Genomic DNA, 55,258 nt, shown 5'->3' with positions numbered 1-55,258 from the left:
GAGTCCGCGCTTTACGGAACCTCCGACCTGCGCGCCCAGGAGTTGGCGGAGCAGCATCCCGGCGCGTCGAGCCGCCGCGTCCTGCGCCACAAGACGGAGCGCGAGGCCACCGCCACCGCGCTGCGCCTGGGCACGCTGCTGAGCGGCTTCCTCGCCGCGGCCATCGGCGCCTTCGTCCCGCCGCGCATGCTGGATTTGACGCGCTACGGTGAGGCCGCCTGGTTGCCGGTGGCCACCGTCGCCGCGGGCGCGCTGTTCGTCGGCGTGCTGGCCAGCCTCATGGAAGTCACCATGCGCGGGCTCGCCAACGCCAACCCGGAGCGTTGGGCGATGCGGTTGTCCGGCGTCGTGTCGCTGCTGGTGACGGTGCTGTATCCGCCCATGCGCTTCGTGCTGGGGGTGCTCAACCTGGTGGCGCGCACGTTCGGCCGCACGCTGCGCTTCGAGCCCCCGCCTCCGCCGCTGGAGGAGTTGGAGAAGCTCCTGGCCGCGCAGGCGGCGAAGAACGAGGTCGACAAGAGCGCCCCGCAGCTCATCCGCTCCATCTTCGAGCTGTCCGACAAGCGCTGCCGTGACGTCATGGTGCCGCGCACGGAAGTCGTCACGGTGGACAGCACCATCTCCTCCGAGGACCTGCTGCGACTCCTGGCCGAGGAGAACCACTCGCGCATCCCCGTGTACCGGGACGACGTGGACCACATCATCGGTGTGTTGCACGCGCGCGACATCATCCCGCTGCTCCAGCACCCGGAGCTCATCGTCCTGCAGGACATCATCCGCCCGGCGCACTTCGTGCCGTGGATGAAGCCCATCGGCGACCTGCTGCGCGACATGCAGAAGCGCAAGATTCACATGGCCATCGTCGTCGACGAGTACGGCGGCTTCATGGGAATCGTCACGCTGGAGGACATCCTGCGCGAAATCGTCGGCGACATCGGCGACGAGTTCGAGGTGGAGGAGAAGCAGGTGGAGAAGATGGCCGACGGCAGCTTCATGGTGGACGCCGCCATGGAGGTGGACCGCTTCACCCAGGCCTTCGGCTTCCCGCTGCCCGAGGGCGACTTCGACACGCTGGGCGGCTACCTGTCATCGCTGGCGGGACACCTGCCCGACGTGGGCGAGCGCTTCACGTACAACGGCTGGCAGTTCGTCGTGTCCAACAAGGAAGGCGCCCGCATCGACCGCGTGCGCATGTCCCGGCTCAAGAGCGCCACGCCCGGCAAGGAGCCCCGCGCCAAGGAGACTCGCGCGGAGTCCTCGGCCGCCAAGTCCTGAGCGGCACGGCCCGCGCGCTTCAGTCGCCCGCGCTGTCGAGCGGCGGCACATGCGTCAGCTTCTGCGAGCCCTGCACCCGGAAGGGCGCGCGCCGCTCCGTGCGCCCGAAGCGCAGCACCACGCCACCGCGCACGCGCACCGGCACCGCCGCATCTCCGGTGACGGCGGTGACGCGCTCGGCGGCCAGCGGGAAGAGCACGCGCAGCGGAGCATTCCCATCGGGAGGCAGCGCCGCGTCTACATGCTGCTGCCCCGCGGCGACTCGCCGTCCGTCCACCCACAGCTCGAAGTCCACCGACGTGAGCGTGGCCGCGTCCGACGACGGGTTCTTCACCTGAAGCCCCACGTCGAGCACGCCCGAGCCGTCCGCATGGAAGTCCACGCTCAGCGACTCGACCCGCACCGCGTCGTCATACGCGCGCGGCTGGAAGGGCACCGCGCCCAGGCACCCGGAGCCCACCAGGGCGGCACCCATCAACACCGTCAACAGCTCGCGACGCGCGCGCATCAGCCGCCCAGCAGGGGCTGGAGTGCCTCCACCGTGAGGGGCCAACCCGCTCGACGGGACAGCGCCTCCAGCGCCTTGATGAACTCCGCCGCCGTCTGGAAGCGCCGCACCCGGTCCGCGAACAGCGCCTTGCGCACCACCTGCACCGCGTAGTCCGGCAGGTCCGACGTCACCGACGACAAGAGCGGCACCCGCCCGTCGCGCACCCGGTGCATCAGGTCCGACTCGTTGTCCCCGGTGTGCAGCCGCCGGCTGGCGAACAACTCCCACAGGATGACGCCCACCGCGTACAGGTCCGTGCGCGAATCCACCGCCTGCCCCAGCACCTGCTCGGGGCTCATGTACGGCAGCGTGCCGCGCAGCGCCCCCGCGTCACCGCGCATCATCCCTTCCACTTCCGCCACGCCGAAGTCCGTCACCTTCACGTCTCCGTTGATGCCCAGCAGCACGTTGGCCGGATTCACGTCGCGGTGGACGATGGTGGCGCCGTTCTCCCCCACCTTCGCCCGATGGATGTAGTCGAGCGCCTTGAGCATGCACCAGGCGATGTAGCAGGCGGACTCGGGCGGCATCGCCGCGCCGGCCTTGAGCAACAGCTCCTGCATGTAGCCGAGCGTCCGGCCACTCACGAGCTCCTGCACCATCAGGTAGTCCGGCCCCGCCTTGAACAGGCGGAACGTCCGGACGATGTGCGCATGTCTCAAGCGCACCGTCAGCTTCGCCTCGTCGACGAAGGCCTTCACATAGGCCGTGTCGCTGCGAAACGACGGATGCAGTCGTTTGATGACGACTTCGTCTGGCTCGCCGGGCGACCTCTGCGTCGTGGACCGGGCTCTCGCCTGGTACACCTCCGCCATGCCGCCGACAGCCAACCGGCCGACTACCTCATAACCACCCAGGTCCGGAGCTTCCGCCACGGCACAAGCCTACTGCGATTTTCTATCCGCACCCATTATTCAGCCACGAGACCTGAATACAGGCTCTCGTACCGGGTGGCGGACGCGTCCCAGGAAAAGTCCTTCTCCATGCCCCGTCGCCTGAAATCCGCGAGTCGGGGCGGGTCCGCGTAGAGGGAGAGGGCCCGGCGGAAGGCGGCCAGGAGGGCGGCCCGGTGGAAGGCCTCGAAGAGGATTCCGTTGCCGTCCAGCCCTCCCTCCACCGTATCCACCAGCCCGCCGGTGGCCCGGACGATGGGCACCGTCCCGTAACGCAGGGAGTACATCTGATTCAGGCCGCACGGCTCATACCGGCTGGGCATGAGGAAGAAGTCCGCCCCCGCCTCCACCAGATGTGACAGCGCCGGGTCGAACCCCAGGTGCACGGAGACCTGTTTCGGGTAACGGGCCTGCAACGCGCGCATCCCCTCCTCCAGCGGGCCCTCGCCGCTGCCCACGCCCACGAAGCGGATATCCGCCTGGAGCGCGGAGGGCAGCGCCTCCAGGAGCAGGTCCATGCCCTTCTGCCACGCCAGCCGGCTGACGATGGCGAACACCGGCGCGTCGCCCGCCGGCAGCCCGAAGCGCTGGAGCAACTCGCGCTTGCACACCGCCTTGCCCTCCAGCTCCCGGGGCGTGAAGCGCGCGGGGAGGAACGGGTCCGTGGCCGGGTTCCACTCGTCGGTGTCCACGCCGTTGAGGATGCCGTGCAGCCGGTGGGCGCGGCGGCGCAGGAGGCCGTCCAGGCCGTAGCCCTGCTCGGGCGTCTGGATTTCACGCGCGTACGTGGGCGACACCGTGGTGAGCGCGTCGGCGAAGACCAGGCCCCCCTTGAGCAGGTTGACCGTGTCGTAGAACTCCAGCCCTCCCTCGGAGGTGAACAGGTCCCACGGCAAGCCGAGGTCCGCCATCGCGTCCTTGGGGAACTGGCCCTGGTACGCGAGGTTGTGGATGGTGAACACGCTCTTGGCGCGGCCCAGCGCGGTGGCCTGGAAGCCTCGGCGCAGCGCCACCGGGACGAGCCCCGTCTGCCAGTCGTTCGCGTGGATGATGTCCGGCGCGAAACCCACCCGCTGGGCGGCCTGGAGCGCGCCCACGGACAGATAGGCGAAGCGCCGGGGGTTGTCGCCGAACTCGCCCAACGCATCGCCGTACAGGCCCTGGCGGTTGCCGAAGAAGTACTCGTTCTCCAGGAAGAGGACCTCCAGCCGCTCCGACACCCACGCGGAGAGGATGGGGCCGCCCTGCTCTCCAAAGGGGAAGCGAAGCTGGAGCGACTGCCCCGTGGGCGACAGCCGCCCTGCGTCCCGCAAGTCGCGGTAACGCGGGGTGACGACCTTGACGTCATGGCCCAGGGCGGCGAGCGCGACGGGCAGCGCCCCCGCCACGTCCCCCAGCCCTCCCGTCTTGGAGAACGGCGCCACCTCCGAGGAGATGAAGAGAATCTTCATGTGACAACGATGACGGTTGCACGGGATGAGTCAACCGCGAACGTGCGCGCCCTTTTCCTGTCCCTTATGTTGCGCCCGTGCTGATACCTCCCGACCCCATCCAGCGGTTCTCGGACCTCTTCGAGCGCGCCAAGAAGGCCATCCCGGTGGACCCCAACGCGGTGGTGGTGGCCACCGTGGGCCCCGACGGTCGCCCCAGCGCGCGCGTCGTGCTGCTCAAGGACTTCGATTCGCGCGGCTTCGTGTTCTTCACCAACCACGAGAGCCGCAAGGGCCGCGAGCTGCTCGCCCATCCCTTCGCCGCGCTGTGCTTCTACTGGCAGCCGCTGGAGGAGCAGGTTCGCGTGGAGGGCCGCGTGGAGGTCGTCTCCGACGAGGAGGCGGACGCGTACTTCAAGAGCCGAGCGCGCGGCAGCCAGGTGGGCGCGTGGGCCAGCCTCCAGAGCCAGCGCCTGGGCTCGCGCGACGAGTTGGAGACGCGCGTGGAGGAAGTCGAACAGCGCTACGCCGGGGGCGACGTGCCCCGGCCTCCGCACTGGTCCGGCTTCCGCGTGGTGCCGGACCGCATCGAGTTCTGGCACTCGCGCACCAGCCGCCTGCACGACCGACACCTGTATCTGCGCGGGCCGGATGGCTGGCAGGCGCAGATGCTGTATCCGTGACGCGTCCCGCGCGCCGCTACCAGGGCACCTCTTCGCCCTGGTAGTCGAAGAAGCGACCACTGTGCTCCGCGCGCAGCCCGTCGATGATGTTGAGCATGCCGCGCACCGAGTCGCCCGGTGGCAGCGGCGCGTCCGGCCCGCCCATGTCCGTCTGCACCCAACCCGGGTGGAGCAACACGGAGACGATGCCCTGGCCACGCAAGTCATTGGACAGGTTGCGCACGCCCATGTTCAGCGCGACCTTGGACATCCGATAGGCATACGCGCCGCCCTCGTTGTTCGCGGCCAGCGAGCCCATGCGCGAGGTGACGTGCGCCACCTTGCGAGCGACCCCGCGAAGCAGTGCGGGCAACAGCGCGCTCGTCACCCGCAGCGGGCCCAGCGCGTTGACGGCGAACGTGCGCACCGCGTCCGCGTAGTCCACATCCGTCAGGGCGCACCACAGCCCCGGGACTCCCGCGTTGTTGATGAGCACGTCCACCGGCTCTCCACTCACCGCCGAGGCGAAGGCCCTGACGCTCTTCTCCTCCGCCACGTCGAGCGCGTGGATGCGCAGTCGCCCCGCACTGCCATGCTTCAAAGGCTCCAGCCGCTGAAGTCCCTCCTCGGTGCGCACCCCGGCGTCGACGATGTCGCCGCGCTCGAGGAGCTGGTGGACGAACTCGAAACCAATGCCCCTGCTCGCTCCGGTGATGACGTAGCGCATACCCTGCATTAACGCGCCGAATGCTTGTCCTTGGCAAAACACGCAACGTCGACGGTTACTGAGTGCACGCTGGTCACCGGAAAATTTGATTCAGGAGGGACAACCGATGACTGTCGCCGTCGTAGGAGGTGGGATTTCAGGTCTGGTCGTCGCCTGGAGATTGTGCTCACGCGGTAGGGATGCCGTTGTCCTGGAGACATCTTCCCGGCTCGGCGGGGCGGTGAGTACCCGTGCGCAACAAGGCTTCCTCCTGGAGACAGGCCCCAACAGCTTCCTGGACCGTGAGCCCGCCACGCGAGAACTGGCATCCGCGCTGAACCTGGAAGACAGGATTCGAGTGGCGGACCCCGCGGCGAAGCGACGGTATGTCTATACGCGGGGCCGGCTGCGCTCCGTGCCCGCATCCCCGCCCGCGTTCCTCGGCTCGGACATCCTCCCGCCAGGCGCGAAGCTGCGTGTCATCGGAGAGCTGTTCAGCGGTCGCGCGGCGGCGGGCGTGGACGAGTCCCTGGCGGACTTCGGCCGCAGGCACCTGGGCCGCACGGCGACGCGGGTGCTGCTGGACGCGGTGCAGACGGGCATCTTCGCCGGAGACGTGGAGCGGCTGAGCGTGGGCGCCACCTTCCCCCAGCTCGTGAAGCTGGAGCGGGAGCACCGCAGCCTCATCCTCGGCGCCATTCAAGCGCGGCGCGCCCAGCGCAAGGCCCTGCCCCCGGGCTCGACGCCGAAGTTGAGCGGCGCGCTGAGCACGTTCGAGGGCGGCCTGGGGACGCTCATCGACACGCTGGGTGCCTCTCTAGGGGACGCGGTTCGCGTGGGCGCCACGGTGGAGGGGCTGACGCGCGTGGACGGCGGCTGGCGGCTGGCGGTGAGTGAGCAGGGACGGCGCGCGGAGCTGGACGCGAGCCAGGTGGTGCTCGCGGCGCCCGCATACGTGACGAAGGGGTTGTTGCAGCCGCTGGACGTGGAGCTGGCGGCGCGCGTTGGCGGCATCGAGTACGCGCCGATTGCCGTGGTGCACCTGGGCTTCGATGCGGCGACGACGCCCGCGCCGGACGGCTTCGGCTTCCTCGTTCCTCCGACCGAGGGGCGGCGGCTGCTCGGCGCCATCCACGCCTCCACCGTGTTCCCCTTCCGCGTGGAGGCGGGCCGCGTGCTGTACACCTGCATGGTGGGCGGCGCGAAGCGGCCGGACCTGGTGGGCCTGGACGAGCCCGCGCTGGTGGCCCTGGCGCGCGAGGAGCTGGAGGCGCTCGCGGGTGTCACCGCGAAGCCGTCGCTCACGCAGGTGTACCGCTGGCCCCGGGGCATCCCCCAGTACACGGTGGGACACCTGGAGCGGATGGCCGCCGTGGACCAGGGGCTCGCCCGCTGGCCCGGGCTGCACCTGACGGGCAACGCCTACAAGGGCGTGGGGCTCAACGACTGCATCCGCAACGGGCTCCAGCTCGCGGACGCACTCGTGGCGGCGGGGCCCTGAGGGCGACTGCTCGAGTCGGGGAAACGACCGTCCAGGGTGGAGGGGACAGCGCGAGCCCGAGGCCACGTCAGACTGGGCAGGCATGCTGCCCAGACTCCGGAGCCCGCAATGCTCACCCTGCCCACGCCCCTCCTCGTCCTCGCGGCCATCCTCCTCTTTCCCGTCGTCCTGGCGGGCAGCATCCTCGTCGATGCCTTCGAGTTGGAGGTGGAGGAGCAGCCCGCGCAGTGAGCGGTCCAAGGGTGTAGGCTCCCTCTGGAGCATGTCGGAGAAGCCTGAAGGGTCCATCGTCCGCGCCACGCTGCGGGCCCTCGCGGAGCCCCGCAGGCTCGTGCCCATCCTCCTGGTGTCCGCGCCCCTGGTCGCCGCGCAGACGAGTTTCAGCCACGAGCCGCTCGCGCCCCACCTGGGCGTGCTGATGTGCCTGCTCTTCGTGGGCGTGGCCCCCGTCTCCTACCGCATCCTCTTCCCGGGCGGCCTGGACTTGAGCCACGGCGGAGTGCGCGTGCTGATGTACGGCACCGTGGGCAGCGGCGTGGTGCTCACCTCCGGCTTCGTGCTGCCGAAGCTCCTGGGCATGGGGCCCACCTTCCTGACGCAGCCCACCAACCTCATCGTGTGCAACGCGCTGTTCCTGGTGGGCGGCTGGGGGCTGGGGCGGGACATCGGCTTCGAGGAGTCACTCGCGAAGGAGCGCGCCCGAGCGGCCCGCTTCGCGCTGGAGGCGGAGCAGGCGCAACTGCTCGCGCTGCGCAGCCACCTGGACCCGCACTTCCTCTTCAACACGCTCAACGCCATCGCCGAGTGGTGCCGCGAGGACGGCGCCGTGGCCGAGGCCGCCGTGCTGCGGCTGTCCACCATGCTGCGCTCGGTGCTCGCCGGCGTGCGCAAGGCCACGTGGCCCCTGTCGGAAGAGCTGGCGCTGATGCGCACCCTCTTCGACCTGCACCTCCTGAGAGACCCGGAGCTGTTCCAGCTCACGCTGGACGTGTCCACGGGCGCGGAGAACGTGCAGGTGCCGCCGCTCGTGCTGCTGCCGCTGGCGGAGAACGCGGTGAAGCACGGCCCGGCCGCGGGCCACCGGGGCCTGCTCTCGCTGGGCGTCCGCGTCCACGAGCAGGACGTGGAGGTGGCGATTGAGAACCCCGGAGCGTCCAAGGGCCCTCGCGAAGGCAGCGCGGGCCTGCCCACCGTGGAGCGCCGCCTGGCCCTCGCCTATGGCGACCGTGCGCACCTGGCGTTGAGCAGTGAAAAAGGCCGCACCCGCGTCACCGTCACCCTGCCCCGCTCGGGCCCCCTGCATGGAGTCGTCACATGAGCCCACCACTGCGAGTCCTCATCGCGGATGACGAGCTGCTCGCCCGCAAGCGGCTGTCGCGCCTCTTGGGCGCCCTGCCCGACGTGGAGGTGTGCGGCGAGGCGGCGGATGGAGAGGCCGTGCTCGCCGCGGTGCGCGCGGGCGGCGTGGACGTGGTGCTGCTGGACATCCACATGCCCGGCCTCAGCGGACTGGACGCGCTGGCCCTCCTGCCCGAGGGACGCCCGCGCGTGGTGCTGTGTACCGCGCACGCCGAGCACGCCGTGGAGGCCTTCGAGCACGGCGCCGTGGACTACGTGCTCAAGCCCGTGGAGCCCGCGCGACTGCAGAAGGCCCTGGAGCGCACCCGCGCGCGACTGGAGGCCGATGCCCGCCCGCGCGACACCACACCGTCTCCGGAGAAGGCCGCGCCGCCACCGCGCGCGCTGCCACGGCTGCCCATCCCCACGCGGCAGGGCATCGTCCTGGTGGACCCGGAGACGATTTCCCACGCATCGCTCGACGACGAGCTGGTGACGGTGTTCACCACGCAGGGCGAGTTCCTCACCGACTTCACCCTCAACGAGCTGGCGGAGAAGCTGCCCGAGGAGTTGTTCCACCGCGTGCACCGCAGGGCGCTGCTCAACCTGCGCCATGTCGCGCGGCTGGAGCCATTGGAGACGGGTGGGTACCTGGCGCGCACGGCTCGGGGACACGCGGTGGAGATCAGCCGCCAGTCCGCACGGGAGCTGCGCAAGATGCTGGGGTTGCGTCGAGGCGCCGAGGACGAGGGCTGAAGAAGCCCCCGAGTGAGGTTTGCCGCGGCGAGCGAGGGCCTCCGTTGCCCCTCCTCCCCGCGCGCGGCCATTCAACCTCATCGAAGCCGACTGCCTGACTCCCCAGCGGAGTCAGCCCTGCCCGCGACGCGCCCAGCTCGCGCCGCGCCTTGAAACTCTACTGCACGCTCACTTCGACCTGGACGTCGCGGCCGTTCACCTTGCGCGTGAAGATGACGGTGCCACGCTCGGTCCACCGGGGATGGGTGCCCTTGCCCAGGCTGTAGGCGGACGCGACACCGAGGTTCTGGTTGAAGCTCATCACGCGGACTTCGCTGTCGCTCGTCTGGGACGTGAAGTAGACGATGATGCGGCGCTCATTCGGCGCCCACTGCACGCCGGTGCTGCTCGCGGGCGTGGGTACGAAGGCCGGGTCATTGGCCTTGGTGCAGCCCGCGTTCGTGACCTGGTCCAGGTCCTTGCCGTTGCCCTTCACGCTCCAGAACGAAGTCAGCCCCGAGCGCTTCTTCGACTGGAACAGGATGCGCTTGCCGTCCGGCGTCCACGACGGGTCCTGGTCGTCATGGCCCGACGTCAGCTGGTCGTCCTTGCCGTTCTTCACGTTGTAGACGTGCAGCTCGGTGCGCGTCACCGCGTCACCCACGTCCCACGAGTCCGGCAGCTTCGCGTAGACGACCTCGCGGCCATCCGGAGACACCGACGGCGCGCCGCTGCGCTTGGCCACCAGCGTCGCCTTGCCATCCTGCACCGAGTACAGCGACTGGCTGCCGGTGAGGTAGACGATGATGCGGCGATCCGCGACGAGCTCTTCCGTCTCCAGGGCGCCGGACTGCTGCACGACGACAGCGTCCTGCGGGGAAGCGGCCTCCTCCAGCTCCGGGGCTCCGCACGCGGCCAGCGCCAGGGAAGAAGCCATCCACATCACGAGCGTCCTACGACGAGCGAGGCTTCGGCTTTCATTCGGATGCATACGGTCCTCTGTGTGAAATTTCCGCTGCTGAGTACGAATAGTGACAAACCAGTCTGACCCGCACTCACGGGTATTTCACGTCAGAAGGCGGGAACAATCCACCCGGTCTCAACTCAGTCGCGATTGACCCGCTGAGTACATGACGCGCCGCTCCTGCACCGCGTCACCGCGTCACGAACAAGGACGGCACACGCGCTGCGTCGTCCCCGAGGACTTCGGAAAGAACCTGGTATGCCGGAGTAGGGAGCGCGAGGCCGGCACGCGCACAGCGGGCGGCCTCATCCAATGTGCGTGCGGGCGTGGTGCAGTAGGACTCGCGCCAGTGGTCCTGGAGTGACTGGGCGAAGCGCGCGCTCATCTGTTCCACGCGTGCTTCGAGCCAGGACTCGGGCGAGGTGAAGTTCGCGCGGCTGGGGGACACGTCGCCGGGGCCGAAGGAGACGTCGTGCTCGTAGGCGGACTCGGAGAGGTGGTCCTGGAGTACCGCCGACATCGGCCCACGCCGGACATCCAGTACGCCCGTGGATGACAAGGTGAGCTGGTGTTCCACCGAGAGACGCAGCGCGTGAAACTCGAAGGTGCGAGCTACGTCCCTGTAGCGCGTCACTTCGACGGTGAAGTCGCGTGTGTACGTGCGCACCTTGGTCACCTTGCGCGTCTGCTTCTTGCCGTCCTTGTCCGTGTACTCCTCCTCCGTGTCGTAGGGCTCCTCAATCGTCTCCTTGCGCTCCTCGTGGTCGGTGTAGGGGACCTTCTCGTAGTAGGGGGCGGTCAGCTCGACGGAGCGGCTGTCGCGGAGCGTGGCGAAGCGGCCGGCGAGCGACAGCTCCGGGTGGGAGCGCGCGGCGGGAGAGAACCAGGGCGAGGCCTCGAAGGCGTGCGTGAGCCGGGTGCGCAGAAGGTCCATGCGCGCGGCGTCCAGGCCCTGCACATGGCCCGTCCACGTCGGTGACGCGGTGAGCTCGGGGGCCGGGGGCGGCTCGGGGGCGAACTCGCGCCAGTGACGGCAGTAGCGCGACACCAGTTCGCGCCAGTGGGGCGCGTCCTCCGAGGGCACGTCTCGCAGTCTCTGGCAGCCCTCCTTGCCGCTCTGGAGCACCACGGACTCCATCTCGCGATGGATGACGACCATCTCCTTGTGCGCGAGCAGCGGGCGCTTGCGCGCGAGCGTCTCCTCCGCGCTCAGCGCGAGCCCCTGTTTCGCGGGCGTGCTGATGGCGAGGCGCAGGTGCTTGTGCGTGCCCTCCATCTCCTCCAGCAGCGAGCTCTCCAGACCGCCGTTCAGCTTGGAGTTCCACTGCGCGCGACGGTCCAGGAAGCGCAGGAGGTCGTCCTCGGCCTTCTCGTCGATGCCCTCCAGCCGATAGCGCCGGGCGTTGCCCAGCAGCTGTCCCAGCGCCTTGCCGCGCAGGCCGTCGCGCTCGTTGACGAGGTCCTTCTCGAAGGGGCTTTTGGTGACCAGTTCGTCGTAGATGGCGGCGGCCTCGACGAACTGGCCGTTGCGAGCCAGCTCGTCGGCGCGACCGCGCAGGGTGGAGCAGGCACTACCGAAGACGACGAGCAGCAACAGCGACGGGAGGAGTCGGAGCATGAGCGCGGAGGCGGGGTGCTCGGCCGCTGACGCGCCGGGCGGGCTGATATTCAACCCGAGACCAGCCTCCTCGCAACGCACAACCCTCCGGACGCCTGCCCGGCGGGTCTCATGCGCCAACCCTCACTCCGCGGGCCACTCGTGCACGGGCAGCCCTGAAGCAGCGTGTTCCATGTATCGCTCCAGCATCGCCGCCAGCGCATCCTGGCGAGGCATCTGCGCCTCCAGGCGGGTCAACATCTGTCGCTGCCAGCGCGCGCCCGTGCACCGCAGCTCCACGCGCCGGGCGATGATGCCCAGCATCCGGTCCACCTCGTCGGCCTCCACTCCCGCCGACAGGAGCCCTCGCCGCGCCACCGGGATGAGCTGGCGCAGCAGATCCACCACGGGCACGACGCGCGGGCTCGGCGCGGACTCGCCCGGCCACAGCAGCTCCGCGTCCAGTCCCCGTCGCGATGCGCGGATGAAGTTCCCGGCCGCATGCGCGAAGGGCAGCGCCGGCAGGAGCGCGTCCATTCGCTCGGCCAGCCCGAGCGTCAGCCCCAACAGGAAGGCGCCGTTGGCCGCCATGTCCACGACGGTGGGGCCCGCGGGCAACGCGCGCAGCTCGATGCGCAGGTGGCCTTCGTCCTTCGGGTCATAGACGGCGCGATTCCAGGACCACACGGTGCCCTGATGCAGGCGCAGCTCCTCCAACCCAGGCACGCCACCCTCCGCCACGCGCTCCAGCGCGGACTCCGTGCCCACCACCGGCAACAGCGGCGGGTGCAGCGCCACCGCCTCCGCGAACAGCTCGTACGCACCCTCGCGGGCCCACCCGTGGCCGAACGTCACGCGCGCATGGGGTTGGAAGCCGCCCTCGCCCGGCTCGCCCCGGTCATCCATCGCCTGACGGAACAGCGCCACCCGCGTCTCGTCCCAGAGCTTGCGCCCCAGGAACAGCGGCGAGTTCCCGGAGACGGCCAGCACGGGCGCGGTGGCGAGCTGCGCGGCGTTGTAGAGGCGCGCGAAGTCCTTCGGCGCCACGCGCAGATGAAACTGGAGCGACGTGTTCGCCCCCTCCAGCGTCACGTCTTCCCACGCGAGCTTCAGCGCCTCCTCTTCCCCGTTGATGGCCACCTGGAAGGGGGCCGTGCGCCGTTGACGGATGGCCGCATTCAACGCGTGGTAGCGCGTCTGCGCGGTGAGCGCGTGGGGGCCCAGGTCCGCCACCCGCAGCGTGGGCAGGATGCCGATGGCCGCCACCCGCGCGCCCTGCGTCGCCGCCGCGCGCCGCACCTCTCGCAGCGAGTCCTCGAACTCCGCCTGGAGCGCGGTGAAGGGCCGCCCCGCCAGCGGACCCGGGCGCAGGTTCACCTCCAGGTTGAAGCGGTCCACCTCCAACGTCACGCGCGGGTCCTCCGTGTTCGCCAGCACCCGCTGGTTCACCGGCAACGGAAAGCCCATCGAGTCGACGAGGAACAGCTCCAGCTCCGCCCCAATCGTCGTCGGTCCTTCTCCGAAGCCCGGCCGAGCCAGGAGCGCGCGCAGCGCCTCCAGGTTCTCCGCGAGCCGCTGCGAGAACCGGGCGTAGTCCTCCGGAAGAAATTCCTCCTGCTCAATCGCGAGCCCCATGGCCGGAGAAGGTGTGCACGGTCGCCCGCACCGTCAGCTCCCACCGGGGGCTTGCCGGGCCGTACGCCATGCATACCGGGTGGGAGTCCCGCCGTGGCCCTCGCCCCCGGGTGACACCGGCCCGGGTGTGTTATCTGGAGCCCTGGCCATGCCGTCCGACACGCCCACCAACCTCTACGACTTGACGCGGCCCGCGCTGGGCGCGCTGTTGTCCGACTGGGGCTTCCGACCCCACCACCGCGACGTCTTGTGGACCGGGCTGTACCGCCAGCAGGTGCGCGCGCTCGACGAGGTGGAGGGCCTGCGCTCCGACTTGCGCGACACCCTGCGTGAGCGCACCCGGTTGAGCCACCTGGCCACGCACCACGAGGCCTTCAGCTCCGACGGCCACACCCACAAGCTCCTGCTGCGCCTGGAGGACGGCCAGACGATTGAAACCGTCCTCATGCGTTTCAAGGGACGTGCGACGGTGTGCATCAGCACCCAGGCGGGGTGCGCCATGGGCTGTGTCTTCTGCGCCACGGGACAGATGGGTCTTTCGCGCCACCTCACGCCCGGCGAAATCGTGGGGCAAATCCTCCACGTGCAACGCATCCTCCGCGAAACCGGCGAGTCGCTGCGCAACGTCGTCCTCATGGGCATGGGCGAGCCGCTGCACAACTACGACAACACCCTGGCCGCGGTGGATGTCCTGGTGGACCCGCTGGGCCTGGCGATGGGGCCGCGCTTCATCACGCTGAGCACGGTGGGCGTGGTGCCCGGCATCCGCCGGCTCGCGGACGAGGACCGGCCCGTGCAGCTCGCCGTCAGCCTCCATGGCGCCACCGACGCGGAGCGCGCCGCGCTGGTGCCCGCCGGACGTCGCTGGCCGCTGGCTGAGCTGATGGACGCGTGCCGCTACTACATCGCCCGACGCAAGCGCCGCATCTTCTTTGAGTGGACGCTCATCGCCGGACGCAACGACACGTCGGAGCATGCGCACACGCTGGGCGCGCTGTTGGGCGGCATGGACGCGCACGTCAACGTCATCCCCCTCAACCCGACGGTGGGCTACGACGGAGACCCGAGCCAGCCCGCATCGGTGCGCGCCTTCCAGGACGTGCTGATGTCGCACGGTGTCCCCAGCACCGTGCGTCAACGCCGGGGCATCGACATCGACGCGGGCTGCGGTCAGCTCAAGTCCGCCGTGGAGCGACGTTCCCGCCGTTCACTTCCCACCAGCCCGTGAGCGGCGGACGGGTTGGGCGCGCGCATGTCAGCCGCCCTCGTTAACGTGCGCCGTCGACGACCGCGGTCCCGACCCCACACCTGATTTCGCATGCTTGTGTCGCTGGATGACACCCGCGAGGTTTCCGCGGGGGGCCTCTTGCACGCTCCATGGCCGTGGGCACATTCTTTCCATCGGCTTCCCAGGGGAGGTGGGCGATGCTTTCCATCCAGGAGCACGCAACGACGGAAGAAGCGAGCAGCGACCTGCTCGACTTCATCCTCCAGCCGTCCAACTGGCTCGCGGCCGTACGTCGGGATTCTGAACCCGCCGTCTGGCCCGGGCAGAACACGCTCTATCAGCGGCGCGTGGGCGCGTTGCGCATCTGCGCATCCGTTGACGTCTCCGACGGGCTGGAAGTGTCACTCCACATCGCGTTCCGCGCGCCGGGCCTCACGCCGGTGAAGGCCGCAGACCACCTGGAGAGCTTCCTCAAGCAGCGGCTGCCGCTGACGCCCAACTCCGAGTGGCAGGTGGAGGTGGACGAGCGCCGGTGGATCCACTTCTCCCGGCGCTACGCGGCCTCGCACCTCACGGCGTGAGCGGGTCCATGCGGTAGTGGCGCAAGGGCTGCGCCACGTTCTTCACCGGCGTCTCCGTGAGCGCGCCGAAGCGCAGGCGCTGGACGAACGGCTCTCGCGAGTCCACCAACGCCTCCCGCGCGCTCGCCATCACCAGCGTCTCCCGGAAGCCCGCCAGCGACTGGAGTCGCGCGGCCTGGTTCATCCCACTGGAGAAGGCGGTGTACTGCCGGTTGGGGCCGAAGAGGCCACAGTTGGCATTCGCCAGGTTGACGCCCACGGCCACGCCCAGGCCGGGCAGCTTCACGCGCTCGCACAGCGCAACCACCTCTTCGCGAGCGCCCAGCGCGGCGGTGAGCGCCTGGATGTCACACGCGGCGCGCACGGTGGCCTGCGCGCGCTCCACGCGGCTGGACTTGAAGAAGGGCGGACCGAAGAGGCCGATGACGCAGTCGCCGACCATCTTGTCGAACACGCCGCCGTGCTCCCAGATGCTGTCCACGGCGCGCGCGCTCCACTCGTCCACGAAGCGGGCGATGCTGCGCGGGCTGTCGAAGCCGTGCTCGCAGATGCGGGTGAAGCCGTTGATGTCCGCGAAGAGGATGCCGACTTCCTGGTCCTGCGCACGCAGGTGCTGGGCGTAGTTGGGGTCCTGCAGCAGCGCGTCGATGATGGCGTTGGGGAAGAACTGCGACAGGTGGATGCGCTCACGGTTGTAGTCGAGCAGGCGCTGGCTGAGCGTGGAGGCCAGGACGCGGATGAGGTCCATGGCGTAGGCGGAGAAGCCCTCGTCGCAGGAGACCGCGATTTTGCCCAGGGGCTCGCTGGTGGCGGCGCCGGAGATGAGCACCGCCTCCGTGGTGCGGCCGGGGAGCAGTTGGTGCAGCGCGGAGCCTTCGGTGGCGAGGAGCCGGTGGCCGTACTGGCGCAGGGCCTTCTCCAACTCCGGGCTGGGCTGCTCTCCGCTCTCGAACTCCAGGTGGCCGTGGCGGTACATGCGGTAGTGCAGCACCTGGGTGCGCACGGCGTCGCGGTACAGCAGGAGGAAGGTCGGCAGGCGCACGCGCTGGGCCAGCGTCAGCACGGCCTGGTCCATGCCCACCTCGAACACGGGGTTGGCCAGGTGGGCATTGCACTGGATGATGAGCTGGTGCTTCTCCGACGCGGTGTGGACCATGCACAGCACCGTGTCGAGCTGCTCGGCGATGGTGTCCAGCACGCGCAGGGCCCGCGCGGAGGCGTCCGGTGACGTGTGGTCCCCCGCGAAGAGCAGCCCGAAGGAGCCCACGCGGTCTCCGGCGACGTCGAGCGGCTGGGTGACGAGCGTGCCGCCTCCCAGGCGTCGGGCCCCGGAGGCGCCTTCGAGCAGGGGGCCGGGGAAGTCCTCGCCCCAGTCGCCCTCGGTCCAGGTCTGCACGCGCAGGTCCTCGTCGCGCGTGGTCAGCGCCACGGCGCGGGCGCCGGTGAGGGCGAGGATGGACGGGAAGCAGCGGCGGAAGGACTGGGCGAGGTTCTCTCGCTCGCGGAGGCTCTCTTCCAGCAGGTCATCCACGGCGCGCTGAAGGGCGCGCAGGGCCTTGTACTCTTCCAGGCTCAAATCCGTGGACGGCGGTGCGTGAGCAGGATGCGTCATGAGCGCTTTCTACCGCCATGAGCGCTGGCTGTCACAGGGCTGGCGTCTGGGGCTGGCCGCCGACCACCTGGCCCCCGGCCACCTCGATGAGCCAGTAACCCTCGTTGCCGGCCTCGGTGGAGGACCCGGCGCCGAAGATGTGGGGGCGCTCGGCGGTGGCGGGGTGGTGGTAGCGGTGGTGGATGTGGCCGTGGAGCACCGCGTAGCGAGGACCCGGGAGCAGGCGCAGCAGGGCCTGGGCGTCACGCAGGCCGTGGTGCCAATGGTCCGCCTCTCCCTTGCGGGTCAGCGGGGCGTGGTGGACGACGACGAACACGGCGCGCCCGTCCAGCCGGGGGTCCTTCAGCAGGGCCTCGAGTCCCGCGAGCTGGGCATCGCCGATGGTGCCGTAGGACAGGCCCGGAGAGAGGGGGACGCGGGCGGACAGCAGGCCCACCACGGCGGCCTCGGTGCCCACGAGGCGCACGAAGGGGAAGGCGCCTTCGCGGCGGTACTCCGGCAGGTCGCTCTCCAGCAGGTGGCCGAAGTGGTGCGCGAAGCGGCCCTTCCGGTGGCTGCCCGGCGTGTAGACGTCGTGGTTGCCGGGGATGATGGTGCAGCGGCGCGGGTCGTCCGCGAGGGAGCCCAGGGCTTCACGGGCGCCGCGGAACTCGCTGTCGAGCGCGTAGGCCGTGAGGTCGCCGGAGAGGATGAAGTGGTCGGCGGTGTGGCGTTGCATCTCGCGGGCGATGGCGGAGAGGGCGTGGGGCGCGCGGGCATAGCGCTTCGCGCGGCCACCCACGGTGAGCTCCGCCAGGGCGACCCAGCGACGCCAGCCGAGCCGGCGCAGGGGCAGCGCGAAGTAGTCGTCGGTGATGTGGACGTCGGAGCAGTGGATGAAGCGCATCGAATCTCCCGCCCGGGCAACGGCCGGCCGGGTGCGGGCATTCTCCCTGGATGCGGATGGAGGGGAAGCGGCTTCTGCCCCTACTTCTTGCCGGGTCGTTTCAAGAGGTCGCCCAGGCTCTTGCGCGCCTGATTCACGGGGTTCTCGATGCCCTTCGACACCCCGGGCAACAGTCCCTTCGCGATATCCGCCGCGCCTCCCGTGCTCACCTTGGGCGCCTTCAGTGTCCCGGTGATGGTGACCGGAACGGACACCGGCGCCTTGATGGGAACCGCGCCTCCCGTGAGACCCGAGACGAACTCCTTGGACGCCTCAACCGTGCCCTTGAGTTCCAAACGCTGATCCAACCCCACCCGGCCATCCAACGTTCCGTTGCCCAGGTCCGACTGGAACGCCATGGGCTGCGTGAATGACACCCATCCATCCTTGACGCTGAACTTCGCGTTCAAGTCCTTGAACCGCGTGCCCTTCCCCGCCTGCTGCACCGTCCCCGCCGCCCCCTTGTGCCCCAGCGCCGTGAGCCCCTTCGTCAGGGCCGGCGTCACCGCCCCACCAAGGTCCGCCGTCGTGAGCACCCCGTTGCTCAGCCGCACGCTCCCGTTCCCCGTGACACCGTTGCGCACCCGCGCCCAGTCCAGACCACTGCCGTTGAGCTGCAACTCACCACTCGCGAGGCCTTGCAGCGACGACTGTCCTGACAACGCCTGGAAGGCCTGTGCGGTGTCCATGCCCTGCAGGTTCGCCTTCAACGTCCACGCGGGCTGCGACTTCGTGAGGTCCACCTTCGTCCCCGTGAGGTCCGCGCGCCCGCCGTACACCGTCGCCCCACCCTTCTCGATGAGCAGCACCCCTTCGTCCAACTTCGCCTGCGCATCCACGTTCGTCGCCTGGAGATTCCCGTGACGAAGCGTCCCGAGCTTGAGCGTCCCGTCCACATCCACCTTTCCAAGCCGCGCACGCATGGAGGCAGGCAGCGCGGTGGTCTTGGCAGCAGCCGCCTTGGAAGTGGACTCCTTCTTCGGCGCGCTGGGCGGCAGTGCACCGAGCAGATGTTGCAGGTCGAGCTCCTTCCCCTCCAGCGCGAAACGGATACGCGCAGGCGCCATCTGCACCGAGGCCGTTCCCCCCAGGTCAACACCCGGCCCCGCGAGTGAGAGGCGCGTGAAGTTCACCTTCGTGGCCTTCAGGTGCTCGGGGTCGATGAGCGAGTTGAAATCGAACGCGCCGCTCGCCGGGTCACCTCGGAGCTTCAGCCCCTTCGCCGCTCCATGGCCCACGACTGCGTACTGCCCCTGCAACTTCGTCGTCACCTCCGCGTCGACATCCACCAGGCCTCCGGTGAAGTAGGCGGTCGCCGAGGGCGGCAGGAAGTCACGCACCGCGCTCACCGAGAGGTCCTTGGCGCGCAGCTTCATCGTCACCTTGGGCCACGGCTCACCGGGCACGGGCATGCCGGCGGGCAGCGGGTCGACCTTGAGGTCCATCTCCACGTTCTGTTTCGAGTCGGCCACCGCTGCTTTCAGCGTGCCCTCGAGTGGCAGGCCTGGTCCCACGTGCTTCAAGTCCGCATCGAGGTCCTGGACCGCGACCGCGGCCGTGCCTCCCGCCGCCTGCTGGTCCGTCACCTGTACGACGCCGTTCTCAATCCGAAGGCGCTCCACGGAAGCCTCCGTCCCGGACTCCTTGCCATCGCCAGTGCTGGGGGTTGCCGGAGCACTTCCGACCGACTGGTAGTTCCAGGTCCCATCAGCGCGCCGGACCAGGTTCACCCGGGGCTCCTCCAGCTTCACCGAGCCCACGCGGACGTCCTTGCCGAAGCTGCGGATGAGCGGCCAGAGCTGAACGGTGGCCGTCGCGCGTGAAGCCTCCAGGAAGGGCGGCTCGTTGCCTTCGCCCTCGGCCCGGAAGTTCGTCATCGTGGCGCCGGGTTTGGGAAACCACTGGGCGTCGAGCTTCTCGAGAGTCACCTTGTGGCCAAGGGCCCGGGTGGCGGCTGTCTCCACCTGTCCGCGCAGCCGCTGCGCGAGCCAGGAAGGATTCGCCACCAACACGCCGATGACCAGCACCAGCGCCATGACCACGACGCCAAGCGCGACCTTCAAGGCGCGGTGACGAGAGGGGTCCTTCCTGTTCCGTGCATCCTGTTCCATCGCATCACCCTGGTTCATGGCACCCAATGAATGACGGTGCGCAGTCGCGGACTCAGCGGGGCCCCTCGGAAGGTCGTGCTGTCGGTGGAACGCTCCCGGCCTCGGTGAGCATGAGCGGGACACCTCGACCGCAGCGCCGCGAACCACGAGGGCGAGCAGGCCATCGTGTCGAGCGCTCCAGGGGCTCCGTAGATTGAAGACCGAAGGACACCGACGGCCCCGGTCTCGCCGAGAGGCACCGAGCACCTTCGGCTCAAACTCATGACGACAAGAGGAGACAGGCCATGGAACGACAGGACGGAGACCGCCTCAGGTCCACACTCGCGAAGGTGACGGCCGCGCTCGCCATCATCGGCGCCATCAACTGGGGCCTGATTGGCTTCTTCAACTGGAACCTCGTGAACGCCATCTTCGGTGGCGCCACGCAGGGGCAGGCGAGCGCTCTCGCGCGCCTCATCTACTGCATCGTGGGACTGGCGGGACTCGCGCTCGCACTCACCTTCCCATGGAGCCGCGGGGAGTCGACCACCACCACGGGGAGCCCGCTGACAGGCAGGAGGTCCATGAGCGGACGGTTCTGACAGCAGCACGACAAAGCGCGGGCCCCGGCCCACAACGGCCGGGCGGAGCGCCGCTCTCGGCTCCGTGCTAGGAATTCGGTCGGCTCCTCGCCGCTCCGACCATGACGCGACTCGCGCTCCTGCTCTGCCTCCTCCTGGGTGCCTCTTCCATCGCCGCGCCCCAGCGCGCGCCTCGGAAGAAGGTGGCCGTGCTGCCCTTCCAGGCCGTCTCCGGAGACGTGCCCGCGCGCGCCGGTCCCCGACTCGCCGCGCGACTCGCCTCGGAAATCCACGGCATGGCGGGACTGGCTCTCGCGGAGCCCCCCGTGGCCCCCGTCCCCGACGCGCAAGCGGACGCACTCACCGCCGCCCAGGCCGCCGTGCAGGAAGCCGTCACCGCGCGCGCGGCCCGTGACTTCACCCGCGCGGAGTCCGCCCTCGGCCGCGCCCTGGACGCCTACGCCGCGAACGCCACCCACCTCCAGGATGGCTCCGCGCTCGCCGACACGTACGCCCTGCGCGCCGCCGTGCGCTACGCCGTCGGTCGCGATGACGAAGCCGTGGACTCCCTCACCCACGCGTTGGCCGTGGCCCCGGGTCGCTCGCTGCCCCTCGCCGCCACCTCGCCCCTCTTCGCCCACACCGTCGAGCGCGTCCGCGCGGCCCACGCCATCCAACCTCGCGGCGTCCTGCGCTTCGAGTCCTTTCCCCAGGGCCTCGAGGTCCTCCTCGATGGCGCCTCCGCCGGCACCACGCCCGTGCGCGTCACGCAGGTGCCACCCGGCGCGCACCTGTGGCGCGCCACCCTTCCCTCCGGTGAGCCCGTGGGCGGCATCGTGGAGGCCGTCTCCGAGCGCGAGGTCACCACCACGATTCAGCCCCCCGGCACCGGCACCTCGGCCTCGCTGGCCCTCGCCCTCTCCGGCAATCAACTCGACGCCTCCGCGCTCCAGGCCGCCGCGACGCTGGGACGCGAGGCGAGCGCGGACCTCGTCGTATTCGGCACCCTGTCCCGCTCGGGCACCGGGCTCGCGCTCGATGCCTTCGTGTTCGCCCCGGGCGATTCGACGCCTCGCAGGCTGCCTCGCCTCGCGATGGACCTGGAGCTGCTCGATGCCGGGGAGCCCCTGCGTGCGCTCGCGGCGCAGCTCGCCTCTCGCGGCGTGGAAGCGGGGCTGGCGGAAGCCGTGCCCCTGTCGCCCACGCCGGGTGCCTCGCGTGTCACTCGCGCCGCGCAGACCGTGTACGCCGTCCCCACGTCGGAGCCGGTGAAGCCCGCCGCGCCCGCGCCCATCCGGAGGCCCGTGGACCCCATCCGCAAGCCGCTGGTCCGACCGTGAGCGGCTTTCGCGGGCGCTTCGCTCCCAGCCCCACCGGGCGCATGCACCTGGGCAACATCCGCAGCGCGCTGCTCGGCTGGCTCCAGGCCCGCGCCGCCGGTGGCCGCTTCCTCCTTCGCATCGAGGACCTGGACCGCGCGCGCTGCAAGCCCCAGTACGTGGACGACTTGATGGCGGACCTGCGCTGGCTCGGCCTCGACTGGGACGAGACACCCCTGGTCCAGAGTCAGCGCGACGACCTCTATCGCGAGGCGCTCGCCACGCTGGAGAAGGAAGGCCTCGTCTACCCGTGCTTCTGTACCCGGGGCGAGATTGCCCGCGCCGCCAGCGCGCCTCACGGACTCTCCGAGGAGGGCCCTCGCTACCCCGGCACCTGCGCCCACCTCACCGTGGCGCAACGCGCCGAGCGCGCGAAGACGCGAGCCCCCGCGTACCGCTTCCGCGCCCGTCCTGGAGAGGTGCGCTTCATCGACGCGCTGATGGGGCCCTCCGCGCAGGACGTGGACGCGGTGGTGGGCGACTTCGTGGTGCGCCGCAATGACGGAGTCGCCAGCTATCAGCTCGCCGTCGTCGTGGATGACGCGGCCACCGGCATCACCCACGTGCTGCGCGGGGATGACCTGCTGTCGTCCACACCCCGCCAGCTCCAGCTCTACACGGCACTGGGTGAGCGGGCGCCCGACTTCCTCCACGTCCCGCTCGTGCATGGAGAAGACGGCAAGCGCCTCGCCAAGCGCGAGGGTGCCTTCGCGCTCGCGGAGTTGAGGGCACGCGGACTTGCTCCCGAGCGGGTGCTCGGCCTGCTCGCCGCGTGGAGCGGACTGGGCGATGGGAGCCCCAGGACACTCGACACGCTGGTGCGAGCCTTCTCATTGGAAGCCCTTCCCCGCTCGCCCGTCGTCGCGCGCGAGGAGGTGCTCATCGCGGCACTCGGCCTGCGGTGAGCCCCTGCCGTCTCCCTCTCACCGAGGGAGCGTCCTTCGGGGGTGGAATCGTCCGGTGCCCGACGATGCCCATGTTTGCCGCGGACCCGAGCACGCCCGTCCCTGGGTGCTCACCGCGGCAGGAGGCCCGGCCCATGGCAACCACCATCGTGGAGAACGAGAAACCTGGCGTCATCGGCGCCAGCGCGGGAACGCCTTTCAAGCTGAGCTGGGGCGCCATTCTCGGCGGTACCGTCGTCGCGCTCGGCGTGCTCATCCTGTTGTACTCGCTGGGCCTCGCGCTCGGCCTGTCCTCCGTGGACCCGAGCAATCCCGGCAGCGCGCGCTCGGCGGGCATCGGCACTGGCATCTGGGGCCTCATCGCCCCGCTCATCGCCCTCTTCATCGGCGGCTTCCTGGCCGCGCGCACCGCGGGCGTGGTGGACAAGGGTGGCGGCGCGATGCACGGCGCGGTGATGTGGGGACTGACGACGATTGCCGGCGTCGTCCTCATCGGCATGCTGCTGTCCACCATCGTCGGCACGGCCTTCAAGGCCACCACGGGCGTGGTGGGAGCCACCGGCGCGGCCGTGGCGGGCGCGGCCTCCCAGGGTGGGAACGCGGCCCAGGCGTTCGGTCTGGATGCCAATGACGCGCTCGCTCCGGTGAATCAGCGGCTCAAGGCCGAGGGCAAGCCGAGCATCACCGCCAATCAGCTCGAGGCGGCCACCAAGGACGTCGTCACCACCGCCGTGCGCACGGGGAATCTGGACCGCGAGGTGCTCGTCACCTCCATCGCGGAGAACACGCGGCTGTCGCGGGCGGACTCGGAGGACGTCGCCAACCGCGTCCAGACGCAGATTGACAGCGCCAAGGCGAAGGTGGGCCAGGTGGGTGAGCAGGTGCAGCAGGGCGCGCTCCAGGCCGCGGACAAGACGGGGCACGCCTTCTGGGGCGTCTTCGGCGCGCTGCTCCTGGGGCTCATCGCCTCGGTGCTCGGCGCGGGGCTGGGCGTGAGCAAGCGCCAGCGCGTCCACGCGGAAGGCGTCATCACCCCGCCGCGCGGCGGCACCACCACGACGACACGTCGCGAGGTGTATCCGTAGGGCCCTCGCGACCCCACGGCTCGAAGTCCAGGCCCACCTCTCCCCAGGGGTGGGCCTTTCGTTTGTCATCTCTCCCTCGTGGGCCTCATGCGCTAACGTCACCGTCGCGATGTGACGAAGGGGTGCCTCGCCGTCCGCTTCCTGGGACCCCGCCATGCGCTCCTTGACGGGGGACCCTCGTGAACCGAAGTAGCACGTACCTGCTGTGCCTGACGGCGATGGCCACCCTGTCGAGCGGCTGCTTCCTGCGAACCGGCTACATCCTCGAGGAGCTCAACGCGCCCTCGGAGCCCAAGACTCCGCCGCCGCTGCCCACGTCCCTGCGCGAGCGCGTGGGGCGCCTGACGCGCTCGCACCTGGTGGACGCCTACGCCAACCCGTCAGAGGTCGCGAAGTGGATGTCCGCCCTCGGGGACTCCTCCGAGGTCATCGCGGAGCAGGTGGAGTGTCTGCGCACGAGCGCGGGTGGCAGCAACTCCGCCTGTTACGACACCTTCTTGAGGAAGACCGTGGCGGGGGGACTGTGGGGCCTGCCCGCGACGCCGGGCACCGTGGACCCGACGGCGCCCACCGCCGCCGAGGTCGATGCGCAGCGCTTCATCGGCAACGCGATGGGCATCGCCGCGTCGCTGGCCGCGCTGGGCGACTCGCTCCAGGACCCGATGAACCCCTTCCTGCTCAAGCAGGGCCTGCGTGAGGGCGCCGAGTCCGCCGCGCAATACGTGAGCGCCCGCCGCTGGAGTCGCAAGCTGGGGCGCCCGTCCAACGCGGTGGTGCTCAGCGGCGGCGGAGCGAATGGGGCCTTCAGCGCCGGCATCATGTGGCGGCTGCTCGGGCTGATGGAGCAGTGCCGGGGCAGGCCCGAGCCGGAGGGGTGCGGGGACGCGCGCATCGACCTGGCGGCGGGCACCAGCACCGGCGCGCTCATCAGCACGATGGTGGACCTGTTCCACACGCCCGGCCAGGAGCAGAAGGCGCGGGACATGCTCCTCGGCAACTACACGTGCTCGGTGGAGTCGGACCTCTACTGCGTCAATTCGACCTGGATTTGGAAGATTGCCTCGGACCTGAAGGGGCTGGTCCGCTTCGACGGGGTGGAGGGCAAGCTGCGCGCCGCCGTCATCCCCGCGCAGCTCACCAACGGCACGGAGCTGGTGTCCGTCTCGGTGGACTTCAACACGGGGGACGTCTTCGGAATCAGTGACCAGGACCCGGCGGACTTCCCGCCCACGTGGACGGACGCGCAGCGCGTGGACGGCCTCATCAACGCGGTGGTGGCGTCCATCGTCGAGCCGGTGCTCGCGGAGCCGGTGCCCTGGATTCCCTCGAGCTCGGGGCGCTACCAGGGCACGTTCCTGGATGGCGGAGTGCGCTCGGGGCTGCCGCTGCTGCAGGCCGTGCAGCGCGGCGCGGAGCGGGTGCTCGTCATCTCCACCGGCGGGCTGGACCCCACGCCCGTGCCCCCGCCGGAGCACGCGGTCGGCATGTTGTTGCGGACCATCGACCTGTTCGTCGCACAGCCGCGCGTGGGCGAGGTGCAGCAGGCGGAGCTGGCGGCCGTGGGCCGGCGCTTCGCGGAGTACAACGTCTGCGCGCTGCGGCTGGCGAACGTGGCGGACCCCACCGCGGTGCCGACCTACTGCCGTCGCACGGGCACGGGCTTCGTGCCGACGGAAGCGCGCTCGCTCCAGGCCGCCACGAGCATGTGGATGGGCCCCGCCCGCTTCGAGCAGGTGGCGTCGAGCTGGCGCTCCTCGTGGATGTTCCGCCCGGAGTCCGAGCTGGCGACGGCGAGCGGGTACGCCTTCTCTCCCCAGGTGATGCGTCCGCTCTTCAAGGACGGGGTGAAGACCTTCCAGCAACGGTGCGCGGAGGTGCTGCGCCTGTTCGAGATTCGCGGCACGCTCGCGGAAGCCGAGTGCGCCCGTCCCGTGGACGAGGTCGTCGCGGAGGCGGAGTCCCACTTCGCGCCCATGGGCCAGTGCACGGACGGCAAGCCCGGCCAGCGCTCCTGCGACTGAGTCAGCAATGGGATGGAAGGTGCCCATGGTTTCTCAATTGAGATGGATGCTGAGCGGCTTGCTGGTGGCGTCGTGCGCCGCGACGCCCCTTCCTCAGCAACGATGGGAGACCGCGGAGTCGGAAACCGGGGAGTGTGACGCTCCGGAGGAGGACCGCTGCACCCTGTTCATCTGCGGGGTGGAAGCCTGCGGCCTCTACGCCTGCGAGGATGTCGACCCGAGTCGCATCGCGCGCGCCCAGGCGGTGGTGCCCATCCGGCCACCCCCTCCGCCACCACCGCGCTCGGGAACAGCGCGTCCGTTCCCCACGCCTGTCCATCCTCAACGCTACTGGGGAAGCACCCAAGGACTCCCGGAGAACGCGGAACCCATCTTCATCATCCCCTGGAATGAGACGAGCGCGGAGTACGCGGCACGGCTCGCCAAGGAGTCGGAAGACGCCCCCAAGCGGACCTGGGTCAAACACCACGTGTTCCCTCAGGCCTTCAAGGAGTGGTTCCTCTCCAGGGGCGTGAACATCCACGAGTGGACGCTCATCGTCGACAAGCAGATTCGCCAGGAGATCCACCGAGGCACGGCCGGAGGCCCCTGGAATTGGGAGTGGGCGAGCTACATCGAGAACAACCGACGAGCGGGACGGCAGGCCATCCACCTCTTCGCCACGCAGATGATTTTTCGCTTCGACCTGTCGGGACCTGTCGTCCCGTACCACGGCAAGAGGTCCCTCCCGCTGTTTCCCGTCGTGGAAGAAGACATCTACTGACCATGCGGCTCTACCGACTGCGAAACGTGACGCCGTCACGTTACTCCTGGGACCTGCGGACAGAGCATCAATGGCTCTTGCCTGGCCTCCACTGCCCCACCTGCGATGAAACCTGGAGCGGCATCGGAGAGGCCTACCCCGCCGTCGACCTCTCGGAACTTCCGGAGCACGGGAAGTTCAAGGCGCGTGTCGAAGAGGACTTTGGTGAGTTCACCCGACTGCGGAACCTGGTGCGCCCGCTGGTGCCCGAAGGTGTCCCGCTCGAACCGGGAACGACGTTCGGCGCGCTCCGAGGACGGGGACGCGGGAACTTCCCACCGCTGGTGTTTCCAACCCCCTGGACGTTGCTCATCCGCGGAGAGGCACTGGATGCGCTTCAGGCCACGGGCCTGCGAGGACTGCGGGGCTGCAAGACGGACCTGCGCCTTCGGGACTCGAATCCACCCGAACTGCTGGAGCTCAAGTTAGAGCCACGCGGGCTGCTGCATCCGGATTGCCTCCCCCGGAACCTGCCCCCTCCTTGCGCGACGTGCGGAGAGCTGACGTTCAGCCTTCCAACGGAGCCCATCCTGGAAGCACGCTCCATCCCCACGGACCGGGACCTGTTCCGACTCGCCAGCTATCAGACGGTCATCGTCGGAACCGAGCGGCTCGTGGAAACAATCCAGCGGCTCGGCCTCGATGAAGTGGAAGTCCGCGAGCTCCCGACGCGCTGAGCGAACACCGACACCGAACCCGGGCATATCCTGCCCCTGGCCTCTCCCCGCACCCCACCGAGCCTATGTCTCGACAGAGCTCCACCACCCGTTGGGTCACCGTCCCGCTGGTCTGCCTGGGCCTCCTCCTGCTCATCGCCGCCCTGGCCTACTGGCTCACCCAGCCCGTCTACGTCCCGCCCCCGGACGAGCCACCGCCCGTCGTCGAGGCACCCGTCCGCCCGGAGCCCACGCCTCCCCCGCGCAGGCCCCCTCCCGTCGTCCCGCCCCCCGCCTTCCCCTCCCCGCAGACCGCCGTGCCCGTCCTCCCCGGCCCCGACCAGCCCGACCTGCGCCGCGTCATCACCACCGAGCCCATCATCGAGTCCGTCGAGGGGGACCTCGCGCCCGCGGACTTCCAGGCCGCCATCAAGGCCGTCACTCCGCTCGTGCAGCAATGTTTCCAGGACGCCGCACAGCGAAACCGGGGCCCACAGGGCGTGAAGATTCGCTTCCTCATCGAGGCCCGGGGTGGGGGCACCGGCGAAATGAGACGGGGGGAGCTGCTGGTGAGCACCATTCCGGACCCCATGGTGCAGGCGTGCGTCCTGGATTCGCTCCTGGACGCCCGGTTCCAGACGTCCTCCCGGGGCGGAAGCGCCACGGTGGTGTATCCCTTTGAATTCCGCGTACCCCAGGAGGCTGGCCCGTGAGCCCCGGTTCTGCGTAAGGTCCCGAGACCCCCACGCCCCTCAATGCCCGTCTCCGTCGAACAGCTAGGCCCTCAGGACGCGGATGCCCTGCGGGCGCTGCTTTCGAAGGACCCGGTCCACAACCTCTACCTGCTGGGGTTGCTGGAGGAGTTCGGCATCGCCGCGCGGGGCCGCATCCCCTTCGCCTTCTACGGCCGCTTCGACAACCAGGCGCTCACCGCCGCCGTCTTCGTGGGCGGTGAGGGAGGCCTCGTCGTCCCCAGCGCCAGCGACGCCAGCGCCACCAGCGTCATCGCGGACGCGCTCGCCTCCTCGCTGCGCCTGCGCGCCACCGTGGGCGACAAGTCCTCCGTGGACGCGCTCCTGCGCAGCCTGGCCCCCGGCAAGCCCCGCCTGTCGCGCACCCAGCGGCTGTTCTCCGTCTCCGCGGATGACCTGGGGCCCTTCACCAATCCCCTCCTCCGGCTGGCCCGCGAGGAGGACCTGCCCCGGCTGCTCCCCCTGGCCCAGGGCTACGTGCGCGAGGCCCTGGAGAGAGACCCGCTGTCGGAGGACCCGCGCGGCTACGAGGCGCGAGTCATCCAGCGCGTGCGCCAGCGCCGCACGTACGTGCTGGAGGAGAAGGACGCGCTGGTGCTCAAGGTCGACATCGGCAGCCGCTCCCAGTACGGCGCGGAGCTGGAGGGCCTGTACACCATCCCCGCCGAGCGCAAGAAGGGCCACGCGACGCTGTGCCTGGGGCAGATTTCCCGGCACCTGTTGTCCTCGCTGCCCCGGCTGACGATGCGCGTGGACGAGCGCGACGAGAGCACCGCGCGCATCGCCCGCAAGGTCGGCTACCTGGCCGGCCGCACGTGGCGCCTGGTGCTGGTGGAGTAGCTCGCGGCCCTGGGTGTGGATGCGGTACGGTCCGCGCCCTCCATGAGCCGTCCCACGCCTTCCCGCCGTCCCCTCTCTGGAGAGGGCCCCGTCATCCTCCATCGCGCCACGGACCCGCGCTGGCTCCCGCTGGCGCTGGAGCACTTCGACGCGGTGCTGGTGGACCACGCCCACTGCGAGAAGAAGGCCGCGGCCAACGCCCTCTCCATGCTCCAGGCGTACCCGGACCTGCCGGGCCTGCCGGCGCAGATGGCTCGGCTGGCGCGGGAGGAGAGCGCGCACCTGGCCCGCGTGCTCGAATTGATGGAGGCGCGCGGGCTGACGCTCACCAAGGACGCGGGGGACCCGTACGCCCAGGGACTCCAGAAGCTGGTGCGCACGCCGGCGTTGGAGCGCAGGTTGGACCGGCTGCTCGTCGCCGCCGTCATCGAGGCGCGCTCCTGCGAGCGGCTGTCACTGCTCGCCGAAGGCCTCACGGACCCGGCGCTCGCCCGCTTCTACGGAGAGCTGGCCCAGTCCGAGGACGGGCACCAGTCGCTCTTCTTCCGCCTGGCCGTCACCGCCAACGGAGGCGATGAGGCCCCCGTGCGCGAGCGACTGGAGTGGATGCTCGGCCACGAGGCGCGCGTGCTGGACGAGGTCGGCCTGCGCGCCGCCATCCACTGACACGGACGCCTGGGCCTTCGCCCCGTCGAACGGCCACACCCACGGCACCGCCACCGTCAGCACGCAGAGCAGGAGCGCGGTGAGCGGCGTGCCCAGCCGGAAGAAGTCGGTGAAGCGGTAGTGCCCCGGCCCGTAGACGAGCACGCAGCTGGGCTCCAGCGGGGTGATGAACGAGCAGCTCGCCGCCAGCGTCACGCCCATGGCGAACGGCCGCATGTCCACGCCCAGTTGCGTTGCCGCGTTGAGGGCCACCGGCAGCACCACCAGCGCGGCGGCCTGATTCGACATCGGCGCGGACAGGATGATGGTGAGCAGCATCAGCGCCACCAGCACCGTGCGCGGCCCGCCGTAGTCGCCCAGCTCCGCCACCCGCTGGCCCAGGAACCTCCCCGCGCCGCTCACCTCCATGGCCAGCCCCAGCGCCATCATCGACCCGATGAGCAGCACCACGCGCCAGTCCACCCGGAAGGCCTTGCGCGCGTCCACGCAGCCCGTCGCAATCATCGCCAGCATGCCGGTGAGCCCCGCCACCGACAGCGGCACGATATCCAGCGAGCCCGCCGCGAGCGCCCCCAGGAACAGCGTCACCGCCAGCAGCGCCTTGCCGTAGCGCGGCGGCTGGTAGTCGTGGCCGCTCAGCACCACCAGGGCGCCGCCGTCCGCCAGCTCCGCGACCTTCGCCCGAGGTCCGCGCAAGAGCAGCACGTCTCCCACCGCGAGCGGCAACAGCGACATGCGCCGCTCGCCGAAGATGCGGCCCAGCAACTGGAGCTTGGTGACGCGCTGGATGCTGGGGTGGCGGTGCAGCGCCAGCGACACCAGCCCGAAGCGCTCCACGAAGAGCGCCTCCTTCAGGCTCCGGCCCACCAGCGGGCTGCCCGACGGCACCGAGGCCTCCACCAGCGCGGTGTCCTTGTCGAGTTGCTCCTCGTCCGCCAGCCGCAGGTCCGGGCGAATCTCGATGCCCCGCAAATCCTTCACCCGGAGGATGTCCTCGCGCGTGCCCTCCACCAGGAGCCGCTCGTCCCCGCGCAACACCTCCGTGGGCACGGCCGACACCGCGCGCCCGTCGCGGACGATGCCGATGACGCGCAGGCCCAGGCCCTCGGTGATTTCCGCCAGCGGCTTGTCGATGTAGCGCGAGTCCTCCGTCAGCACCGCCTCCGTGAGGTAGTCGCGCAGCGTCCACTCCTCCTCACCGCCCTTGCCCTCGCGCGAGGGCAACAGGAGCGGCCCCAGCAGCACCACGACGAAGATGCCGAGGATGGCCACCGGCAGGCCCACGGGCGCCAGCTCCGCCACGCCGATGCCCCGCATCCCCATGCGTTCCAGCGCCGCGGACATCACGAGGTTGGTGGACGTGCCGAACAGGAACACCATGCCGCCCAGCATCGACGCATACGCCAGCGGCAGCAGCACCTTGCTCTTGGGCACCTTGGCCCGGTTCGCCGCGCCAATCGCCACCGGCAGGAACGCCGCCGTCGTCACCGTGTTGGAGATGACGGACGAGAACACCGCCACCACCACCATCATCGCCATGACGAAGGTCTGGTGGCCGAAGCGCGCGAAGAAGGCCAGCCGCTGCCCGACGAGCTGCACCACGCCCGTGGAGGCCAGCCCCTGCGTCATCGCCAGCAGGGTGAAGATGAAGATGACCGTGTCGTTGCTGAAGCCCTCGAACGCCTGCGCGGGCGTCAACACGCCGGTCAGCGCCAACAGGCACACCACCCCCAGCGAGCTGACCTCGATGGGAATGGTGTCCAGGGTGAACAACACCAGCGCGACGACGACGATGCCCAGCACGATGGCGATGGTCATAAAACCCGGAGGGGTCCCAACCTGTACCCTCCGGGTGCGAGAAGTGAGTCCCTGCCGCACCGCGCCGTCAACTACTAGATGCCCGGGCGCTGATAAGTGGAATTAGGAGAGCCCTGCCTGGAGGGGCGGTTGACTGCCGGACGCCAGTTGCTTTTGGGCGCCCCTTCCAGAAGTTTTGTCGTCTCTCCCGCTGGTAGGGTCCTCGCCCTTTTTCACCCGGATCGGGAGTCCCCTCTCTTGAGACAACACAAGGAAACTTCCATGGCTTCAACGCAAGTGGCGGCGGCGGCCTCAGTGGCCCCCACGAAGAACCCCACGCTGCTGGCCTGGGTGGCCGAGATGGCCAAGATGACCCAGCCGGACAACATCGTCTGGTGCGACGGCTCCGAGGAGGAGAAGAAGCGCTTCACGGACCAGGCGGTGGCGGAGGGCATCCTCATCCCGCTGAACCAGGAGAAGCGGCCGGGCTGCTATCTGCACCGCTCCAACCCGAACGACGTGGCGCGCGTGGAGCACCTCACGTTCATCTGTACGCCCAACAAGACGGACGCGGGCCCCACCAACAACTGGATGGAGCCGGAAGAGGCGTACACCAAGCTGGAGCAGCACTTCGCCGGCAGCATGAAGGGCCGCACCATGTACGTGGTGCCCTACGCCATGGGCCCCATCGGCAGCCCCTTCACGAAGATCGGCGTGGAGCTGACCGACAGCGTCTACGTGGTGCTCAACATGCGCATCATGGCGCGCATGGGGAAGCAGGCGCTGGACATGCTGGGCGACAGCGACGACTTCAACCGCGGCCTGCACAGCACCGGCGACGTGAATCCGGACCGCCGCTACATCTGCCACTTCCCCCAGGACAACACCATCTGGAGCTTCGGCTCGGGATATGGCGGCAACGTGCTGCTGGGCAAGAAATGCCTCGCGCTGCGCATCGGCAGCTACCTGGGCCGCGAGGAGGGCTGGCTCGCCGAGCACATGCTCATCCTCGGCGTGACGAGCCCCAAGGGCGAGACGACCTACGTCGCCGCCGCCTTCCCGTCCGCCTGCGGCAAGACGAACTTCGCGATGATGATTCCGCCCGCCGAGTACAAGGGCTGGAAGGTGGAGACCGTTGGCGACGACATCGCCTGGATGCGCCCGGGCCCGGATGGCCGCCTGTACGCCATCAACCCGGAGGCCGGCTACTTCGGCGTCGTCCCCGGCACCAACTACAAGACGAACCCCAACGCCATGGAGACCATCTCCAAGGACACCCTCTTCACGAACGTGGCCATGACGGCCGACGGCGACGTGTGGTGGGAGGGCAAGGACGGCGAGGTTCCGGAGGAGCTCACCGACTGGCAGGGCCGCCCCTGGAAGAAGGGCAGCCCCGAGAAGGCGGCGCACCCCAACAGCCGCTTCACCGCGCCCATGTCCAACAACCCGGCGCTGAGCCCCAAGGCCAATGACCCGACGGGCGTGCCCATCTCCGCCCTCATCTTCGGCGGCCGTCGCTCCACCACGGTTCCGCTCGTCATCCAGGCCTTCAACTGGACCCACGGCGTGTTCCTGGGCGCGACGATGGGCAGCGAGACGACGGCCGCGGCCACCGGCAAGGTCGGCGTGGTGCGCCGCGACCCGATGGCCATGCTGCCCTTCTGCGGCTACCACATGGGCGACTACCTCCAGCACTGGCTGGACATGCAGAAGACCATTCCCCAGCTCCCGAAGATCTTCCAGGTGAACTGGTTCCGGCAGGACAAGAACGGCAAGTTCCTGTGGCCGGGCTTCGGCGACAACATGCGCGTGCTGGAGTGGGTGGTGAACCGCGTGCACGGCCGCGTCCCCACGAAGGAGACGCTGCTGGGCTGGGTGCCGCGCGCCGACGAGGGCCTCAACCTCAAGGGCCTGGACGTGCCCGCGGACGTCATCGCGGAGGCCACCTCCATCAAGGAGGACGAGTGGAAGACCGAGCTGAAGAGCCAGGAGGTCTTCTTCGAGCAGCTGGGCACCAAGGCTCCCGAGGCCCTGACGCTCCAGCGCAAGCTGCTGATTTCGCGGCTGGAGAACTAGTCGCCTGCCTGTAGCGCCCTGAAGCACCTGTCGGGGCCGCTTCCTGACCCATTCGCTGGGTAGGAGCGGCCCCGGCTCGTTTCACGAAGAGTGAGGTCCCCCTCTTCGACCGAAGGCCGGCTCCGCGATAGGCTTGTGTCCATCATGAGACTGGTCTTCGTTTTGTCGGCGGCACTCGTGCTGTCGCCCCCGGTGGCGCTCGCCCAGCGCGGCGCCAAGAATCCAGCGGCCCTCATCAAGGACGGCGAGCGGCTCTACCAGGCAGGCAAGTACGCCGAAGCGGCGGAGGTGCTGAAGAAGGCCCACGAGGCCCAGCCCAACCCGCGCCTCATCTTCAACATCGCCGTGGCGCTGGAGAACGCGGGCGACTTGAAGGAGGCCCTCTCCTGGTACCAGCAGTACGTCGGCAACACCGAGGGCACGGACCCGGCGCTGCTCAAGCGCAGCGCGCGCAGCATCGACAAGCTGCGGATGCTGCTCGACAAGGAGAACCAGGCCCAGGCGTCCGCCGACGCCGAGCGCCAGAAGCTCCAGGAGGAGGCCGACGCGGCCCGGCGCCGCGCGGACGAGGAGCAACTGGCGACGAAGCGCGCGGAGGAGGAGAACGAGCGGCAGCGGCAGGCCGAGTTCGCTCGCGCGATGAAGTCCTACCAGCGGCAGAAGATCGCCGCGTTCGCCGTGGGCGGCGTGGCCGTGCTGGGCGTGGGCGCGGGCGTGCTCTTCGGCATGCAGGCGTCCAGCGAGCGCGAGAAGTTCGACGCGGCGCGCACGGAAGACACCAAGCAGACCTTCGCGGACAGCACCAAGAGCAAGGCGCTGCTCGCTGACATCGGCTTCGGCGTGGGCCTGGCCGGCGCCATCACCGCCATCATCCTGTATCCGAAAGACGGCCCCCCCGTGGAGGGCGAGGTCCGGCTGACGCTGGCGCCTCGCGGTACCGGCGCGGGCCTGGAGGTCAGCTTCTGATGAAGACCCTGGGACTCATGACGTGCTGCGCGGCGCTGCTGGCCGGCTGCAGCTTCACCACCGCGAGCGGCCTCACCGAGTGTGAGTCGAGCGCGGACTGCGACACCAATCAGGTCTGCTCGGCGTCCGGCTTCTGCCTGCCCCAGCCGGAGGGCTGCGGCGAGGTGGTGGGCCCCACCACCGGACGGCCCATCCTGCTGGGCGCGGCGCTGCCCCTGACGAACTCCGGCGGCCCGGACGAGTCGGAGGTCCAGGCGCTCAACGCCATCAAGCTGGCCATCACGGAGATCAACCAGCGCGAGGGCATTGGCGGCCGGAGCTTCAACCTCCTCATCTGCGACACCCGCTCCGACCCGGCGCGGGCCAAGACGCAGGCGGAGTGGCTGGTGACGGAGAAGGGCGTGCCGGTCATCTTCACCTCCGGCAGCGCGCAGACCATCGCCGTCAGCAGCGTCACCATCGCCAACAACGTGCTGCTGATGACGCACACCTCCACCAGCGCGGACATCGCCAACCTGAGCGACAAGACGACGGCGTCCGGCGACGTGGGCCTGGTGTGGCGCACGGCGCCCTCGGACCGGCTCCAGGGCCGCATCATCGCCGACCTGGTGCGCAACGCCATGCCGCTGGCCGACGAGAGCCGGCCCTTCGCCGCCGTGAGCTCCGTGAGCCTGGTCTACGTGGACGACGCCTATGGCCAGGGCCTGTTCGACACGATTCTCACCCGGCTGGGCTCCAGCCGGGTGACGACCTCCGCGCCGTACCAGCGCAACGGGGACGTGAGCACCGCGGTGACCCGCCTCGTCGACGCAAAGCCCGACGTGGCGGTGATGGCGGGCTTCTCCGAGGACAACGCGAAAATCATCAGCCAGGCCGTCTCGCGGGGCCGCACGGGGCAGGTCTACTTCTTCACGGATGCCAGCAAGGACTCGGGCCTCTTCACGGCGCTGGGCGCGGCGCGCACCCAGATTGAAGGGGCCTACGGCACCTCTCCCGCGCAGGCCCGTCCGGGCGACACCGTGTACAACACCTTCAAGGAGCGCTTCCGCGCGGCCAACAACAACACCGACCCGGGCCAGTTCTCCTTCACCGCGCACGCCTACGACGCCATGTACCTGGTGGCGCTGGGCGCGGCCTACGCCGCGGGGGCGGACGTCAACAACCCGCAGCCCATCACCGGAGACCGCATCGCCGTGGGCCTGTCGAAGCTGACGCCGCCCGTGGGCACCCCGGCCACCACCTACCCCCTGGGCTTCAGCCGCTTCACCGACGCGCGCAACGAGGTCAGCACCGGCAAGGTCATCAACGTGCAGGGCGCCAGCGGCATGCTGGACTTCGACGCCACCGGCGAGGCCCCATCCGAGTACGAGCTGTTCCGCATCGAGGGTGGCACCTTCCAGACGGTGCAGCTCATCACCCCGACGGAGACCTGAGCCTCGGGCGAGCGCTACTCCGCCGCCCCCAGCACCCGCGTGAGCGGGGCCAGGGCGGCGGAGAACACCTCGGGCGGCGTCAGCAGGGACAGCACCAGGAACGCCCCCGAGTCGAAGTCGTAGAAGTAGCCGGGCTGCGCGAGCACGCCCGCGTCCAGGAGCGAAAGGCACGTCGCCTCCTCGCCCGGCGCCCTCGGAATCCGCAGCACCGCGCTCCACCCGCCGTGCGCCGGGACGATGTCCCACGGTGCGCCCGGAGGACGCGCGGAGACGAGGCGGTGGCGGTTGTCCCTCACGCGCTCCAGCAGCGCCTCCTGGAAGCGGGGGGCGTGCGCGAGCAGCGCGGGCAGGGCGAGTTGCACGGGCGTGCCCACGGACAGGTACGTGTCCGCCACCCACTCCAGGCGCGCCAGGGCCTCGTCCCGCTCGGCGGCGGGGCCTCCCACGTGAGTCCAGCCCAGCTTCAGGCCGGGCAGGCCCGCGACCTTGGAGAGGCCGGAGAGGCTGAAGGTGAGCATGGGCAGCGTGCGCCCCGCGACGGTGGCCACGCGGTGAGGCTCCGCGTCCCAGCCGTAGTCGGAGAACACCTCGTCGCAGAGGAGGGCCAGGCCGTGGCGCGCGCAGACGTCCGCGAGCGCGGCCAGCTCCCCTTCGTGCAGGAAGTGGCCGGTGGGGTTGCCGGGGTTGACGACGAGCACGGCGCGGGTGCGCGGACCGAGCGCGGCCTCCACGGCGCCGGCGTCCAGGCCGAAGCCATGCGCCAGCGGCAGGCGGTACGGACGCGTGCCGACGCCCTCCAGGCGCGCCAGGTGCTCGAAGAGGGGATAGCAGGGGGCCGGGACGAGGACGTCGTCACCGGGCTCGCACAGCAGTTTGAAGAGCCAGCCGTACGACTCACTGGTGCTGGCGGACAGCACCAGGTGCCCCGGGGAGATGACAGGCCCCCGGGAGGAGAGCCAGGCGGCCACCGCCTCGCGAGCCGAGGGGAGGCCGAGTGCTTCCGGCGCGCAGTCCAGCGCGCCGGGAGGGTGGAGCAGTCCGGCGTCGGGCGCCGGGAGCCCCACGCGGGTGGGGTTGGAGACGGTGAGGTCCAGCGGAGGGAGGCCGCGGTGTCGAGCGAGCGCCTCCGCCAGGGGATTGGGGGTGCGGGAGAAGTCGGTGCGGAAGGAGAAGCGGCTCACAGCCCCGTCTGGAGCATGGCGTTGGCGACGCGGCGGATGAGCTCGCGGCGCACTTCCTTCCGGCAATGCTCGATGGCCTTGTCATGAGGCCGGGGAAGCTCCGGGTCCCTGGCTCGCAGGGCGGTGCGGAGGACGAGCTCTACCTTCGTAGGCTCGATGTGGAACAGCCGGGCCCCGTCCTTCTGGAGGAAGTAGGACAACCCTCTCTGGTCGAGGAGCTTGTGGAAGAAGCGTCGGACGTCCGCGAGGAACGTGAGGTCGATGATGTCCGCCATTCGTGAAGGCGTTCTCGCGCGGAAAAAACGGCGCGTCCAATTCACTGCCGCGTCACCTGAAAACTTGCGCGACCTGTAGCACTCGCGGGGAAAGCGGAACGCGCGGGAGGCCGAATTCTCGGCCTCCGCGCTCACGGCACCAGAGGGCGCAGGGCGCGGCGGAACGCGGCGTGTCGGCGCCGTGCGTCGGCCTCGAAGGGCACCGGCCCGAGCACCGGAACCGAGTGCCGCGCCTCCAGCAGCGCGCGGTTGTCGCGCTCGGAAGCGTCCCGCTCCTGGGAAGAGCGAGACAGCAGCACCGCGCGCACGGGGATGCGGCGGGCCGCGAGCGCCTGGAGCGACAGCGCGGTGTGGTTGAGCGTGCCCAACCCGGCGCGTGCCACCAGCAGCACGGGCAGGCGCAGCGCCTGGATGAGGTCGATGACGTCGTGACGGGAGTCGAGCGGGACGAAGAGGCCACCCGCGCCCTCCACCACCGCGGGCCCGTGCTTCAGGCGCGCCCAGGCGGCCAGGGTGACGTTCCAGTCCGGCTCCCGGCCCAGGCGCGCGGCGGCCACGCCCGGCGCCACGGGCGCGCGGAAGCGGTGCGGACAGAGGACGTCCAGGGGCAGCGTGCTCCGCGCGGCCTCGCGCAGGGTGAGCGCGTCGGAGGGGGCCTTCAGGGAAGTACAGCCGCTCTCGTAGGGCTTGAAGCCCTCGGGAGCGAGCCCCGCGTCTACGAGCAGGGACAGCAGGGCCCGCGACGTCTGCGTCTTGCCGACGCCCGTGTCGGTTCCGGTGACGAAAATCTGGAACGGCTTGGACATGACGTGCTCCGTTCTTGGATCAGCGACGGACAGGAGGAGAGGCGCAACGGCCACCGGTGCGCGTGACGGGAGGACCCGCTCCTCGCCACGCGGGTGCACTCCCCACGTGGCGCGGCGACTCGAGCGCCCGTCCCAGTACGAGCCCTACTCCTCGCCACGCTCGTGCACTCCCACCTGACGCAGTGACTCCAGCGCCAGGTCCACATGGCCCAGGGTGTGCTCGGCCGACAGGCAGAAGCGCAGCCGGCTCGTGCCCTCGGGCACCGTGGGCGGTCGGATGGCCTTCACCAGCACCCCCGCCTCGCGCAGCTTCCTCGCCGCCTCCAGCGCCCTCTCCGGCCCGCCGAGCACCACCGGGAACACCGCGCTGCGAGGCTCCGCGCGCAGCCCCAGGGCACGCAGCCCGTCCGAGAAGCGCCGGATGTTGCGCCACAGCCGCTCACGCAGCGCGGGGTACTTCTCCACGGCCTCCACCGCCGCTTCCGCCGCCGCGCACATCGCCGCCGGCAGCGCGGTGGAATAGATGAACGGCCGCGCCCGGCTGATGAGCAGGTCCGCCACCGCGCGCGACGTGGCCACGTACGCGCCCTGCCCTCCCAGCGCCTTGCTGAGCGTGCCCATGCGCAGGTCGACCTGGTCCTCCAAACCCAGCTCCTCACACAGCCCCGCGCCCCGCGCGCCCAACACGCCGGTGGCATGCGCCTCGTCCACCATCAGCGCGGCCCCATGCGCCCGACACGCCTCGACAATCTCGCGCAGCGGAGCCACGTCCCCATCCATCGAGAACACCGTATCCGTCACGACGAGCTTGCGCCGCGCGGGCGTCTCCGCCAGCGCCTTCGTCAGCGCCTCCACGTCCGCGTGCGGATAGACGACGACGCGAGCGCGCGACAGCCGGCAACCATCCACCAGCGAGGCATGGTTGAGCGCGTCCGAGAACACCGCGTCCCCCGCCCCCACCAGCGCGGGAATGATTCCGGTGTTCGCCGCATAGCCGCTGTTGAAGAGCAGCACGGCCTCGGCCCGCTCGAAGGCCGCCAGCCGCGCCTCCAGCCGGTGATGCACGGCCGTGTCGCCCACCACCAGTCGGCTGGCCCCGGTGCCCAGCCCGTAGCGCTCCACGGCGGCGATGGCGGCGGCCCTCACGGACGCGGAGGCCGCCAGCCCCAGGTAGTCGTTCGACGAGAAGTTGACGAGCAGTTCGCCGCCCACCCTCACCACCGGCCCCTGCGGCGAATCCAACGGCTCCAGGTAGCGGCGCAAGCCCCGCGCCTGGAGCGCCGAGAGGTCCTCCCGGGCCCAGGTGGAGGCCACATCGTCCAGCACCGGAGCTGGATCCGCCTGCTTCACGTCACTCACGGAGCGCCGCCCTACCCCTCTTGCCTCGGCTCCAGGGGGCGGATGCCCGCCTTCTCCAACAGGGCCATGTCCTGGGTGTACTCGGGGTTGCCGGTGGTGAGCAGCTTCTCGCCGAAGAACAGCGAGTTGGCGCCCGCCATCATGCACATCAGCTGCGCCTCCTCGTTCATCTGCTGACGGCCCGCGGACAGGCGCACCATGGACTGCGGCATCAGGATGCGGGCGGTGGCGATGGTGCGCACCATGTCCACCGTGTCCACGCGGGGCTGCTCCGCCAGGGGCGTGCCCTCCACGGCCACCAGCGCGTTGACGGGCACCGACTCCGGGTGGTGGTCCTGGTTGGCCAGCGTGCGCAGCAGGTTGCAGCGATCATCCACCGACTCGCCCAGGCCGATGATGCCGCCGCAGCACACGGAGATGCCCGCGTCGCGAACGCGCCCCAGCGTCCGCAGGCGATCATCGTAGAGCCGGGTGGAGATGATGTCGCCGTAGTGCTCGGGCGAGGTGTCCAGGTTGTGGTTGTAGGCGGACAGGCCCGCCTCCTTCAGCCGCTTCGCCTGGCTGTCGGTGAGCATGCCCAGCGTGGCGCACGCCTCCATGCCCATGGCGCGCACGCCCTTCACCATCTCCAGCACGCTGTCGAACTGCGCGCCGTCCTTCACCTCGCGCCACGCGGCGCCCATGCAGAAGCGCGTGGCTCCCGCCGAGCGCGCCTTCTTCGCGGCGGCCAGCACTTCCGGCAGCGCCATCAGCTTCTCCGCCTTCACGCCCGTCTTGTAGCGAGCCGCCTGCGGGCAGTACGCGCAGTCCTCCGAGCAGCCGCCCGTCTTGATGGACAGCAGGGAGCAGAGCTGCACCTTGTTATCCGTGAACACGGCGCGGTGGACCGTCTGCGCGCGGTGCACCAGGTCCAACAGGGGCATGGAGTAGATGGCGCGAACCTCGGCCAGCTCCCAGTCATGACGCACGGCGACGCCTTCCGGGGCGGGCGCGGCGGTGTGGGCATGGCCGTGAAAGGACTCGCTGGCGACGGCGGTGTCGGACATGGGCTCCTCGAAATCGTGAGGAGCGCGAAGCTGCGCGGACCGCCGAAACTTGTCAACGCTTCAGCGCGGACAGGTTGACGACTTCCCTTTCTCCCTCTGAAAAACGACCGGCGCCCACGGGAGACCCGGGGCGCCGGCCAGAAACCCTCCCCTATCGGGAAGGGGTGCCTCAGACGTGGACGCGGCGCCGGCCGGCCAGCCCCACCAGGAACAACACGGCGAGGGCACCCAGCACGGAGAACAGCAGACCGGTGGGGTGCAGGTCGAAGACGCGGCCGCCGCTGTTGAAGAGCGAGCCGATGAAGCCGCCCACGAAGGAGCCGACGATGCCCAGCAGCGTGGTGGCGATGAGCCCCATGGACTGGTTCCCCGGCATCAGGGCGCGAGCAATCAAACCGGCGAGAAGGCCAATGACCAGGAAAGCGATGATCCCCATGACGACCTCACTGTGAGTGGTGAAGGGGGCGCACGGAGTGGCGCCCACCTGGCTGTTGTGAGCCAGCGCGTTTCCGCGCCGCCCGTGGGAATGAAACTGGGTCGCCCCTCCCTGGAGGGCAACTCGCTGGCACGGGGCTTGACACCGTGCCTGCCTGCTCACCTGTCGTACTTGCTCGACAGCCCGCCGGAACGTCAGGGTAGTGCGCTACACACCCCACCCATGGCGAAGGCGAAGACGCACTACACCTGCCAGGCTTGCGGGTACCAGACGGCGAAGTGGCTGGGGAAGTGCCCGGACTGCGGCGCGTGGAGCTCGCTGCTCGAGGAGGCCGGAGCGCAGCAGGACGAGAAGCGCCCGGCGTGGGGCGCCTCCGGTGGCGCGGCGAAGCCCGTGCTGCTCAAGGAGGTCAGCGGCGAGACGGAGGTGCGCCGCCGCACCGGCATCGCCGAGTTCGACCGCGTGCTGGGCGGAGGCGTGGTGAGCGGCTCCCTGGTGCTGCTGGGCGGAGACCCGGGCATCGGCAAGTCCACGCTGCTTTTGGCCGCGCTGGACAGGCTGGCCCGCCATGGCCCGGTGCTCTACGTGTCGGGTGAAGAGAGCCTGCGCCAGACGAAGATGCGCGCGGAGCGGCTGCGCGTGGAGGGAGACTCCATCCACCTGTTCGCGGAGACGGACGCGGACCGGGTGCTGGCGGCCACCGAGGCGCTCCGGCCGCAGGCGCTCGTCGTGGACTCCATCCAGACCATGTACCTGCCGGAGTTGGGCAACGCGCCGGGCAGCATCACCCAGGTGCGTGAGGTCGCCGGCCGGCTGATGGCCTACGCCAAGCGCACGGGCGTGCCGACGTTCATCGTGGGCCACGTGACGAAGGAAGGCTCCATCGCCGGCCCCCGCGTGCTGGAGCACATGGTGGACACCGTCCTCTACTTCGAGGGCGAGCGCGGCCACCCCTTCCGAATCCTCCGGGCGCACAAGAACCGCTTCGGCTCCACCAACGAGATTGGCGTCTTCGAGATGAAGGGCGCGGGGCTGGTGGAAGTCACGGACCCGTCCGCCCTCTTCCTGTCCGAGCGCCCCGTGGGCAAGTCCGGCAGCGTCGTCACCAGCACGCTCAACGGCACCCGGCCCCTGCTGGTGGAGGTGCAGGCGCTGGTGGCGCCCACGGGCTACGGCACCGCGCGGCGCACCGCCATCGGCGTGGACGGCAACCGGGTGGCGCTGCTGGCCGCGGTGCTGGAGAAGAAGGAGGAGATTCCGCTGGTGGGCTGCGACCTCTTCGTCAACGTGGCGGGCGGCATGCAGCTCAACGAGCCCGCGTGCGACCTGGCCGTCTGCGCCGCGCTGGTGAGCAGCCTCCAGAACCGGCCGTTGGACCCGCACACGCTGGTGCTCGGAGAAGTGGGCCTGGCGGGCGAGGTGCGCGCGGTGGGCCAGATGGAGCCCCGGCTGGTGGAGGCCGCGAAGATGGGCTTCCAGCGCGTGGTGATGCCAGCGGGCAGCGCCCGGCGCCTGGAGGGCACGAAGCTGAAGGTGGTGGGCGTGGAGACGCTGGGCGACGCGCTCCGGGCCATGTTCGACTGAGTGACGCGCTACTTCTTGCGCGCCACCGAGAAGGGCGTGAGCGCCGGGCGCGCGTCATAGCTGCCACGCGACGCCTGGATTTGTTCGCGGTGATGGACGGCCCACTGGGACAGCACCTGGACGGGCTCCAGCAGCGTCCGGCCAAGCTCCGTCAGGGCGTACTCCACCCGGGGCGGCACCGTGGGGTGGACGGTGCGGGTGATGAGCCCGTCGCGCTCCAGGCCCCGCACGGTGAGTGTCAGCATGCGTTGGGAGATGCCCTCGATGGCGCGCTTCAAGTCGCTGAAGCGCAGCGGCCCGTCTCCCAGGTTGCCCACCACCTGGACGCTCCACTTGTCGCCCACCCGGGTGAGGACATCCCGGACGGCCAGGCAGGGCTCCGACCTCGGGTCGGGCCTCGGGGCGGGCTCCACGGGCTTGGGGGACCCTGGTGACATGGATGTGCCTCCTTGTGAGGAAATTCGGGGACCGTTACTGGTACACCAGTTACGAGTTGTAACCGACGCACCTTTCGGAACCCACTCCCCTTTCAGGGCCATCCCCCATGACGACCACCACCCCCGCCGCCGTGTCCACCCCCACCTCCACGCACTGGTCCGTCTGGCTGGGCCGCGTTCTCTCCGGCCTCGTCGTCGCGGCGCTCGCCTTCAGCGCCGTGTCCAAGCTGGGCCAGTCGCCCGAGGTCATCCAGGGCTTCGAGCGCTTCGGCTACCCCGCGTCGGTCATCTTCACCATCGGCGTGGTCGAAATCCTCTGCGCGCTGCTCTACGCGGTGCCCCAGACGGCGGTGCTCGGCGCCATCCTCGTCACCGGCTACCTGGGCGGAGCCACGGCGACGCACGTGCGCGTCTCGGACCCGTTCATCGCGCCCGTCATCCTGGGCGTCGTCGCCTGGGGAGCCCTGTTCCTGCGGGACGCGCGCCTGCGGGCGCTGCTGCCCCTGCGCCGCCTGTCCTGATTCCCGCCTCCTCGCGCCCCTTCCTCGTCGAAGGGGCGCGAGTTCAGCCTGACCGACCGCGGGTCTCGGCGGCGCCCGGCGATTCCTCATCAAAAGACATACATCCTGGCCACCGACCGACCCCTCGCGTCCTCCCATTCCATATCAACTCCGGAGCCACGACACGGGCCGAGCCCACGCGCGTTCGAGCCCCGGTGCCGCGCCACCTGCTCGTGACGCCAACACCGGAACGACGGCGCACGTCCCAGCCGGAGCGGACCTGTCCGCTCACGGGCACCCGCTGTCACACGATTGCGGAGCAGTCGACGCTTGAGGCGGAGGCCTCGTCCACGGGCGGACGTGACGCGGTGCGCGCTGACGCGGCGATGACCTGCCGTGACTAGGACGAGGACATGGCGTCCATCGACCCACCCGAGACCCGCTCCCTCCTGGCGGACGTGAAGCCCCGGCTGCGAGGCGTGTCCCACGCCCTGGCGTTCCTGGCCGCGCTGTGCGGCTGCTTCTTGCTCGCCATCGCCCCGGCCCAGGGCACCCAGCAGCTCGCCGACTGGGTCTTCGGCCTCTCCCTGGTGCTGATGTTCGGCACCAGCGCGACCTATCACCTGCCGACCTGGAGCCCCGTCGCGTACCAGCGCCTGCGTCGGATGGACCACGCGGCCATCTACCTGCTCATCGCGGGGACCTTCACGCCGCTGGCCACGCTCGACGCGCCCGGGGCCTGGACGGAGTACCTGCTCTGGGTGATGTGGGCCTGCGCGCTCACCGGCGCGGGACTGTCGCTGTTCGGCATCTCCGGACCGCGCGGGCTTCGCTCGGTGCTCTACACCGTCCTCGGCACCATGGCGGCCCCGGTGATGCTGCGCCTGCCTGGCGTGATGGGCGCCGAGCGCGCCTCGTGGCTCGTCTTCGGCGGCGCCCTCTACGCCGTGGGCGCGGTCGTCTACGCGCGCAAGTGGCCAGACCCCCACCCCTCCGTCTTCGGCTATCACGAGGTGTTCCACCTGCTCGTCATCGCCGGAGCCAGCACGCACTACGCCGTGCTCATCGACTTCCTGTGGAACCGCTGAAAGCGCGTCGGACGCGGCGTGAACCTGCTCGGCGAGGCGCCGAAACCTCCATCGTCACGTCACCCACTTCGAGCGTGCTTCCGCGCCCGTTCCAGGTACCGTCAAGGTGGTTTCGAACTTCACCGAGGTCCCCATGGCCGCCAGGCATCGCCCCGCTCCCGCGCTTCCCGTTGTTCCGAAGGGAGAGCTGAGGGGTGGATTCAAGTTCCGCTCGGGGCGGCTGTCGTTGGACTTGTCGGCCACCGTGGCCGGGCGGCTCAAGGATGCGCCGCAGGAGTTGCTCCAGACGCCCGCGGACCTGGGACGGTGGATGCTGGCATCGGGGCTGTCCACGCAGACGCAGGAGTCCACGCCGGAGGAGCTGACCCAGGCGCGCGAGCTGCGCGAGGCCATCTACCGGCTCGCCCTGGCGCGAACGCGAGGCGAGAGCTTCTCCGCGAGGGACCGCGCCATCCTCAACCGCTGGGCCGCCGAGCCGCCTCCGGCGCCGCAGTTGGGGCCTCGCGGGCTCTTGTGGGCGGGCGCGGGCGTGAGGGGACAGCTCGCGGCGGTGGCGCGCGACGCCGCGGAGCTCTTGGGTGGGCCCTTCGCGGAGCGCATCCGCAACTGCTCGCAGGACGGCTGTGCGGTGCTCTTCGTCGACACCTCGCGCTCCGGTCAGCGGCGCTGGTGCTCCATGTCGGGCTGCGGAAACAAGGCGAAGGTGGCCGAGTTCCGTCGACGTCAGCGCGCGGACGAGCGCTGACACTTCCCGGGGACGCGGGGACGCGAGTCAGTCCCCTGTCCGTCCCTGGGCCATTGCCAGGAGCGTGCGCGCGCGAGCCTCCAGCGCGGCGCGCATCTCCTCGGGCCGCTGGACGCGAAAAGCAAAGGGCAGCCGCGACAGCTCGCGAGCGAACCAGTCCAGGTCATCCGTCTGCCCCAGGAGCCGCACGCCTCCGCCCTCCACCGGCTCCAGCACGCCGAGCGTGGCGAAGATGGCGCGCCGCGCGGTCGCCTGGTCCGTGTCCAGCAGCACCTCCACGGCGTGCGCGCGTGGCAGGCTGGCCACCGAGAGCGTCACGTGCGCCAGCGCGTCGAAGCCCTCCGGCCGCTCGAAGTACGTGTCGAGTGACTGCACGGCGCGCACGCGGTCCAACCGGAACGTGCGCAACCCCTGACGCAGATGACACACGCCCACGGCGTACCAGTGCCCGCCGCGCCAGACGAGGCCATAGGTGTCGAACTCGCGCTCGGTGTCCACGTCTCGCGCCGCGCGGTAGGCCAGGCGCACCCGCTTGCGGAGCTGCGCCGCGCCGCTGAGCGCGACCAGCGCGGTGTTGTCCAGCGTCGTCCGCGCACCGGAGATGTCGAGCGTCACCGACTCGTCCACCGCCCGCACCCGCCGCTTGAGCGTCGCGGGCATCACCCGCTCCAGCTTCGCCTGGGCGCTGGCCACCGCGGGCGCCGCCTCCGAAAGCCCCATCCCTCGCGCGGCCAGGAGCCCCACGGACAGCGCGAGGACCTCGTCGTCGGTGAACATCATGGGCGGCAGCTTGAAACCCGCCACCAGCATGTATGCCCCGTCCCGCCCGCGCTCGGCGGTAATGGGGATGCCCAGCTCCTCCAGCTTCAGGATGTAGCGACGCACCGTGCGCCGGTCCACCTCCAGCCGCCGCGCCAGCTCCGAGCCGCTCATCCGCCCATGCGTCTGCAACAACTCAAGCACGGTGAGCACGCGCGTGGTGGGACGGGACATGGCCCGCGAACCTAACGCCCGCGCCGCCCGAAGTCCGGTGCGCTCCGCTCGAATCCCCCCTCGTGAAGGCAGCCTGGGCTCGCCTCGCGGCCGACAGCCCCCTCGTTCCGAATCAGGACCGATTCCGCCCTACATGGCCCGTACGGTGCCGTTCATGGCCTCGCTCCGACTCGGGCGCGCTGGCCCTGACTGACGGAAAGGCTCACGGAATCCCATGACGCAGACCTCGCACCTGTGGCTGTTCTTCGTGTTGGTGTTCGGCATCGTCATCCTCCCGGGGCTGGACATGGCGTTCGTCCTGGCCAGCTCGCTCGTGGGAGGCCGTCGCGCGGGGCTGTCCGCCGTGGGCGGCATCATCGCTGGGGCCGCGTGCCACGTGCTCGTCGGCGCGACCGGGGTGGCCGTGCTGCTCACCGTCATGCCCGCCGCGTTCAATGTCCTCCTGTGGGTGGGCGCGCTGTACGTGGCCTGGATGGGCCTGTCGCTCGTGCGCAGCCCGGGCGCGTTCTCCGCGTCCTCACAGTCAGGACAGCGCTCGGCGCTGGCGACGTTCCGTCAGGGAGCCCTCACCAACCTGCTCAACCCGAAGGCATACGTCTTCATGCTCGCCGTCTTTCCGCGGTACCTCCGGCCGGAGTATGGGCCGCTCTGGCTCCAGGCCTTGGTGCTCGGCGCCATCATCGCGCTCACGCAAGCCGCGGTGTATGGCGCCATCGCCCTCGTCGCGGACCGAGCTCGCGGCTGGCTGGAGTCACGTCCCTCCGCCAGCGCGCGAGTCGCTCAAACCGTGGGTGGCCTCATGATGCTCGCCGCCGTCTTCACCGCCCTGGAGGGCTGGCGCGGCACCTGACGCCGCCCACTCATGTTCTGCGGACGGTGCTCGAACGAATGGCTCTCAAGATGAGCAGCAGGACGACGGCTCCGATGAAGGCCACGAAGATGGTCCCCGCGATTCCGCCGAAGGGCGTCCCCGCACCCAGCGCGCGGAAGATGAAGCCACCCAGGAACGCGCCCACCACACCCACCACGATGTCGCCGATGACGCCGTAACCCCCACCGACGACGGCCGACGCCAGCCACCCGGCGATGAGGCCGATGACCGCCCACACTAGAATCGTTTCCAAAGACATACCGTCCCTCCTCCTCCCGCTGATGTGTCCTGAAGGGCAGGATAGGCACGCCGGTTCGCGCTCGCCTGGAAGCCAGGTCGTTCGCAAGACAAGCAGGGAGGCTGCCAACCGGATTTAACTGACTTTCCGCTCTTTCAGAGGTAGCCACGGACTCAGCCGCTCCACGTGTCGGAGCCGGCCGAAGCCAAGGAGAGCGCGGATGGGACACCGTCGGAATGATTCATTGTGGACGAAGTGGGGAATGCTGGCGTGGGCGGGAGTGGCGGTCGCCGGATGCGCGCCGGAGGCAGTCGAGGACGCGGCGGAGCTGGGGCGCGCGGAGCGGGAGCTGGCGGTGTGTTCGTTCGCGATTACGACGAACACCTACGTGGGCGCGGACTGGTGGGGCACCCTCGTGTTCAAGAACACGGGCACCAGCGCGATGACGAGCCCGACGATTGCGTTCGGCGTTCCCAGCGGCGTGACGTGTGACCACGACGAGCCGGGCTGGACGCACACGCAGAGCGGCTCCACGTGCACCTACTCGCGCACGTCGGGCCTGACGGTGGGCGTGAACGCGTCCTACACCTTCTACTATTCGACGAACTCCAACACGTCGTTCACCGCGACGAACATCAGCGTCAGCGACCCGAGCTGTGGGGTGACGGAGCCACCAGTGACGGGATTGACGGCGAACCAGAAGAAGGTGGCGGAGGCGCTCACCAGCATCTGGGAGAACGACACGCCGACCCTCGACTACGCGTACTCGGAGAACATCCAGGACGGGCGTGGCTACACGAATGGCCGCGCGGGCTTCTGCACCGGCACCGGCGACGCCATCCAGGTCATCCAGTGCTACAACGCCCGGCGCAGCGCGGCCAATGGCAACATCATGGCGAAGTACATGCCGGGGCTGACCACCATCAACAACCGCTTCCTGTCCACGGGCCAATCCCAGCCCTCCACGTCGGAGCTGGATGTGATTGGCAATTGGACGGCGGATTGGGCCACCAGCTACAACAACACGACGACGCGCGCGGACTTCAAGGCGTGCCAGGACCAGGTGAGCGACCAGTTCTATTACACGCCGGCGATGAACGAGGCGAACAAGTGGGGCGCCACCTCCGCCCTGTCGAAGATGGCGCTGTATGACGCGTTCATCAACCACGGCGAGTCCGGCGTGAAGAGCCTGACGCGCGCCACGAACATCGCGCTGGGCAACACCGGCCAGGTGGCGCCCGCGGTGGGCTACAACGGCATCACCGAGTCGGCGTGGCTCCAGAGGTTCATCGAGAAGCGCCGGGACGTGCTGGCCGCGGACTCCACCTGGGTGGACGCCATCGACCGCATCGCCGCGTACGAGAAGCTGCGCCGCCGGGGCAATTGGGACTTGTCCGCCGCCGTCCGCAACGACGTGCGCGCTCGCGACTGTTGGACGACGACGTACCCGTTCAGCGGCTACACGGTGCGCAACATCAACGCGGACGGCACCTGGAGCACGCCGGCTTCGTACACGTTCTCGTGTAACTGAAGCGGGCCCCGGCGCCCTGGCCGCCACATCAGCCAGGGCGTCGTCGTCGCGCCCGCGGGCTCTCGGCTAGAGTCCGCGCCACGCATGAGCGAGGCGCGACGAAACGTTTTCCCGTGGAGAGAGCTCCCCAGCCTGCTGTCGACCCGGCTGCTGGTGGCGTTCCTCTTCCCCACCCTGCTCTTCGTCGCGGTGGCGGGCACGGCCGTCTACCAGCTCGCGCGCTCCATTCTCGAAGAGGAGCTGGGCGCGAGCCTCTCCAACATCGCCGCCGCCACCGCCAGCCAGCTCAACGGCGAGCGCATGCTCACGATTGAAGCCGGCGACGACACGGGCGGCACCCGGACATGGCGCAACCTGGTGCGCCTGCTGGAAGGCGTGCGCGAGGCCAGCGGCGTGCGCCGCGTCTTCGCCGTGGACGCGCAGGGCCGCGTGCGCGCGGACGTGGGCGGAGGCCTTCCCGTGGGCGCGGAAGTGCCGGAGCTGGCGCGCGACAGGCTGGAGCTGACGCGCGTCTTCGCGGGCGAACACGCGGCAAGCCAGGTGCTCTTCACCGGCTCGGACGGGCGGCTGTACAAGACGGGTTATGCCCCCATCGTCCACGCGGGACAGGTGGTGGGCGCGGTGGGCGTGGAGGGCAGCGCCGCGTTCTTCGGGCCACTCCAGCGCCTGTCGCGCACCTTCGCCATCATGGGGGCGCTCGCCCTCACCGCGCTCGCCATCATCGCGCTGCTCACCGCGCGAGGGCTGGCGCGTCCGCTCGGACGGCTGATGGACTCCGCGCTGCGCATCGGCCGGGGAGACCTCACCACGCCCGTGCCGCCGGAGCCCACGCGCGAAATCGGCGTGCTCGCCCGCGAGCTGGAGGTGATGCGCGGCGCGCTGGAGAGCAGGGACAGACAGCTCAAGATGATGCTCGCGGGCGTGGCCCACGAGGTGCGCAATCCCCTGGGCGGCATCGCCCTGTTCTCCGGCATCCTCCAGGAGGACCTGCGCGCGGGCGCCCACGCGGAGGCCCAGGAGCACGTCGAGCGCATCCAGCGCGAGGTCGCCTTCCTCCAGCGCATCGTCGAGGACTTCCTCGCCTTCGCGCGCGAGCAGCCCCTGGCCCGCGAGCCCGTCGAGGCCCCCTCGCTGCTCTCCATCGTCCAGGAGCTGTCGTCCGCGGACGCCAGCGCCCGCCAGGTCGCCCTGGACGTGGACGCCGCGCCCGCGCTGCTGGAGGCCGACGGCAGCCTGCTCACCGCCGCGCTGCTCAACCTGGTGAAGAACGCGGTGCAGGCCTCGCCCTCCGGAGGCCGCGTGCGCATCTCCGGCGCCGAGGACCATGGGCGCTACGCCATCCGCGTCCACGACGGCGGCGCGGGCGTGCCGGAAGCCGAGCGCGAGCGCATCTTCGAGCCCTTCTTCACCACCCGCGAGAAGGGCACCGGCCTGGGCCTGCCCCTGGCGCGCAAGATTGCCCTCGCGCACGGGGGCGAGCTGCACATGACGTCCACGCCGGGCGACACGACATTCATTCTGACGCTTCCGCTGAAGCCCTCGGGCGTCAGCTCGCCACGTTGAACTGACGCGCCATCTGCCCCACCTCGCCAGAGACATTCGCCAGTGTGCGGGTGGCCTCCTGGGTGGACTCCAGCCGCTTCATCGTCGCGTCCATGATTTGCGACAGGTCGGCGATGGCGGTGGATATCTGGGAGATGCCCGCGTTCTGCTGCGTCACGGCGGCGGCAATCTGGCGCGCGGCGGCCGAGTTCTCCTGCGACATGAGCGACAGCTCGCGCAGCGAGTCCCCCGACGAGCGCATCTGGTCCAACCCCGTGCCGATGGTGCGCACGCCCTGCTCGCCCATGTTCGCCGCGTCCCGGATGCCCGCGGTGATTTCCTGGAGGATGGAGCGGATGCGCTGCGTGGACTGGATGGACTGGTCCGCCAGCGCGCGGACCTCTCGCGCCACCACCGCGAAGCCCTTGCCCTGCTCCCCCGAGCGCGCCGCCTCAATCGCCGCGTTGACGGCGAGCAGGTGGGACTGGGCCGCCAGGTCCTTCACCGTCTCGGTGATGTCGCCAATCTGCGTGGTGCTCTCCGCCAGCTTCTCCAGCCGCTCCTGGATTCCGTCCACCGCGCCGCGGATGTCCGCCAGCCCCGCCACGCTGCGCTCCACCGCCGCCTCGCCCTTGAGGCCCAGCTCCTCCGCGCGCTTCGCCACCTGGAGCACCGCCTCCGCCCGGTCCGCCGCCATCCGCGACGTGCGGCGAATCTCATCCGACGTCACCTGCGCCTCGTGCAGCGCGGCGGCCTGCCGGGTGAAGCTCTCCTGCTGCTCGTCGTTGGCCGTGCGCAGGTGGCTGCCCGCCTCGCCCAGCCGCGCGGCCGACGCCTGGAGCGACAGCGGAAGCTGCCGCAGCCGGGCCAGCACCGCGTTCATCCCCGCGGCCAAATCCCCCACCTCGTCGGTGGACACCCACTCGGGCGCGACGACGCGCCCCGCCGCCACGGACTCAATCGCCTGCCCCACCGCGTGCGCCGCCCGCGCCTGACGACGCGCCAGCATCCACATGGTGATGCCCGGCAACAGCAGCAGGCCTCCCACCCACGCCAGGCTGAAGGCCAGCTCGCCCGCAAGTACCCCGCCCAGCTCCATCAACATCCGCGCCGAGCGCCGCGCGCCCTCGGACACCAATTCCACGTGCAGCGTGTCGCGGATGCCCTCCAGCTTCACCATCACCACGCAGCCGCTGAGCACCAACGCGGCGACGATGGAGCCACCAAACGTGAAGGGTAGGAACCACGCCTGCCGGGGCCACGAGAAACCGCCGCCCTGGAGCGCCACCGTCGAATCCTTGCGCTGCTCCTCCAGCGCCAGCGGTAGCAGCATCCGCTCCAGTGACACGCAGATGGGAAAGCCCAGCAGCACGCCACAGCACACGCCGATGATGGTGCCCAGCACGACGAGGGATAAATCCTTGTGCCATGTCAGGCACACGTGGAGGCTGAACCAGAAACCTCCCAGCGTCCAACCGACCCATGACGTCCCCACCGCCCCGCGCCACGGCAGTCGGAGGATGCGCTCCAGCCGCGCACCCGGCCTGTCATCCGCGTACGTCCGCAGCGCGCTGCCCACCAGCCAGCGCATGAACAGCGCGGGATAAATCATGCCCAGGCCCACGAGGATGGGCGGCAGCACCCACGCCACCGCCTTCACGCCCTCCGCCCCAGCGACACCCATGGACATGCCATTGAGGTACGCGGCGATGGGCGCGGCGGGCACCACCCACGCCATGAACACCTTGAGCGCACGCCACCGATACTCGCGAATCACAGTGTCTTCGATGCTCATACGGGTCGCTTTCCCGCGTCATGCGGACACGAAGAATCCACGCTGACGGGATGGCTCCAGACAGCATTCTCCGCACGTCATCGCTTGGAAAGCGAGTGGGCCCCGCCCGGTTCCAGACACTGTACAACCGTCATCTCAGGGCTTGTTGAAAGACATACACACCCAGGAAAACCACTGCCCTGTGTAAACCATGGCAGGACGGTGAACACTCTCAGTCCGAGCAACAGGCACGGATGGCGGCGGAGTACAGGCGCAAGGACTTGCGCGCGGCGGCGGCGACGCGGGCGGGCTCGGTGCCCTCGGCGTCCACGGAGAGCTTGAGGATTTCGAGCGCCTCCACCGGGTGCAGGTCGTCATAGCGGGCGTGGGCCTTGAGCCACATCATCGCGCTCGCGTCGATGCGGGCTCCGTCCGCGGCATAGGCGCGGAAGGGCTCCACCACCTCCTTCGTCCACACCCCGGTGATGCCCTCGATGGCCCAGTTGGACGCGGCGATGCCCTCCGCCAGCGTGCCTCGCGCACAGGTGTCGCGCAGGTGCGCGTGCAGCGCCTGGATTTCCGGCAGGGGCCGCACGCGGAAGAGCGTGTCCGGCTCCACGCCGATGGCGCGCACCCAGTCGATGAACCACTCCGCGTGCTTCGCCTCGACGCCCAGGTTCTGCAACAGCCAGCGCCGGATGCTCGCGTCCCCCTCGGTGCGGCCATACGTCGTCTTCGCCAGCGACAGGCCCATGTACTTGGGGAAGGACTCGACGATGAGGAAGAACTGCGACAGCACGCGCCGCCAGTACGCCAGGGGCGGGCGCCTCTCCTCCGCCGTGTCGCGGAACAGCGGAGGCCAGCAGGCCGCGTTCCAGTCATGACGGGTCGACTCCAGCATCGCCTCCAGCCAGCGGGGATGCGGAGAGGGCTTCAGTGGCGGAGGCCCGTAGCGACGCACGGGTGACTCGAACGCGGGGACACTCATTTCCAGGCCGGTCGGCGACATGGCTCCAGGACGCTCCTCTTCGCGGCGGGTGCCAGACCGACATGGCCCCCCTTCACCCGCCGGAGCGGCGCATGGTGGTGACGGCACCTGCACGCGGCCATGCGACTGTTCGCGTGCGACACTTTTATCACCGCCATGTTTCAGAATTCGCTCCGGGGCGCCCCGCGGTGTCCCTCGCCCCACTGCGTTCCTGTTGCCCCCACCACAGGCCCGTCGGCCCGCATGTCACCGACAGGCAGGCGTGCTCACGGCGTGCGGGCCACCGCGCGGCGCGCCTTCTCCAGCATGCGGCGCAGCGGCGCCTCGTCCGCGCGGGCCAGCGCCTGTTCCCAGGTGAGCCACTGCGCGCCGGTGGACTCGGCGGGGTCATGCGCGAGCGACGCCGGGTCCTCCGCCACGACGAGGTATCGCACGTCCAGGTGGTGATGTTCCGGCTCGTCGCGCCGGGCCGGAATCGTGTGGACGTCCACGTCCAGGGGCCGGGGCGCGGTGGGATGGAGAGTGACGCGGCAGCCTGTCTCCTCGCGCGCCTCGCGCAGCGCGGTGGCCTCCATGGAGCCTGCGTCCACGGCGTCCGCATGCCCGCCCGGCTGCAGCCAGCGCTTGAGCTTGCCGTGCATCACCATCACCACGTGGGCGCCCTCCGGGTCCACCACCACGGCGCTGCCGGTGAAGTGCGCCTGGGGCTGGGCGCGGGAGAAGGGCGAAGGCAGCGTGGCCGCGTGGTGGCGCATGGCCTCCAGGTCTTCGCGCTCCTTGTCGTCCTGGGAGACATGGCGCGCGAGCAACTCGCGCAGGGCGGCGGCGTCTTGGGAATCCATGCGGGCCCACGTACCCCCGGGGAGCCCTCGCGCGCCAGCGCCTTCTGGAAGCGGCCGACCGCCACTGGTGTAGGGTGCCGCCCCGGGTGTGCTCTCATGCGGACGCACCCGGGCGGCCGGCGCCCTCGGAGCATGAGGACTCCCCACAACCATGGCTCGCATTCTCGTCATCGACGACCACGACACGCTGCGAGAGGGGATGACGGTCTCCCTCACGCGCTCGGGCCACGCCGTGTCCGCCGTCCGAGGGGGCGCGGACGGACTGGCCGCGTACCGCAAGGCCCCCTTCGACCTGGTCGTCACGGACATGAAGATGGACGGGATGGACGGCATCGCCGTCACCCAGGCGCTCAAGGCGATGGACGCCTCCGCCGTCGTCATGGTGGTGACGGCCTTCGGCACCATCGAAACCGCGGTGCGGGCGATGCAGGAGGGCGCCTACGACTTCATCACCAAGCCCTTCACGCCCGACGTGCTGCGCGCCAAGGTAGACAAGGGCCTGGAGCTGGCCAGCACGCGGCGCAAGGTGGAGAAGCTGGAGGCGCGCACCGCCGCGCATGACGCGGACGCGGCGCTCTCCCACGGCAGCATGGTGGGCGACAGCGAGCCCATGCAGCGGCTGCTCTCCCAGGCGCGCAAGGCGGCGCACAGCAACGCGACGGTGCTGGTGCGAGGCGAGAGCGGCACCGGCAAGGAGCTCATCGCGCGCATGCTGCACCAGGAGTCGCCGCGCAAGGACGGGCCCTTCGTCGTCGTGCACTGCGCGGCGCTGGCGGAGACGCTGCTGGAGAGCGAGCTGTTCGGCCACGAGCGCGGCGCCTTCACCGGCGCGGTGAAGCGCAAGCTGGGCCGCTTCGAGCTGGCCGACGGCGGCACCCTCTTCCTCGATGAAATCGGGGAGATTCCCCACTCGGTGCAGACCAAGCTCCTGCGCGTGCTGCAGGAGAAGGAAATCCAGCGCGTGGGCGGCGAGGAGACGCTCAAGGTGGACGTGCGCGTGGTGAGCGCCACGCACCGGGACTTGCTGGCCGAGGTGAAGGCGGGCCGCTTCCGCGAGGACCTCTACTACCGGCTGCACATCGTCCCGCTGATGCTGCCGCCCCTGCGCGAGCGCCCCGAGGACATCACCTCGCTGGCCCACCACTTCGTGGCCAAGCACGCGCCCCGGGTGAACCGCCGGGTGACGGGGATGGATGACGGCGCGCTGCGCGCCCTGGCCCGGCACGTGTGGCCCGGCAACGTGCGCGAATTGGAGAACGTGGTGGAGCAGGCGCTCGTCTTCGCCGAGGGCGACGTGCTCACCGTCGCGGACCTGCCCTCGCACCTCACCGGCGCCGCGCC

General features: G+C 70.0%; 51 protein-coding genes and 1 pseudogene (2 of these 52 cut by a window edge). 29 read left to right on the top strand and 23 right to left on the bottom strand.

Annotated elements, in window-relative coordinates; all coding sequences use genetic code 11:
* Positions 1–1,275 carry the 3' portion of a hemolysin family protein gene (locus G4D83_RS20440; RefSeq protein ID WP_163866467.1) on the top strand. Its footprint begins 69 nt before the window's first position, so only the last 1,275 of its 1,344 coding nucleotides appear in the window; its start codon lies beyond the left edge, outside the window; its stop codon occupies positions 1,273–1,275.
* 19 nt (positions 1,276–1,294) lie between these two features.
* Here the strand turns inward: G4D83_RS20440 and G4D83_RS20435 are convergent, their stop codons facing one another.
* Genes G4D83_RS20435 through glgA form a run of 3 tightly spaced genes read right to left on the bottom strand, consistent with a single transcriptional unit; the run spans position 1,295 to position 4,169 of the window.
* On the bottom strand, positions 1,295–1,783 hold the full coding sequence (locus tag G4D83_RS20435; RefSeq protein WP_163866466.1) for an LEA type 2 family protein: 489 nt from the start codon (positions 1,781–1,783) through the stop codon (positions 1,295–1,297).
* Positions 1,783–2,700: a serine/threonine protein kinase gene (locus tag G4D83_RS20430; protein WP_163866465.1), complete on the bottom strand. Its 918-nt coding sequence runs from the start codon at positions 2,698–2,700 to the stop codon at positions 1,783–1,785. Before G4D83_RS20430 ends, G4D83_RS20435 begins: the two co-directional genes overlap by 1 nt.
* Positions 2,701–2,735: 35 nt before the next feature.
* Complete coding sequence (gene glgA, locus G4D83_RS20425; protein ID WP_163866464.1) at positions 2,736–4,169, bottom strand: glycogen synthase GlgA; 1,434 nt, start codon at positions 4,167–4,169, stop codon at positions 2,736–2,738.
* A gap of 77 nt (positions 4,170–4,246) precedes the next feature.
* Here glgA and pdxH point away from each other — a divergent pair, with 77 nt between their 5' ends.
* Positions 4,247–4,831, top strand: a complete 585-nt coding sequence (gene pdxH, locus G4D83_RS20420) for a pyridoxamine 5'-phosphate oxidase (protein WP_163866463.1) — start codon at positions 4,247–4,249, stop codon at positions 4,829–4,831.
* A 16-nt stretch (positions 4,832–4,847) separates the two neighbouring features.
* Here pdxH and G4D83_RS20415 read toward each other — a convergent pair whose 3' ends face one another.
* Entirely contained in the window at positions 4,848–5,537 is a 690-nt protein-coding gene (locus tag G4D83_RS20415) for an SDR family oxidoreductase (RefSeq protein WP_163866462.1), read from the bottom strand.
* A 106-nt stretch (positions 5,538–5,643) separates the two neighbouring features.
* Between G4D83_RS20415 and hemG the strand changes: the two genes are divergently transcribed.
* The 4 genes from hemG to G4D83_RS20400 all read left to right on the top strand — a co-directional run bounded on the left by hemG (position 5,644) and on the right by G4D83_RS20400 (position 9,111).
* Positions 5,644–7,017 (top strand): protoporphyrinogen oxidase, encoded by a 1,374-nt coding sequence (gene hemG / locus G4D83_RS20410; protein WP_163866461.1) that lies wholly within the window; start codon positions 5,644–5,646, stop codon positions 7,015–7,017.
* Positions 7,018–7,125: 108 nt separating this feature from the next.
* Positions 7,126–7,248: a hypothetical protein gene (locus G4D83_RS46870; protein WP_275902380.1), complete on the top strand. Its 123-nt coding sequence runs from the start codon at positions 7,126–7,128 to the stop codon at positions 7,246–7,248.
* Positions 7,249–7,279: 31 nt separating this feature from the next.
* Positions 7,280–8,335: a sensor histidine kinase gene (locus G4D83_RS20405; RefSeq protein ID WP_163866460.1), complete on the top strand. Its 1,056-nt coding sequence runs from the start codon at positions 7,280–7,282 to the stop codon at positions 8,333–8,335.
* The gene (locus G4D83_RS20400) at positions 8,332–9,111 is read left to right on the top strand and encodes a LytR/AlgR family response regulator transcription factor (protein ID WP_163866459.1); all 780 of its coding nucleotides are present in this window, start codon (positions 8,332–8,334) and stop codon (positions 9,109–9,111) included. The genes G4D83_RS20405 and G4D83_RS20400 overlap by 4 nt, the downstream gene beginning before the upstream one ends.
* A gap of 157 nt (positions 9,112–9,268) precedes the next feature.
* Here G4D83_RS20400 and G4D83_RS20395 read toward each other — a convergent pair whose 3' ends face one another.
* The 3 genes from G4D83_RS20395 to G4D83_RS20385 all read right to left on the bottom strand — a co-directional run bounded on the left by G4D83_RS20395 (position 9,269) and on the right by G4D83_RS20385 (position 13,286).
* A complete protein-coding gene (locus G4D83_RS20395; protein WP_240356443.1) occupies positions 9,269–10,027 on the bottom strand; it encodes a TolB family protein in 759 nt (252 codons plus the stop codon).
* A gap of 217 nt (positions 10,028–10,244) precedes the next feature.
* Positions 10,245–11,726, bottom strand: a complete 1,482-nt coding sequence (locus G4D83_RS20390) for a hypothetical protein (protein ID WP_240356442.1) — start codon at positions 11,724–11,726, stop codon at positions 10,245–10,247.
* A 69-nt stretch (positions 11,727–11,795) separates the two neighbouring features.
* Positions 11,796–13,286 carry a glutamate-cysteine ligase family protein gene (locus G4D83_RS20385; protein WP_163866457.1) on the bottom strand — a complete coding sequence of 497 codons (1,491 nt, stop codon included), beginning with the start codon at positions 13,284–13,286 and terminating at the stop codon, positions 11,796–11,798.
* A gap of 148 nt (positions 13,287–13,434) precedes the next feature.
* Here G4D83_RS20385 and rlmN point away from each other — a divergent pair, with 148 nt between their 5' ends.
* Positions 13,435–14,514 (top strand): dual-specificity RNA methyltransferase RlmN, encoded by a 1,080-nt coding sequence (gene rlmN / locus G4D83_RS20380; protein ID WP_163866456.1) that lies wholly within the window; start codon positions 13,435–13,437, stop codon positions 14,512–14,514.
* A gap of 197 nt (positions 14,515–14,711) precedes the next feature.
* Positions 14,712–15,095: a hypothetical protein gene (locus G4D83_RS20375; RefSeq protein ID WP_163866455.1), complete on the top strand. Its 384-nt coding sequence runs from the start codon at positions 14,712–14,714 to the stop codon at positions 15,093–15,095.
* Here G4D83_RS20375 and G4D83_RS20370 read toward each other — a convergent pair.
* The 3 genes from G4D83_RS20370 to G4D83_RS20360 all read right to left on the bottom strand — a co-directional run bounded on the left by G4D83_RS20370 (position 15,085) and on the right by G4D83_RS20360 (position 19,743).
* A complete protein-coding gene (locus G4D83_RS20370; RefSeq protein WP_163866454.1) occupies positions 15,085–16,707 on the bottom strand; it encodes an adenylate/guanylate cyclase domain-containing protein in 1,623 nt (540 codons plus the stop codon). The two genes, G4D83_RS20375 and G4D83_RS20370, sit on opposite strands and share 11 nt — an antisense overlap.
* Before the next feature lie 31 nt (positions 16,708–16,738).
* The gene (locus tag G4D83_RS20365) at positions 16,739–17,593 is read right to left on the bottom strand and encodes a metallophosphoesterase family protein (RefSeq protein WP_163866453.1); all 855 of its coding nucleotides are present in this window, start codon (positions 17,591–17,593) and stop codon (positions 16,739–16,741) included.
* Between the two features lie 80 nt (positions 17,594–17,673).
* A complete protein-coding gene (locus tag G4D83_RS20360) occupies positions 17,674–19,743 on the bottom strand; it encodes an AsmA family protein (protein WP_163866575.1) in 2,070 nt (689 codons plus the stop codon).
* Positions 19,744–20,027: 284 nt separating this feature from the next.
* Between G4D83_RS20360 and G4D83_RS20355 the strand changes: the two genes are divergently transcribed.
* The 10 genes from G4D83_RS20355 to G4D83_RS46230 all read left to right on the top strand — a co-directional run bounded on the left by G4D83_RS20355 (position 20,028) and on the right by G4D83_RS46230 (position 29,409).
* Positions 20,028–20,324, top strand: coding sequence for a DUF378 domain-containing protein (locus G4D83_RS20355; protein ID WP_163866452.1), 297 nt, complete (start codon positions 20,028–20,030; stop codon positions 20,322–20,324).
* A gap of 101 nt (positions 20,325–20,425) precedes the next feature.
* Positions 20,426–21,643, top strand: a complete 1,218-nt coding sequence (locus G4D83_RS20350) for a PEGA domain-containing protein (RefSeq protein WP_240356440.1) — start codon at positions 20,426–20,428, stop codon at positions 21,641–21,643.
* Positions 21,640–22,587 (top strand): tRNA glutamyl-Q(34) synthetase GluQRS, encoded by a 948-nt coding sequence (gene gluQRS / locus G4D83_RS20345; RefSeq protein ID WP_163866451.1) that lies wholly within the window; start codon positions 21,640–21,642, stop codon positions 22,585–22,587. The genes G4D83_RS20350 and gluQRS overlap by 4 nt, the downstream gene beginning before the upstream one ends.
* Positions 22,588–22,721: 134 nt before the next feature.
* Positions 22,722–23,672: a hypothetical protein gene (locus G4D83_RS20340; protein ID WP_163866450.1), complete on the top strand. Its 951-nt coding sequence runs from the start codon at positions 22,722–22,724 to the stop codon at positions 23,670–23,672.
* Between the two features lie 179 nt (positions 23,673–23,851).
* Positions 23,852–25,693, top strand: a complete 1,842-nt coding sequence (locus tag G4D83_RS20335) for a patatin-like phospholipase family protein (protein ID WP_163866449.1) — start codon at positions 23,852–23,854, stop codon at positions 25,691–25,693.
* Between the two features lie 25 nt (positions 25,694–25,718).
* The gene (gene sitA6, locus G4D83_RS20330) at positions 25,719–26,456 is read left to right on the top strand and encodes a SitA6 family polymorphic toxin lipoprotein (RefSeq protein WP_163866448.1); all 738 of its coding nucleotides are present in this window, start codon (positions 25,719–25,721) and stop codon (positions 26,454–26,456) included.
* A gap of 2 nt (positions 26,457–26,458) precedes the next feature.
* Entirely contained in the window at positions 26,459–27,172 is a 714-nt protein-coding gene (sitI6, locus tag G4D83_RS20325) for a SitI6 family double-CXXCG motif immunity protein (RefSeq protein WP_163866447.1), read from the top strand.
* A gap of 65 nt (positions 27,173–27,237) precedes the next feature.
* The gene (locus G4D83_RS20320; RefSeq protein ID WP_163866446.1) at positions 27,238–27,864 is read left to right on the top strand and encodes an AgmX/PglI C-terminal domain-containing protein; all 627 of its coding nucleotides are present in this window, start codon (positions 27,238–27,240) and stop codon (positions 27,862–27,864) included.
* A 42-nt stretch (positions 27,865–27,906) separates the two neighbouring features.
* Positions 27,907–28,743: a GNAT family N-acetyltransferase gene (locus G4D83_RS20315; RefSeq protein ID WP_163866445.1), complete on the top strand. Its 837-nt coding sequence runs from the start codon at positions 27,907–27,909 to the stop codon at positions 28,741–28,743.
* 42 nt (positions 28,744–28,785) lie between these two features.
* The gene (locus G4D83_RS46230; RefSeq protein WP_163866444.1) at positions 28,786–29,409 is read left to right on the top strand and encodes a MiaE family protein; all 624 of its coding nucleotides are present in this window, start codon (positions 28,786–28,788) and stop codon (positions 29,407–29,409) included.
* A 12-nt stretch (positions 29,410–29,421) separates the two neighbouring features.
* On the opposite strand, the pseudogene G4D83_RS20305 reads toward G4D83_RS46230, so the two are convergent.
* Positions 29,422–31,227, bottom strand: a pseudogene (locus tag G4D83_RS20305) (SLC13 family permease); the annotation flags it as partial.
* Between the two features lie 261 nt (positions 31,228–31,488).
* Here G4D83_RS20305 and G4D83_RS20300 point away from each other — a divergent pair.
* The 3 genes from G4D83_RS20300 (at position 31,489) to G4D83_RS20290 (ending at position 35,681) form a co-directional block, all read left to right on the top strand.
* Positions 31,489–33,282: a phosphoenolpyruvate carboxykinase (GTP) gene (locus tag G4D83_RS20300; protein WP_163866442.1), complete on the top strand. Its 1,794-nt coding sequence runs from the start codon at positions 31,489–31,491 to the stop codon at positions 33,280–33,282.
* A gap of 144 nt (positions 33,283–33,426) precedes the next feature.
* The gene (locus G4D83_RS20295) at positions 33,427–34,248 is read left to right on the top strand and encodes a tetratricopeptide repeat protein (RefSeq protein ID WP_163866441.1); all 822 of its coding nucleotides are present in this window, start codon (positions 33,427–33,429) and stop codon (positions 34,246–34,248) included.
* On the top strand, positions 34,248–35,681 hold the full coding sequence (locus tag G4D83_RS20290) for an ABC transporter substrate-binding protein (protein ID WP_163866440.1): 1,434 nt from the start codon (positions 34,248–34,250) through the stop codon (positions 35,679–35,681). Before G4D83_RS20295 ends, G4D83_RS20290 begins: the two co-directional genes overlap by 1 nt.
* A gap of 14 nt (positions 35,682–35,695) precedes the next feature.
* On the opposite strand, the gene G4D83_RS20285 is transcribed toward G4D83_RS20290, so the two are convergent.
* From G4D83_RS20285 to G4D83_RS20260, 6 genes are all read right to left on the bottom strand, one after another.
* Positions 35,696–36,862: a pyridoxal phosphate-dependent aminotransferase gene (locus G4D83_RS20285; protein WP_163866439.1), complete on the bottom strand. Its 1,167-nt coding sequence runs from the start codon at positions 36,860–36,862 to the stop codon at positions 35,696–35,698.
* On the bottom strand, positions 36,859–37,137 hold the full coding sequence (locus tag G4D83_RS20280) for a hypothetical protein (RefSeq protein ID WP_141647132.1): 279 nt from the start codon (positions 37,135–37,137) through the stop codon (positions 36,859–36,861). Before G4D83_RS20280 ends, G4D83_RS20285 begins: the two co-directional genes overlap by 4 nt.
* A 131-nt stretch (positions 37,138–37,268) precedes the next feature.
* Positions 37,269–37,943 (bottom strand): dethiobiotin synthase, encoded by a 675-nt coding sequence (bioD, locus tag G4D83_RS20275; protein WP_163866438.1) that lies wholly within the window; start codon positions 37,941–37,943, stop codon positions 37,269–37,271.
* Between the two features lie 144 nt (positions 37,944–38,087).
* On the bottom strand, positions 38,088–39,266 hold the full coding sequence (gene bioF / locus G4D83_RS20270) for an 8-amino-7-oxononanoate synthase (RefSeq protein WP_217911573.1): 1,179 nt from the start codon (positions 39,264–39,266) through the stop codon (positions 38,088–38,090).
* Between the two features lie 47 nt (positions 39,267–39,313).
* Positions 39,314–40,348, bottom strand: coding sequence for a biotin synthase BioB (gene bioB, locus G4D83_RS20265; RefSeq protein ID WP_163866437.1), 1,035 nt, complete (start codon positions 40,346–40,348; stop codon positions 39,314–39,316).
* A 169-nt stretch (positions 40,349–40,517) separates the two neighbouring features.
* Complete coding sequence (locus tag G4D83_RS20260; RefSeq protein ID WP_163866436.1) at positions 40,518–40,784, bottom strand: GlsB/YeaQ/YmgE family stress response membrane protein; 267 nt, start codon at positions 40,782–40,784, stop codon at positions 40,518–40,520.
* Positions 40,785–41,006: 222 nt separating this feature from the next.
* On the opposite strand from G4D83_RS20260, the gene radA reads away from it, so the two are divergent.
* On the top strand, positions 41,007–42,368 hold the full coding sequence (radA, locus tag G4D83_RS20255) for a DNA repair protein RadA (protein ID WP_163866435.1): 1,362 nt from the start codon (positions 41,007–41,009) through the stop codon (positions 42,366–42,368).
* Positions 42,369–42,376: 8 nt separating this feature from the next.
* Here the strand turns inward: radA and G4D83_RS20250 are convergent, their stop codons facing one another.
* The gene (locus G4D83_RS20250; protein ID WP_163866434.1) at positions 42,377–42,805 is read right to left on the bottom strand and encodes a winged helix-turn-helix transcriptional regulator; all 429 of its coding nucleotides are present in this window, start codon (positions 42,803–42,805) and stop codon (positions 42,377–42,379) included.
* A gap of 107 nt (positions 42,806–42,912) precedes the next feature.
* Here G4D83_RS20250 and G4D83_RS20245 point away from each other — a divergent pair, with 107 nt between their 5' ends.
* The 3 genes from G4D83_RS20245 to G4D83_RS20235 all read left to right on the top strand — a co-directional run bounded on the left by G4D83_RS20245 (position 42,913) and on the right by G4D83_RS20235 (position 45,138).
* Positions 42,913–43,326, top strand: coding sequence for a DoxX family protein (locus tag G4D83_RS20245; RefSeq protein WP_163866433.1), 414 nt, complete (start codon positions 42,913–42,915; stop codon positions 43,324–43,326).
* Positions 43,327–43,718: 392 nt separating this feature from the next.
* Positions 43,719–44,393 carry a PAQR family membrane homeostasis protein TrhA gene (gene trhA / locus G4D83_RS20240; RefSeq protein ID WP_163866432.1) on the top strand — a complete coding sequence of 225 codons (675 nt, stop codon included), beginning with the start codon at positions 43,719–43,721 and terminating at the stop codon, positions 44,391–44,393.
* Between the two features lie 133 nt (positions 44,394–44,526).
* Positions 44,527–45,138: a CGNR zinc finger domain-containing protein gene (locus G4D83_RS20235; RefSeq protein ID WP_163866431.1), complete on the top strand. Its 612-nt coding sequence runs from the start codon at positions 44,527–44,529 to the stop codon at positions 45,136–45,138.
* Positions 45,139–45,165: 27 nt separating this feature from the next.
* Here G4D83_RS20235 and G4D83_RS20230 read toward each other — a convergent pair whose 3' ends face one another.
* Positions 45,166–46,131: a helix-turn-helix transcriptional regulator gene (locus tag G4D83_RS20230; RefSeq protein ID WP_163866430.1), complete on the bottom strand. Its 966-nt coding sequence runs from the start codon at positions 46,129–46,131 to the stop codon at positions 45,166–45,168.
* Positions 46,132–46,345: 214 nt separating this feature from the next.
* Here G4D83_RS20230 and G4D83_RS20225 point away from each other — a divergent pair, with 214 nt between their 5' ends.
* A complete protein-coding gene (locus tag G4D83_RS20225; protein ID WP_163866429.1) occupies positions 46,346–46,981 on the top strand; it encodes a LysE family translocator in 636 nt (211 codons plus the stop codon).
* 10 nt (positions 46,982–46,991) lie between these two features.
* On the opposite strand, the gene G4D83_RS20220 is transcribed toward G4D83_RS20225, so the two are convergent.
* Positions 46,992–47,261 (bottom strand): GlsB/YeaQ/YmgE family stress response membrane protein, encoded by a 270-nt coding sequence (locus tag G4D83_RS20220; protein WP_163866428.1) that lies wholly within the window; start codon positions 47,259–47,261, stop codon positions 46,992–46,994.
* Between the two features lie 199 nt (positions 47,262–47,460).
* Between G4D83_RS20220 and G4D83_RS20215 the strand changes: the two genes are divergently transcribed.
* Both G4D83_RS20215 and G4D83_RS20210 read left to right on the top strand, forming a co-directional pair.
* On the top strand, positions 47,461–48,771 hold the full coding sequence (locus tag G4D83_RS20215; RefSeq protein ID WP_163866427.1) for a chitosanase: 1,311 nt from the start codon (positions 47,461–47,463) through the stop codon (positions 48,769–48,771).
* Between the two features lie 84 nt (positions 48,772–48,855).
* Positions 48,856–50,334: a sensor histidine kinase gene (locus tag G4D83_RS20210; protein ID WP_163866426.1), complete on the top strand. Its 1,479-nt coding sequence runs from the start codon at positions 48,856–48,858 to the stop codon at positions 50,332–50,334.
* Here the strand turns inward: G4D83_RS20210 and G4D83_RS46865 are convergent.
* The 3 genes from G4D83_RS46865 to G4D83_RS20195 all read right to left on the bottom strand — a co-directional run bounded on the left by G4D83_RS46865 (position 50,318) and on the right by G4D83_RS20195 (position 53,917).
* Positions 50,318–52,108 (bottom strand): methyl-accepting chemotaxis protein, encoded by a 1,791-nt coding sequence (locus G4D83_RS46865; protein WP_163866425.1) that lies wholly within the window; start codon positions 52,106–52,108, stop codon positions 50,318–50,320. The two genes, G4D83_RS20210 and G4D83_RS46865, sit on opposite strands and share 17 nt — an antisense overlap.
* Before the next feature lie 211 nt (positions 52,109–52,319).
* Complete coding sequence (locus G4D83_RS20200; protein WP_163866424.1) at positions 52,320–53,096, bottom strand: iron-containing redox enzyme family protein; 777 nt, start codon at positions 53,094–53,096, stop codon at positions 52,320–52,322.
* 245 nt (positions 53,097–53,341) lie between these two features.
* The gene (locus G4D83_RS20195) at positions 53,342–53,917 is read right to left on the bottom strand and encodes an NUDIX hydrolase (RefSeq protein ID WP_163866423.1); all 576 of its coding nucleotides are present in this window, start codon (positions 53,915–53,917) and stop codon (positions 53,342–53,344) included.
* Positions 53,918–54,068: 151 nt separating this feature from the next.
* Between G4D83_RS20195 and G4D83_RS20190 the strand changes: the two genes are divergently transcribed.
* Positions 54,069–55,258, top strand: partial view of a sigma-54-dependent transcriptional regulator gene (locus G4D83_RS20190; protein WP_163866422.1) — the 5' portion only. 217 nt of this gene lie beyond the right edge of the window; 1,190 of the gene's 1,407 nt are visible here — the first part of the coding sequence; the start codon lies at positions 54,069–54,071; its stop codon lies beyond the right edge, outside the window.

The organism is Myxococcus eversor, assembly GCF_010894455.1.
Classification (GTDB): Bacteria; Myxococcota; Myxococcia; order Myxococcales; family Myxococcaceae; genus Myxococcus; species Myxococcus eversor.
Note: the sequence above shows the minus strand (reverse complement) of the source record. Positions and strands in the feature narration are given on the sequence as shown.

What these genes read in the sequence shown, in the direction of transcription:
- G4D83_RS20225 (WP_163866429.1), top strand. Translation starts at nt 46,346, where the DNA reads ATGACGCAGACCTCGCACCTGTGGCTGTTCTTCGTGTTGGTGTTCGGC.
- bioB (WP_163866437.1), bottom strand. Translation starts at nt 40,348, where the DNA reads ATGTCCGACACCGCCGTCGCCAGCGAGTCCTTTCACGGCCATGCCCAC.
- G4D83_RS20415 (WP_163866462.1), bottom strand. Translation starts at nt 5,537, where the DNA reads ATGCGCTACGTCATCACCGGAGCGAGCAGGGGCATTGGTTTCGAGTTC.
- G4D83_RS20290 (WP_163866440.1), top strand. Translation starts at nt 34,248, where the DNA reads ATGAAGACCCTGGGACTCATGACGTGCTGCGCGGCGCTGCTGGCCGGC.
- G4D83_RS20360 (WP_163866575.1), bottom strand. Translation starts at nt 19,743, where the DNA reads ATGGAACAGGATGCACGGAACAGGAAGGACCCCTCTCGTCACCGCGCC.
- G4D83_RS20210 (WP_163866426.1), top strand. Translation starts at nt 48,856, where the DNA reads ATGAGCGAGGCGCGACGAAACGTTTTCCCGTGGAGAGAGCTCCCCAGC.
- G4D83_RS20315 (WP_163866445.1), top strand. Translation starts at nt 27,907, where the DNA reads ATGCCCGTCTCCGTCGAACAGCTAGGCCCTCAGGACGCGGATGCCCTG.
- radA (WP_163866435.1), top strand. Translation starts at nt 41,007, where the DNA reads ATGGCGAAGGCGAAGACGCACTACACCTGCCAGGCTTGCGGGTACCAG.
- G4D83_RS20195 (WP_163866423.1), bottom strand. Translation starts at nt 53,917, where the DNA reads ATGGATTCCCAAGACGCCGCCGCCCTGCGCGAGTTGCTCGCGCGCCAT.
- G4D83_RS20220 (WP_163866428.1), bottom strand. Translation starts at nt 47,261, where the DNA reads ATGTCTTTGGAAACGATTCTAGTGTGGGCGGTCATCGGCCTCATCGCC.
- G4D83_RS20370 (WP_163866454.1), bottom strand. Translation starts at nt 16,707, where the DNA reads ATGACGCATCCTGCTCACGCACCGCCGTCCACGGATTTGAGCCTGGAA.
- G4D83_RS20405 (WP_163866460.1), top strand. Translation starts at nt 7,280, where the DNA reads ATGTCGGAGAAGCCTGAAGGGTCCATCGTCCGCGCCACGCTGCGGGCC.
- G4D83_RS20295 (WP_163866441.1), top strand. Translation starts at nt 33,427, where the DNA reads ATGAGACTGGTCTTCGTTTTGTCGGCGGCACTCGTGCTGTCGCCCCCG.
- G4D83_RS20250 (WP_163866434.1), bottom strand. Translation starts at nt 42,805, where the DNA reads ATGTCACCAGGGTCCCCCAAGCCCGTGGAGCCCGCCCCGAGGCCCGAC.
- G4D83_RS46230 (WP_163866444.1), top strand. Translation starts at nt 28,786, where the DNA reads ATGAGCCGTCCCACGCCTTCCCGCCGTCCCCTCTCTGGAGAGGGCCCC.
- G4D83_RS20435 (WP_163866466.1), bottom strand. Translation starts at nt 1,783, where the DNA reads ATGCGCGCGCGTCGCGAGCTGTTGACGGTGTTGATGGGTGCCGCCCTG.
- G4D83_RS20375 (WP_163866455.1), top strand. Translation starts at nt 14,712, where the DNA reads ATGCTTTCCATCCAGGAGCACGCAACGACGGAAGAAGCGAGCAGCGAC.
- G4D83_RS20200 (WP_163866424.1), bottom strand. Translation starts at nt 53,096, where the DNA reads ATGTCGCCGACCGGCCTGGAAATGAGTGTCCCCGCGTTCGAGTCACCC.
- bioD (WP_163866438.1), bottom strand. Translation starts at nt 37,943, where the DNA reads ATGTCCAAGCCGTTCCAGATTTTCGTCACCGGAACCGACACGGGCGTC.
- G4D83_RS20355 (WP_163866452.1), top strand. Translation starts at nt 20,028, where the DNA reads ATGGAACGACAGGACGGAGACCGCCTCAGGTCCACACTCGCGAAGGTG.
- G4D83_RS20350 (WP_240356440.1), top strand. Translation starts at nt 20,426, where the DNA reads ATGACGCGACTCGCGCTCCTGCTCTGCCTCCTCCTGGGTGCCTCTTCC.
- rlmN (WP_163866456.1), top strand. Translation starts at nt 13,435, where the DNA reads ATGCCGTCCGACACGCCCACCAACCTCTACGACTTGACGCGGCCCGCG.
- G4D83_RS20235 (WP_163866431.1), top strand. Translation starts at nt 44,527, where the DNA reads ATGGCCGCCAGGCATCGCCCCGCTCCCGCGCTTCCCGTTGTTCCGAAG.
- G4D83_RS20260 (WP_163866436.1), bottom strand. Translation starts at nt 40,784, where the DNA reads ATGGGGATCATCGCTTTCCTGGTCATTGGCCTTCTCGCCGGTTTGATT.
- G4D83_RS20400 (WP_163866459.1), top strand. Translation starts at nt 8,332, where the DNA reads ATGAGCCCACCACTGCGAGTCCTCATCGCGGATGACGAGCTGCTCGCC.
- sitA6 (WP_163866448.1), top strand. Translation starts at nt 25,719, where the DNA reads ATGGTTTCTCAATTGAGATGGATGCTGAGCGGCTTGCTGGTGGCGTCG.
- G4D83_RS20280 (WP_141647132.1), bottom strand. Translation starts at nt 37,137, where the DNA reads ATGGCGGACATCATCGACCTCACGTTCCTCGCGGACGTCCGACGCTTC.
- sitI6 (WP_163866447.1), top strand. Translation starts at nt 26,459, where the DNA reads ATGCGGCTCTACCGACTGCGAAACGTGACGCCGTCACGTTACTCCTGG.
- G4D83_RS20230 (WP_163866430.1), bottom strand. Translation starts at nt 46,131, where the DNA reads ATGTCCCGTCCCACCACGCGCGTGCTCACCGTGCTTGAGTTGTTGCAG.
- G4D83_RS20300 (WP_163866442.1), top strand. Translation starts at nt 31,489, where the DNA reads ATGGCTTCAACGCAAGTGGCGGCGGCGGCCTCAGTGGCCCCCACGAAG.
- G4D83_RS20365 (WP_163866453.1), bottom strand. Translation starts at nt 17,593, where the DNA reads ATGCGCTTCATCCACTGCTCCGACGTCCACATCACCGACGACTACTTC.
- G4D83_RS46865 (WP_163866425.1), bottom strand. Translation starts at nt 52,108, where the DNA reads ATGAGCATCGAAGACACTGTGATTCGCGAGTATCGGTGGCGTGCGCTC.
- glgA (WP_163866464.1), bottom strand. Translation starts at nt 4,169, where the DNA reads ATGAAGATTCTCTTCATCTCCTCGGAGGTGGCGCCGTTCTCCAAGACG.
- G4D83_RS20215 (WP_163866427.1), top strand. Translation starts at nt 47,461, where the DNA reads ATGGGACACCGTCGGAATGATTCATTGTGGACGAAGTGGGGAATGCTG.
- hemG (WP_163866461.1), top strand. Translation starts at nt 5,644, where the DNA reads ATGACTGTCGCCGTCGTAGGAGGTGGGATTTCAGGTCTGGTCGTCGCC.
- G4D83_RS46870 (WP_275902380.1), top strand. Translation starts at nt 7,126, where the DNA reads ATGCTCACCCTGCCCACGCCCCTCCTCGTCCTCGCGGCCATCCTCCTC.
- G4D83_RS20320 (WP_163866446.1), top strand. Translation starts at nt 27,238, where the DNA reads ATGTCTCGACAGAGCTCCACCACCCGTTGGGTCACCGTCCCGCTGGTC.
- G4D83_RS20395 (WP_240356443.1), bottom strand. Translation starts at nt 10,027, where the DNA reads ATGGCTTCTTCCCTGGCGCTGGCCGCGTGCGGAGCCCCGGAGCTGGAG.
- G4D83_RS20340 (WP_163866450.1), top strand. Translation starts at nt 22,722, where the DNA reads ATGGCAACCACCATCGTGGAGAACGAGAAACCTGGCGTCATCGGCGCC.
- G4D83_RS20245 (WP_163866433.1), top strand. Translation starts at nt 42,913, where the DNA reads ATGACGACCACCACCCCCGCCGCCGTGTCCACCCCCACCTCCACGCAC.
- G4D83_RS20385 (WP_163866457.1), bottom strand. Translation starts at nt 13,286, where the DNA reads ATGGGGCTCGCGATTGAGCAGGAGGAATTTCTTCCGGAGGACTACGCC.
- trhA (WP_163866432.1), top strand. Translation starts at nt 43,719, where the DNA reads ATGGCGTCCATCGACCCACCCGAGACCCGCTCCCTCCTGGCGGACGTG.